At 59.1% G+C, this 56,694-nt stretch carries 56 protein-coding genes and 1 pseudogene (1 of these 57 only partly in view); 19 read left to right on the top strand and 38 right to left on the bottom strand.

What is annotated here, in order from left to right; translation table 11 throughout:
* The 4 genes in view from OCA5_RS17350 to OCA5_RS17335 are tightly spaced (at most 2 nt apart) and all read left to right on the top strand, a layout consistent with a single transcriptional unit that may run on beyond the window.
* Positions 1-72: the 3' portion of a nickel-dependent hydrogenase large subunit gene (locus tag OCA5_RS17350; RefSeq protein ID WP_244420550.1), read on the top strand. Its footprint begins 672 nt before the window's first position; 72 of the gene's 744 nt are visible here — the last part of the coding sequence; its start codon lies beyond the left edge, outside the window; the stop codon is at positions 70-72.
* Entirely contained in the window at positions 65-406 is a 342-nt protein-coding gene (hypA, locus tag OCA5_RS17345) for a hydrogenase maturation nickel metallochaperone HypA (protein WP_013913753.1), read from the top strand. Before OCA5_RS17350 ends, hypA begins: the two co-directional genes overlap by 8 nt.
* Positions 406-1,185 (top strand): hydrogenase nickel incorporation protein HypB, encoded by a 780-nt coding sequence (hypB, locus tag OCA5_RS17340; RefSeq protein ID WP_013913752.1) that lies wholly within the window; start codon positions 406-408, stop codon positions 1,183-1,185. The genes hypA and hypB overlap by 1 nt, the downstream gene beginning before the upstream one ends.
* Positions 1,186-1,187: 2 nt before the next feature.
* Positions 1,188-2,687, top strand: a complete 1,500-nt coding sequence (locus tag OCA5_RS17335; RefSeq protein ID WP_013913751.1) for a sigma-54-dependent transcriptional regulator — start codon at positions 1,188-1,190, stop codon at positions 2,685-2,687.
* 45 nt (positions 2,688-2,732) lie between these two features.
* On the opposite strand, the gene OCA5_RS17330 is transcribed toward OCA5_RS17335, so the two are convergent.
* From OCA5_RS17330 to OCA5_RS17275, 12 genes are read right to left on the bottom strand one after another with little or no spacing between them, the layout of a single operon-like run.
* Entirely contained in the window at positions 2,733-3,419 is a 687-nt protein-coding gene (locus tag OCA5_RS17330; RefSeq protein ID WP_013913750.1) for an HAD-IA family hydrolase, read from the bottom strand.
* Positions 3,416-4,129 (bottom strand): HAD-IA family hydrolase, encoded by a 714-nt coding sequence (locus OCA5_RS17325; RefSeq protein WP_013913749.1) that lies wholly within the window; start codon positions 4,127-4,129, stop codon positions 3,416-3,418. The genes OCA5_RS17330 and OCA5_RS17325 overlap by 4 nt, the downstream gene beginning before the upstream one ends.
* Positions 4,130-4,134: 5 nt before the next feature.
* Positions 4,135-4,809, bottom strand: coding sequence for a ribulose-phosphate 3-epimerase (rpe, locus tag OCA5_RS17320; RefSeq protein WP_013913748.1), 675 nt, complete (start codon positions 4,807-4,809; stop codon positions 4,135-4,137).
* Positions 4,810-4,813: 4 nt separating this feature from the next.
* Positions 4,814-5,746 (bottom strand): CbbX protein, encoded by a 933-nt coding sequence (gene cbbX, locus OCA5_RS17315; RefSeq protein ID WP_041559702.1) that lies wholly within the window; start codon positions 5,744-5,746, stop codon positions 4,814-4,816.
* Positions 5,743-6,168 (bottom strand): ribulose bisphosphate carboxylase small subunit, encoded by a 426-nt coding sequence (locus OCA5_RS17310; protein ID WP_013913746.1) that lies wholly within the window; start codon positions 6,166-6,168, stop codon positions 5,743-5,745. The genes cbbX and OCA5_RS17310 overlap by 4 nt, the downstream gene beginning before the upstream one ends.
* Before the next feature lie 16 nt (positions 6,169-6,184).
* A complete protein-coding gene (locus OCA5_RS17305; RefSeq protein WP_013913745.1) occupies positions 6,185-7,645 on the bottom strand; it encodes a form I ribulose bisphosphate carboxylase large subunit in 1,461 nt (486 codons plus the stop codon).
* A 58-nt stretch (positions 7,646-7,703) separates the two neighbouring features.
* Entirely contained in the window at positions 7,704-8,789 is a 1,086-nt protein-coding gene (fba, locus tag OCA5_RS17300; protein WP_013913744.1) for a class II fructose-bisphosphate aldolase, read from the bottom strand.
* Between the two features lie 12 nt (positions 8,790-8,801).
* Positions 8,802-10,010: a phosphoglycerate kinase gene (locus tag OCA5_RS17295; protein WP_013913743.1), complete on the bottom strand. Its 1,209-nt coding sequence runs from the start codon at positions 10,008-10,010 to the stop codon at positions 8,802-8,804.
* A complete protein-coding gene (gap, locus tag OCA5_RS17290) occupies positions 10,007-11,014 on the bottom strand; it encodes a type I glyceraldehyde-3-phosphate dehydrogenase (protein ID WP_013913742.1) in 1,008 nt (335 codons plus the stop codon). The genes OCA5_RS17295 and gap overlap by 4 nt, the downstream gene beginning before the upstream one ends.
* A gap of 1 nt (position 11,015) precedes the next feature.
* Entirely contained in the window at positions 11,016-13,061 is a 2,046-nt protein-coding gene (gene tkt / locus OCA5_RS17285) for a transketolase (RefSeq protein WP_042201117.1), read from the bottom strand.
* 14 nt (positions 13,062-13,075) lie between these two features.
* Positions 13,076-13,948 (bottom strand): phosphoribulokinase, encoded by an 873-nt coding sequence (locus tag OCA5_RS17280; RefSeq protein WP_013913740.1) that lies wholly within the window; start codon positions 13,946-13,948, stop codon positions 13,076-13,078.
* Positions 13,949-13,966: 18 nt separating this feature from the next.
* The gene (locus OCA5_RS17275; RefSeq protein ID WP_013913739.1) at positions 13,967-15,004 is read right to left on the bottom strand and encodes a class 1 fructose-bisphosphatase; all 1,038 of its coding nucleotides are present in this window, start codon (positions 15,002-15,004) and stop codon (positions 13,967-13,969) included.
* Positions 15,005-15,123: 119 nt separating this feature from the next.
* Here OCA5_RS17275 and OCA5_RS17270 point away from each other — a divergent pair, with 119 nt between their 5' ends.
* On the top strand, positions 15,124-16,062 hold the full coding sequence (locus OCA5_RS17270) for a LysR family transcriptional regulator (protein WP_013913738.1): 939 nt from the start codon (positions 15,124-15,126) through the stop codon (positions 16,060-16,062).
* A gap of 136 nt (positions 16,063-16,198) precedes the next feature.
* Positions 16,199-17,089 (top strand): DMT family transporter, encoded by an 891-nt coding sequence (locus OCA5_RS17265; protein ID WP_013913737.1) that lies wholly within the window; start codon positions 16,199-16,201, stop codon positions 17,087-17,089.
* Between the two features lie 248 nt (positions 17,090-17,337).
* Here the strand turns inward: OCA5_RS17265 and OCA5_RS17260 are convergent, their stop codons facing one another.
* From OCA5_RS17260 to OCA5_RS17175, 17 genes and pseudogenes are all read right to left on the bottom strand, one after another.
* Entirely contained in the window at positions 17,338-18,345 is a 1,008-nt protein-coding gene (locus tag OCA5_RS17260) for an XdhC family protein (protein WP_013913736.1), read from the bottom strand.
* Positions 18,346-18,770: 425 nt separating this feature from the next.
* Entirely contained in the window at positions 18,771-19,613 is an 843-nt protein-coding gene (locus OCA5_RS17255) for an MHYT domain-containing protein (protein ID WP_013913735.1), read from the bottom strand.
* Positions 19,579-19,971, bottom strand: a complete 393-nt coding sequence (locus OCA5_RS17250) for an MHYT domain-containing protein (protein ID WP_042201106.1) — start codon at positions 19,969-19,971, stop codon at positions 19,579-19,581. The genes OCA5_RS17255 and OCA5_RS17250 overlap by 35 nt, the downstream gene beginning before the upstream one ends.
* Positions 19,972-20,395: 424 nt before the next feature.
* Positions 20,396-21,013, bottom strand: coding sequence for an SRPBCC family protein (locus OCA5_RS17245; protein ID WP_013913734.1), 618 nt, complete (start codon positions 21,011-21,013; stop codon positions 20,396-20,398).
* Positions 21,013-21,855 (bottom strand): XdhC family protein, encoded by an 843-nt coding sequence (locus OCA5_RS17240; RefSeq protein ID WP_013913733.1) that lies wholly within the window; start codon positions 21,853-21,855, stop codon positions 21,013-21,015. The genes OCA5_RS17245 and OCA5_RS17240 overlap by 1 nt, the downstream gene beginning before the upstream one ends.
* Before the next feature lie 3 nt (positions 21,856-21,858).
* Positions 21,859-23,058, bottom strand: coding sequence for a vWA domain-containing protein (locus OCA5_RS17235; protein ID WP_013913732.1), 1,200 nt, complete (start codon positions 23,056-23,058; stop codon positions 21,859-21,861).
* Position 23,059: 1 nt separating this feature from the next.
* Positions 23,060-23,947, bottom strand: a complete 888-nt coding sequence (locus OCA5_RS17230) for an AAA family ATPase (protein WP_013913731.1) — start codon at positions 23,945-23,947, stop codon at positions 23,060-23,062.
* Between the two features lie 54 nt (positions 23,948-24,001).
* Positions 24,002-26,431: an aerobic carbon-monoxide dehydrogenase large subunit gene (locus OCA5_RS17225; protein WP_013913730.1), complete on the bottom strand. Its 2,430-nt coding sequence runs from the start codon at positions 26,429-26,431 to the stop codon at positions 24,002-24,004.
* Positions 26,428-26,928 carry a carbon monoxide dehydrogenase small subunit gene (gene coxS, locus OCA5_RS17220; protein ID WP_013913729.1) on the bottom strand — a complete coding sequence of 167 codons (501 nt, stop codon included), beginning with the start codon at positions 26,926-26,928 and terminating at the stop codon, positions 26,428-26,430. Before coxS ends, OCA5_RS17225 begins: the two co-directional genes overlap by 4 nt.
* Before the next feature lie 18 nt (positions 26,929-26,946).
* On the bottom strand, positions 26,947-27,813 hold the full coding sequence (coxM, locus tag OCA5_RS17215; RefSeq protein WP_013913728.1) for a carbon monoxide dehydrogenase medium subunit: 867 nt from the start codon (positions 27,811-27,813) through the stop codon (positions 26,947-26,949).
* A 169-nt stretch (positions 27,814-27,982) separates the two neighbouring features.
* The gene (locus tag OCA5_RS17210) at positions 27,983-29,191 is read right to left on the bottom strand and encodes an MHYT domain-containing protein (protein WP_013913727.1); all 1,209 of its coding nucleotides are present in this window, start codon (positions 29,189-29,191) and stop codon (positions 27,983-27,985) included.
* 537 nt (positions 29,192-29,728) lie between these two features.
* Positions 29,729-30,694 carry a transporter family protein gene (locus tag OCA5_RS17200; RefSeq protein WP_244405996.1) on the bottom strand — a complete coding sequence of 322 codons (966 nt, stop codon included), beginning with the start codon at positions 30,692-30,694 and terminating at the stop codon, positions 29,729-29,731.
* A 333-nt stretch (positions 30,695-31,027) separates the two neighbouring features.
* Positions 31,028-31,366: pseudogene (locus OCA5_RS17195) on the bottom strand (PHP domain-containing protein); the annotation flags it as partial.
* Complete coding sequence (locus OCA5_RS17190) at positions 31,363-32,886, bottom strand: DUF6504 family protein (protein ID WP_041559699.1); 1,524 nt, start codon at positions 32,884-32,886, stop codon at positions 31,363-31,365. The pseudogene OCA5_RS17195 and the gene OCA5_RS17190, both read right to left, overlap by 4 nt.
* Entirely contained in the window at positions 32,801-33,562 is a 762-nt protein-coding gene (locus tag OCA5_RS17185) for an ImuA family protein (RefSeq protein WP_013913723.1), read from the bottom strand. The genes OCA5_RS17190 and OCA5_RS17185 overlap by 86 nt, the downstream gene beginning before the upstream one ends.
* A 221-nt stretch (positions 33,563-33,783) precedes the next feature.
* Entirely contained in the window at positions 33,784-35,094 is a 1,311-nt protein-coding gene (locus OCA5_RS17180) for an HlyD family type I secretion periplasmic adaptor subunit (RefSeq protein ID WP_013913722.1), read from the bottom strand.
* Positions 35,091-36,818, bottom strand: a complete 1,728-nt coding sequence (locus tag OCA5_RS17175; protein ID WP_013913721.1) for a type I secretion system permease/ATPase — start codon at positions 36,816-36,818, stop codon at positions 35,091-35,093. Before OCA5_RS17175 ends, OCA5_RS17180 begins: the two co-directional genes overlap by 4 nt.
* A gap of 211 nt (positions 36,819-37,029) precedes the next feature.
* On the opposite strand from OCA5_RS17175, the gene OCA5_RS17170 reads away from it, so the two are divergent.
* Entirely contained in the window at positions 37,030-38,007 is a 978-nt protein-coding gene (locus OCA5_RS17170; protein WP_244405994.1) for a M23 family metallopeptidase, read from the top strand.
* Positions 38,008-38,147: 140 nt separating this feature from the next.
* Positions 38,148-39,800 carry a calcium-binding protein gene (locus OCA5_RS17165; protein ID WP_013913719.1) on the top strand — a complete coding sequence of 551 codons (1,653 nt, stop codon included), beginning with the start codon at positions 38,148-38,150 and terminating at the stop codon, positions 39,798-39,800.
* Between the two features lie 62 nt (positions 39,801-39,862).
* Here OCA5_RS17165 and OCA5_RS17160 read toward each other — a convergent pair whose 3' ends face one another.
* Positions 39,863-40,690, bottom strand: a complete 828-nt coding sequence (locus OCA5_RS17160) for a hypothetical protein (RefSeq protein WP_013913718.1) — start codon at positions 40,688-40,690, stop codon at positions 39,863-39,865.
* 269 nt (positions 40,691-40,959) lie between these two features.
* Here OCA5_RS17160 and OCA5_RS18980 point away from each other — a divergent pair, with 269 nt between their 5' ends.
* The 7 genes from OCA5_RS18980 (at position 40,960) to OCA5_RS17130 (ending at position 46,045) form a co-directional block, all read left to right on the top strand.
* Positions 40,960-41,418: an autoinducer binding domain-containing protein gene (locus tag OCA5_RS18980; RefSeq protein ID WP_013913717.1), complete on the top strand. Its 459-nt coding sequence runs from the start codon at positions 40,960-40,962 to the stop codon at positions 41,416-41,418.
* The gene (locus tag OCA5_RS19645) at positions 41,415-41,660 is read left to right on the top strand and encodes a response regulator transcription factor (RefSeq protein WP_081463045.1); all 246 of its coding nucleotides are present in this window, start codon (positions 41,415-41,417) and stop codon (positions 41,658-41,660) included. Before OCA5_RS18980 ends, OCA5_RS19645 begins: the two co-directional genes overlap by 4 nt.
* 88 nt (positions 41,661-41,748) lie before the next feature.
* Positions 41,749-42,411 carry an acyl-homoserine-lactone synthase gene (locus OCA5_RS18970; protein ID WP_013913716.1) on the top strand — a complete coding sequence of 221 codons (663 nt, stop codon included), beginning with the start codon at positions 41,749-41,751 and terminating at the stop codon, positions 42,409-42,411.
* Positions 42,408-42,863: a response regulator transcription factor gene (locus tag OCA5_RS17145; protein ID WP_013913715.1), complete on the top strand. Its 456-nt coding sequence runs from the start codon at positions 42,408-42,410 to the stop codon at positions 42,861-42,863. Before OCA5_RS18970 ends, OCA5_RS17145 begins: the two co-directional genes overlap by 4 nt.
* 176 nt (positions 42,864-43,039) lie before the next feature.
* The gene (locus OCA5_RS17140; RefSeq protein ID WP_013913714.1) at positions 43,040-43,780 is read left to right on the top strand and encodes a DUF6088 family protein; all 741 of its coding nucleotides are present in this window, start codon (positions 43,040-43,042) and stop codon (positions 43,778-43,780) included.
* Complete coding sequence (locus tag OCA5_RS17135; protein ID WP_013913713.1) at positions 43,761-44,873, top strand: nucleotidyl transferase AbiEii/AbiGii toxin family protein; 1,113 nt, start codon at positions 43,761-43,763, stop codon at positions 44,871-44,873. Before OCA5_RS17140 ends, OCA5_RS17135 begins: the two co-directional genes overlap by 20 nt.
* A gap of 83 nt (positions 44,874-44,956) precedes the next feature.
* Positions 44,957-46,045, top strand: a complete 1,089-nt coding sequence (locus OCA5_RS17130) for a hypothetical protein (RefSeq protein ID WP_013913712.1) — start codon at positions 44,957-44,959, stop codon at positions 46,043-46,045.
* A gap of 68 nt (positions 46,046-46,113) precedes the next feature.
* On the opposite strand, the gene OCA5_RS17125 is transcribed toward OCA5_RS17130, so the two are convergent.
* A complete protein-coding gene (locus OCA5_RS17125) occupies positions 46,114-46,458 on the bottom strand; it encodes a class I SAM-dependent methyltransferase (RefSeq protein ID WP_244405992.1) in 345 nt (114 codons plus the stop codon).
* Positions 46,459-46,602: 144 nt separating this feature from the next.
* On the opposite strand from OCA5_RS17125, the gene OCA5_RS17120 reads away from it, so the two are divergent.
* Genes OCA5_RS17120 through OCA5_RS17110 form a run of 3 tightly spaced genes read left to right on the top strand, consistent with a single transcriptional unit; the run spans position 46,603 to position 48,330 of the window.
* Positions 46,603-47,157 (top strand): discoidin domain-containing protein, encoded by a 555-nt coding sequence (locus OCA5_RS17120; protein ID WP_013913710.1) that lies wholly within the window; start codon positions 46,603-46,605, stop codon positions 47,155-47,157.
* Positions 47,154-47,594 (top strand): cupin domain-containing protein, encoded by a 441-nt coding sequence (locus OCA5_RS19205; protein ID WP_041559696.1) that lies wholly within the window; start codon positions 47,154-47,156, stop codon positions 47,592-47,594. Before OCA5_RS17120 ends, OCA5_RS19205 begins: the two co-directional genes overlap by 4 nt.
* Before the next feature lie 25 nt (positions 47,595-47,619).
* Positions 47,620-48,330, top strand: a complete 711-nt coding sequence (locus tag OCA5_RS17110; protein ID WP_013913708.1) for an HAD family hydrolase — start codon at positions 47,620-47,622, stop codon at positions 48,328-48,330.
* A gap of 188 nt (positions 48,331-48,518) precedes the next feature.
* Here the strand turns inward: OCA5_RS17110 and OCA5_RS17105 are convergent, their stop codons facing one another.
* The 4 genes from OCA5_RS17105 to OCA5_RS17090 form a co-directional block, all read right to left on the bottom strand.
* Complete coding sequence (locus tag OCA5_RS17105) at positions 48,519-49,124, bottom strand: hypothetical protein (protein WP_013913707.1); 606 nt, start codon at positions 49,122-49,124, stop codon at positions 48,519-48,521.
* 124 nt (positions 49,125-49,248) lie between these two features.
* On the bottom strand, positions 49,249-49,548 hold the full coding sequence (locus tag OCA5_RS17100; RefSeq protein ID WP_013913706.1) for a hypothetical protein: 300 nt from the start codon (positions 49,546-49,548) through the stop codon (positions 49,249-49,251).
* Between the two features lie 50 nt (positions 49,549-49,598).
* Positions 49,599-50,264 carry an SMC-Scp complex subunit ScpB gene (gene scpB / locus OCA5_RS17095; RefSeq protein ID WP_013913705.1) on the bottom strand — a complete coding sequence of 222 codons (666 nt, stop codon included), beginning with the start codon at positions 50,262-50,264 and terminating at the stop codon, positions 49,599-49,601.
* Position 50,265: 1 nt separating this feature from the next.
* Positions 50,266-51,207, bottom strand: coding sequence for a DUF1403 family protein (locus tag OCA5_RS17090; RefSeq protein WP_013913704.1), 942 nt, complete (start codon positions 51,205-51,207; stop codon positions 50,266-50,268).
* A 124-nt stretch (positions 51,208-51,331) separates the two neighbouring features.
* Between OCA5_RS17090 and OCA5_RS17085 the strand changes: the two genes are divergently transcribed.
* On the top strand, positions 51,332-52,471 hold the full coding sequence (locus tag OCA5_RS17085) for a site-specific integrase (RefSeq protein WP_422836373.1): 1,140 nt from the start codon (positions 51,332-51,334) through the stop codon (positions 52,469-52,471).
* Positions 52,472-52,479: 8 nt separating this feature from the next.
* Here OCA5_RS17085 and repC read toward each other — a convergent pair whose 3' ends face one another.
* The 3 genes from repC to repA form a co-directional block, all read right to left on the bottom strand.
* On the bottom strand, positions 52,480-53,979 hold the full coding sequence (gene repC, locus OCA5_RS17080; RefSeq protein WP_013913702.1) for a plasmid replication protein RepC: 1,500 nt from the start codon (positions 53,977-53,979) through the stop codon (positions 52,480-52,482).
* Between the two features lie 348 nt (positions 53,980-54,327).
* Positions 54,328-55,383 carry a plasmid partitioning protein RepB gene (repB, locus tag OCA5_RS17075; RefSeq protein WP_013913701.1) on the bottom strand — a complete coding sequence of 352 codons (1,056 nt, stop codon included), beginning with the start codon at positions 55,381-55,383 and terminating at the stop codon, positions 54,328-54,330.
* Positions 55,380-56,594 carry a plasmid partitioning protein RepA gene (gene repA, locus OCA5_RS17070; protein ID WP_013913700.1) on the bottom strand — a complete coding sequence of 405 codons (1,215 nt, stop codon included), beginning with the start codon at positions 56,592-56,594 and terminating at the stop codon, positions 55,380-55,382. The genes repB and repA overlap by 4 nt, the downstream gene beginning before the upstream one ends.
* Between the last annotated feature and the right edge of the window lie 100 nt (positions 56,595-56,694).

Raw genomic sequence — 56,694 nt, 5'->3', positions numbered from 1 at the left:
AGGATCGCGTTGACCTGCGCCGATCCCTGCCTGCCGGTGATCTGGCAAACCCGGACAAAGTACGATGCATGAAATGTCGATTTGCCAGAGCCTGGTCGGACTGATAGCGGACGAAGCCAGCCGCAGCCAGTTCACGCGCGTCACGCGGGTGCGTCTCGAAATTGGGTGCTTTGCAGGTGTCGAGCCGCAAGCCCTGCTGTTCGGATTCGATGTCACCGCGCGCGGCACCGTCGCCGAGGGCGCAGCGCTCGACATCATCGGCCTGCCCGGCCGCGCATGGTGCTTCGATTGCAATGAGAGCATCGAAATCGACCACCAGGCTGCATCGTGCCCGCACTGCGAAGGTGGCCGCCTCCGTGTCACCGGTGGCGAGGAGCTTCGTATCAAGGATCTGGAGGTGATCTGATGCATACGGCTCGCGCCAGGACAGATGCAGGAACGCAGACCGCCGGCTCGCCGCCGAAGCGGGTTGTACCGATCGAGACTGACATTCTTGCCAGAAACAACAAGCTTGCCCGCTTGAACCGTCAGCGACTGGCGGAAAAAGGCATTCTCGCACTCAATCTTGTTTCCAGCCCAGGCTCCGGCAAGACCACGCTGTTGGTCGAAACGTTGCGGAAAATGGCAGGTGACAATATATCGGTGATCGAGGGCGATCAGGAAACCGACAACGATGCAGCCCGCATTCGCGAAACCGGCGTCCGGGCGATTCAGATCAATACCGGGAAGGGATGCCATCTCGACGCCGCCATGATCGGCGATGCGCTTGACCGCCTGCAATTACGGGATCGCGGCGTCGTCTTCATCGAGAATGTCGGAAATCTTGTTTGCCCCGCCGGATTCGATCTCGGCGAAGACAGCAAGGTCGTCGTGCTGTCGGTCACCGAGGGCGAGGACAAACCGCTGAAATATCCGCACATGTTCGCAGCCGCCTCGCTGATGGTGCTCAACAAGATCGATCTCGCTCCGCATGTCGATTTCGACATCGAACGCTGCGAAACCAATGCCCGGCGCGTCAATCCGAATATCGACATTCTGCGTCTTTCCGCGCGAACCGGAGATGGCATGGAGCAATGGCTTGACTGGATAGCCGCCCGGCGCGAATCCCCGCGGCCCCGCGCCAACGCTCTCGCGGAATCACACCGTGCCGCATCCGACACGACCGCAACGCCGGAGCCACGCTGACGATGGCCGATACTCCGCTTCCCGCCATTCTCGTTGTCGACGACGAACATCTTTCCGTCGAAGCGATCAAGCGAACGCTTGAGGACGATTTCGAGGTCTTCACCGCCACCAGCGGCGCGGAAGCTCTCTCCATTCTCGAGAATCAATGGATCCAGCTCGTCCTGTGCGATCAGCGCATGCAGGGAATGTCCGGCCTCGAGGTTCTCAGCGAGGTGCGCCGGCGCTGGCCGGAGGTGCTGCGAGTCATCATTACGGGATACACCGATCCCAACGACATCATCGATCTCGTCAACAAGGCGGGGATCTATCACTTCATTTCAAAGCCCTGGCATCCGGAAGAGCTGCTGCTGGTGCTCAAAAACGGCACTCAACTCTACAAACTTCAGCGTGAACACGATCGTCTTTCGGTCGAACTCAAGCTGCTTGGCCCATCGGTGCAGAACCGTCTCGATGAACAGCGCCGTCAGCTTCGCGAAGGATTCAATTTCGACAACATCGTTCGCAGCCCTGTCTCGCCCTTGAATGCGGCTTGCGATATGGCGGCGCGCATCGCCGGTTTCGACGTGCCCGCGCTGATTCTCGGCGAAACCGGCACCGGCAAGGAATTGATCGCCCGCGCGATCCATTATTGCAGCCTGCGATCCGACAAACCATTCCACGCCGTCAATTGCGGCGCGATTCCTTCCGAGCTTCTCGAAAGCGAATTGTTCGGTCATCGCAAGGGGGCTTTCACCGGCGCACATGCGCATCGTATCGGCCTGCTCGAGCAGGCCCATGAAGGCACCGTATTCCTCGATGAAATCGGTGACATTCCCCAGGCTTTTCAGGTCAAGTTGCTGCGTTTCCTGCAAGAAGGCGAAATCCGTCCTGTCGGCAGCAACAGCACGCTGCGGGTCGATGTCCGCGTCATCGCGGCCACCAATCGCGACATCGCGCGCGAGGCGGCGGCCGGAAAATTCCGCGAAGACCTCTACTATCGCCTTGCCATCTCTCCGATTTCCATTCCTCCGCTTCGCGAACGGATTTGCGACGTACCCTCGCTCGCGAATTCCCTGCTGGAGCGCGTGACCGCGCGGCACGACATCAAGATTTCCGGATTCACGGACGAAGCGCTCGACCGGCTTTGCGCCTATCCCTGGCCAGGCAACGTCCGCGAGCTTGAAAACCAGATCACGCGAATGGTCATCCTTGCGGAAGGCCGGATATTGAGCGCCGACCTGATCGAGCCTCACATCCTGCGTGCCGACGGAGCTCAATCTCCGCCGGAACCGCTGATCGATCGCTTCATCGGCGAAGGTGGACTTTTGCGCGACCGCGTCGAACGGATGGAAGCTCGCATCATCCGCGAGACATTGATCCGCAACCGGGGCAACAAATCGCGCGCGGCGGAAGAACTCGGCCTGTCGCGCGTCGGCCTGCGCGCCAAGCTGCTGCGTTACGAAATCGAGGAGCCGGTGAAACTGTCTCTGATCAGCGGGGATGCTCCCGACGATGATCCGTAGCACGCGCGAGATCGATCAAACTTACCCAGGCGCTAATATCGAAAATCAGACCTGGATTTTCTGTTTTGCCAGATCCGCAAGACTATCGACCACAGCATAGGCGCCGTCGAACGTCTCGTGTTTGAAATAGGCGCTGCGTGTCACCAGCACGGGAATTCCGGCGGATGATGCGGCGACCAGCCCGTTTCGGGAGTCTTCGATCGCGAGGCATTCGCGAGCCGGCAGCCCCAGAAGTGCAAGCGCCTTCACATAAACGTCCGGCGCAGGCTTCTTGTCGGCGACATCTTCACCCGCCACAATCGGATCGAACAGATCGAGGCCACGCTGACCCAGCGTGGCCAGCAGCAGCGCATCGACATTATCGCGGGAGGTCGTCGTGGCTATTGCGAGACGTTGTTTCTGCGTAACGGCCGCATCTAACATGTCAACTACGCCGGGGCGCAATGCACAAGCACCCGCCGCGATCAGTTCGCCGAAGCGTATCGTCTTGTATCGATGCAACTGCGCGAGACGCTCATCGGAAATTTCCGTCTTCGGCTGCCGCATCGTCGCGAAATGGCGCATCCGTTCCTTGCCGCCCGTCACAAGAAGCAGTTCGGCATAAAGCTCGGCGCTCCAATGCCAATCCAGCCCGAAATGAGCGAACGATTCATTGAAGGCGCAACGGTGAACTTCCTCGGTTTCGGCCAGCGTGCCATCAACGTCGAAAATCAGCGCCTTGAATCCGTTCATGCAGCCTTGGTCCGCAGGCTGTCGCATGCTTTCGCGAATTCTGCGTAAGAATCGATCACCGCATCGGGCGCGAGTTTGCGCATCGGCGTCTGCGAATAGCCAAACGTCACTCCGATGACTGCAACTCCCGCCGCGCGCGCGCATTGCACATCGAACGTGCTGTCGCCGACCAGAACCGCATCCTCACGCGGAATTTCCAGAGCTTCCAGCGTTTCCAGCAGCATGATCGGCGAGGGCTTGCCCGGCCGCCCGGGGATGCCGCCGACAACCACCTCGGCGTATTTATCCAGGCCAAAGTGCGCCGCGACACGCTCCGCCTTGTCCTGGAATTTGTTGGTGCAGATCGCCATCCGGATGCCGCGCGATTTCAGATCGGCCATCACATCCATGGCGCCGGCATAGACGTAGGTTCGATCGACGAGGTGCATTCCATAGATCTCGTCATAGGTCGCAACGGCCGTTTGCAGTTCGTCGGCACCGAGCATGACGCCGCGCGTTTGGAAAGCGCGCTGCACAAGCGCCTTGCTGCCATCGCCGACAAAATCACGCACCGTCTCCTCGGGGAACGGCGCGAGCTTCCGAGCCACGAGAAGCTCATTGAGCGATGTCGTAATATCGCCGGCGCTATCAACCAGCGTACCGTCGAGATCGAACACTACCGCCGCTGGCCAGGAGGCCCCTCTTGGCGTTGACATATGAGAAGCAGACATCACCATCACCTCGCCGTCCCGGCGGCCGCGCGAATGGCGGCGATATTCGTTGCATAGGCAGATTGTGTCCCGCCTTTGAAGACAGCAGCACCTGCGACCACGGTATCCGCGCCGGCAGCCGCAACCTGCGCCGCAGTTTCTACATTTACCCCGCCATCAACTTCAAGCCGAATCGGCCGCTCGCCGATCATCGCACGGATGCGCCGGATCTTGTCGAGCTGCGAGGAAATGAACTGCTGCCCTCCGAATCCGGGATTCACGCTCATCACCAGAATCAGGTCGAGCCGGTCGAGAACATTGGCCAGAACATTTTCGGGCGTCGCCGGACAAATCGTTGCGCCCGCTTTCTTGCCCAGATTGCGGATCGCCTGCAGCGACCGATCCAGATGCGGTCCCGCCTCGGCGTGTACCGTGATCACATCGGCACCCGCCTTGGCGAAGGCTTCAAGATACGGATCGACCGGCGCGATCATGAGATGGACGTCAAACACTTTTTTGGTGCGCGGCCGGATCGCTTTAATGACATCAGGCCCGAAGCTGATGTTGGGCACGAAGTGCCCGTCCATGACATCGCAATGAATCCAGTCCGCACCCGCGGCATCGATGGCTTCCACCTCCTCACCGAGCCGGGAGAAATCGGCCGATAGAATCGACGGAGCGATCACAAGAGGCTGTGGCATCGATTCAGGACTTTCCTTCAGGAGTTGACGGTTTATCGAAGACCCGGCTCGCCAGGATATCTGACGCATCGATCGCCTGAATGTCATCCGCCGTCACGGTCCGATCGAGGTCGGCGACGAGGCGATTTGCCTGACGCAAACGAATCCGATCGAGCGCATTACGGATCGAGCGCGCGTTCGAAAATAACGGCTGTGTCTTGCGTATCTCAATATAGCGAGCGAACGCGTCCCGCGCCTCCGCCGTGAAATGATAGTTCTGTTCCTTCAACATCAATTCGGCGATCCACATCAACTCGCTGTCCCCATAATCGGGAAAATCGATGTGATGGGCAACGCGCGAACGAAAGCCTGGATTACTGGCGAAGAACTTGTCCATCCGGTCGCCATAACCGGCCAGAATGACCACGAGATCGTCCCGCTGGGATTCCATGACCTGCAACAGGATTTCGATCGCTTCCTGTCCGTAGTCGCGTTCGTTGTCCGGACGATAGAGATAATACGCCTCGTCGATGAACAGCACGCCGCCCATCGCCTTCTTCAGAATTTCCTTGGTCTTCGGCGCGGTATGGCCGATATATTGACCGACCAGTTCATCGCGCGTCACCGACACCACATGGCCGCGCCGCACGAAGCCGAGCTTGTGCAGAATGTTCGCCATCCGCAGCGCCACCGTGGTCTTTCCGGTGCCCGGATTTCCGGTGAACGACATATGAAGCGTCGGCGTTTCCGCCGACAGCCCCATACGCTGACGAATGCGCTCGATCAGGAGAAGAGCCGCAATCTCACGGATTCGCGTCTTCACCGGCGCAAGGCCGATCAACTCCCGATCGAGCTGTTCGAGCACCTCACCGATACCGACCTCGCTGAATTCCTTGCGAAGGTCGATGTCGGCGACGGGCTTACCCTCAGTGTTTTCAACTGTGGACAACAAGCTCATGCTCCGTTGTAGCGCTGACCTTCAGGGCGATCGGCCGCATAGGACGTCGTGGTGTAACGCATGTTACGGCCACCGACCTCCTGACGTGCCAGACGGAAGCCGGGCTCGTTCTTCGGGCGGTTCACGATGAACGAAATGCGCACCGATTCCCAACCATGGCTGGAGTCGAAGGCATTGATCCGGATGTAGCGGTCTCCATAGACCTTCCGGCACTCCTTCAGCTCCATCATGATGCCTGCGGCATCGCGCAGATCGAACATCGGCAGGCCCCACATCTCCCAATACGTGTTGCGCGGGTGCGGATCGTCCGTGAATTCGATGTTCACGGCCCAATCCTTGCCGAGGCAATACTGGATCTGCTTCTTGATCTGTTCGTCGGTCAGATCGGGGAGGAAGGAAAAGCAACCTTGTGTAATTCGCATGATAAACCTCTCGATCTTAAACAGCGGCGATCGCGGTCGGAACGAAGTCCGGCGCATCGGTGGATTCGTAGTTGAAGGTCACGTCCTTCCAGACCTCGAGCGCCGACTTCAGCGGCGTACAGGTCGCAGCCGCCTTGGCCAGAATTTCCGGACCTTCGGCAACGTAGTCACGTCCTTCGTTGCGGGCCAGGATCATGGCCTCGAGCGCGACGCGGTTGGCGATCGCACCGGCCTGGATGCCCATCGGATGGCCGATGGTCCCGCCGCCGAACTGCAACACCACATCCTCGCCGAGCAAGTCGAGAAGCTGATGCATCTGACCGGCATGGATGCCGCCGGATGCCACCGGCATCATCTTGTTGAGGCTGGCCCAGTTCTGGTCGAAGAAGATGCCATGTTCGAGCTTCGTCGGGTTGAACTCCTCGCGGCAGATATCGTAGTAGCCGCGCGTGGTGTTCGGATCGCCTTCGAGCTTGCCGACCACGGTGCCGGCATGGATGTGATCGACACCGGCAAGACGCATCCACTTGGCAATGACGCGGAACGACACGCCATGGTTCTTCTGGCGGGTGTATGTCGAGTGACCCGCGCGATGCAGATGCAGGATCATGTCGTTCTTGCGCGCCCACTTCGCCATCGACTGAATGGCGGTATAGCCGATCACAAGATCGATCATGACGATACAGGATCCGAGTTCCTTGGCGAACTCGGCACGCTCGTACATGTCCTCCATCGTCGCCGCGGTGACGTTGAGATACGTTCCCTTCACTTCGCCGGATGCCGCTTGCGCGCGGTTCACCGCTTCCATGCAATAGAGGAAACGCTCACGCCAGTGCATGAAGGGCTGCGAGTTGATGTTCTCGTCGTCCTTGGTGAAGTCGAGACCGCCCTTGAGCGCCTCATAGACCACGCGGCCGTAATTGCGGCCCGAGAGACCAAGCTTCGGCTTCACCGTGGCGCCAAGCAACGGCCGGCCGAATTTGTCGAGACGCTCGCGCTCGACTACGATGCCGGTCGCTGGACCCTGGAAGGTCTTCACGTAGGCGACCGGCAAACGCATATCCTCAAGACGCAAGCCCTTCAGCGGCTTGAAACCGAACACGTTGCCGATGATCGACGCGGTCAGATTTGAGATCGAGCCGGGCTCGAACAGATCGAGATCGTAGGCGATGTAGGCAAAGTACTGGCCCGGCGAATTCGGCACCGGATCGACGCGATAACACTTCGCGCGATATTTCTCCGCCGCCGTCAGACGGTCGGTCCAGACCACGGTCCAAGTCGCGGTCGAGGATTCGCCCGCCACCGCGGCAGCCGCCTCGATCGGATCAACACCGTCCTGCGGAGTCACGCGGAACAGCGCGATCACGTCGGTGTCCTTGGGAACGTAGTCAGGCTCCCAATAGCCCATTTTCTTGTAGGCCATGACGCCGGACTTGTAGCGGTCCTTGCCGCGGATGGTCATCGATTGATCGTTCATATCGTTCTCCTTTATGTCTGCGGACCGGTGCGCCACACCGGTTCTTAACCTCCAGGCTTCACTCGGCGGCGCTCGCCATATCTCCAATTCGCGGATCCAACGTGCCCGCGCGGTATCGTTTGGCCATTTCAGCCAGCGGAATGACTTTGATCTTCGATGCCTGGCCTGCCGTTCCGAACTGTTCGAAACGCTCACGGCACAAATCGCGCATCGCGTCCATCGCAGGCTTCAAGAACTTGCGCGGGTCGAATTCGCTCTTGGTCTGCGTGGCGACCTTGCGAAACACCGCGGCCATTGCGAGACGGCAATCGGTGTCGATATTCACCTTGCGCACGCCGTGTTTGATGCCGCGCACGATCTCCTCGACCGGAACGCCCCAGGTCTGAGGCATCTCGCCGCCGAAAGAATTGAACATGTCCTGCAGCGGTTGCGGCACGGACGACGAGCCGTGCATCACGAGATGCGTGTTCGGCAGCCTGCGGTGGATTTCCTCGACGACATTCATCGCAAGGATGTCGCCGTCCGGCTTGCGGGAGAATTTGTAGGCGCCGTGCGACGTTCCCATCGCGATCGCCAGCGCATCGACCTTGGTCTCGCGCACGAAATCGACGGCCTGATCCGGGTCGGTGAGCAACTGGTCGTGGCTGAGAGTGCCCTCGACGCCGTGCCCGTCTTCCTGCTCGCCGCCGCCATGCTCCAGCGATCCGAGCACACCGAGCTCGCCTTCGACAGAAGCGCCGATCCAATGCGCCATATCGACGACCCGGCGCGTGATGTCGGCATTATAACGGTAGCTCGCCACGGTCTTTCCGTCGGCTTCCAGCGATCCATCCATCATCACCGAGGTGAAACCATGCTTGATGGCGGTGGCGCAGGTCGCTTCCTCGTTGCCATGATCCTGATGCATGCACAGCGGGATACCTGGATACATCTCCTCCAGCGCATCGATCATCTTCGACAGCATAATGTCGTTGGCGTAGGAGCGCGCACCGCGCGAGGCTTGCATGATCACAGGAGCATCGACCTTCGCCGCCGCCTCCATGATGGCAAGCCCCTGCTCCATATTGTTGATATTGAAGGCAGGAACGCCGTAACCCTGTTCGGCGGCGTGATCGAGAAGTTGTCGAAGAGTGATACGTGCCATGAACTTTTTACCTCACGCGTGAGAAATCTTGAGAACATCGACGCCCGGAAGCCCTCGTCCCTCGAGCCATTCGAGAAACGCTCCGCCTGCTGTCGACACGTAACTGAAATCGTCCTGGATGCCCGCAGCCGAGAGTGCCGCGACCGTGTCACCGCCGCCGGCCACGGTGACGAGCTTGCCGGCCTTGGTCAGCCGCGCCGCACACCTGGCCAATGCGAACGTGCCACGACCGAATGGCTCGGTTTCAAAAGCCCCGACAGGGCCATTCCACAGCAGCGTTTTTAGATCCCCGAACTGCTCCATGATGTCGGCCACGGATTCCGGCCCGACATCGAGGATCATCGAGTCTGCGGGAACAGCATGGACATCGACAACCTCATGAGGCGCATTCGGCGCGAACTCCTTCGCAATAACAACGTCACGCGGCAGCACGATATTGCAATGATGATCCGCCGCACGCTGCAGGATACGCTCCACCGTCTCCTTGAAATCCGGTTCGCACAGGGACCGGCCGACATTGATCCCCTTCGCGTACAGAAATGTATTGGCCATGCCGCCGCCGATGATCAGCTCATCGACGCGCGTGACGAGGTTTTCCAGCACCGTGATCTTCGTCGATACTTTCGCGCCGCCGACGACGGCGCCCACGGAACGCATCGGCTTGCCGAGCGCGCGGTCGAGCGCAGTCAGTTCCGCTTCCATGCCGCGTCCGGCGAAAGACGGCAGCAATCGCGCGACTCCTTCAGTCGAGGCATGGGCGCGGTGCGACACCGAGAACGCGTCGTTGACGAAAATATCGCCGAGGTCCGCCAGCGTTCGGGAGAATTCGGGATCGTTCTCTTCCTCGCCCGGATGAAAACGGGTGTTTTCCATCAGCAGAATATCGCCGGGAATAGCCTTCGCCACCTCTGCCCTGGGCGCACCATTCCGCCAATCCGTCTCGACGAAACGAACACTGCGCTTCAGGGATTTTTCGAGCGCGGGCCGCAGCGGCGCGAGCGAATAGTCCGGCACCACCTTGCCGCGCGGCCGCTCGAAATGAGACAGCACGATCACGATTGCATTTCTGTTCGCCAGCTCGGAAAGCGTAGCCGCTGCGTGTCTGACCCGCATGTCATCCGCCACCTCGCCGTTCCGCATCGGAACGTTGAGGTCGGCACGCACGATGACTCGCTTGCCAGCAACTTCGACGTCGTCGAGGACACGCAATGCTCCGCTCACATCACCCTCCCCAGCGCCACCGCCGTATCGCTCATACGGCTCGAGAAGCCCCACTCATTGTCGTACCAGGTAAGGATGCGAACGAAATTTCCGTCGATCACCTTGGTCTGATCCATATGGAAGATCGAGGAATGCGGATCGTGGTTGAAATCGCTCGACACGTTTTGTTCGTGCGTAGCGCCGAGAATTCCCTTCAACGCCCCGCCGGACGCCTTACTGATCGCTTCATTGATTTCCTCAACCGACGTATTCTTCTTGGCGATGAATTTAAAATCGACGACCGACACATTCGGGGTCGGCACGCGGATGGCGACGCCATCGAGCTTTCCATTGAGCTCAGGCAGGACGAGACCGACCGCCTTCGCCGCCCCGGTCGATGTCGGGATCATCGACATCGACGCCGCGCGCGCGCGATAGAGGTCCTTGTGCATGGTGTCGAGTGTCGGCTGATCGCCCGTATACGAATGGATCGTCGTCATGAAGCCGCGCTCGATTCCGACCGCGTCGTTCAGAACCTTGGCAACCGGCGCCAGGCAGTTGGTGGTGCAGGATGCGTTGGAGATCACCACGTGATCCTTGTTGAGCTTCTGATGATTGACGCCGTAGACAACGGTCATGTCGGCGCCATCGGCCGGAGCCGAGACGATCACGCGCCTGGCACCTGCCTTCAGATGCGCCGCGGCCTTCTCGCGCGTGGTGAAGATCCCCGTGCATTCGAGCGCGACATCGACGCCCATCGCGGCATGCGGCAGCGCCGCCGGGTCTTTTTCCGCCGTCACGCGGATCGGACCACGGCCGACATCGATGGTGTCGCCGGAAATCTTCACTTCATGCGGGAAACGGCCATGGATGGAGTCGTAGCGCAGCAGATGCGCGTTGGCCTGAACCGAACCGAGATCGTTGATGGCAACGACTTCGATGTCGTCACGGCCGGATTCGACAATCGCGCGAAGCACATTGCGGCCGATCCGCCCAAAACCATTGATGGCGACTTTCACTGACACTCTAGACTCCCTTGCTCGATGAACGGGCGATGGAACGCTTGGCCGCAAGCACGACGCCTTCCGGCGTGATGCCGAATTCGCGGTACAACACATTCGCCGGAGCGGAAGCGCCGAAACCGGTCATCCCGACAAACTCGCCATCGTCCCCGATCAGACGCGCCCATGCGCCTTCAATCGCGGCCTCGATCGCGACGCGCGGCCGCTGTCCGAGTACCGCTCGGCGATACTCCTCAGGCTGCTCGGCGAAGAGCTCCAGGCACGGCGCCGACACAACGGCGGCGCGAATGTCGTCTTTCTCCAGCAGGCGCGCCGCATCGAGCGCGATCGCGACTTCGGAGCCGGTCGCGATCAGGGTCACGTCGCACCGATCCTGCGGATCGAGCACGAGATAGGCGCCTTGCGCCACCTTGTTGATGGCGCTGCTGCCGCTGCGGAATGTCGGCAACGCCTGGCGCGACAGACACAGGATCGAAGGCCGGCTCTCGGCGCGCAACGCGCAATCCCAGGCTTCCGCGGTCTCGACCGCATCGGCGGGACGAAACACCAGCAGGTTCGGGATCGCGCGCAGCGATGCCAGATGCTCGACCGGTTGATGCGTCGGCCCGTCTTCACCGAGGCCGATGGAGTCGTGCGTCATGACGTGAATGACGCGCAGTCCCATCAGCGCCGCCATGCGGATCGCCGGCCGGCTGTAATCGGCGAAGGTCAGGAACGTCCCACCATAGGGGATGAACCCGCCATGAAGCGCGATGCCGTTCATCGCCGCCGCCATGCCGTGCTCGCGGATGCCGTAGTGGATGTAATTGCCTGCGTAATCGCCGGGCTTGATGGGCTTCTGACTTTTAGCGTGGGTGAGATTCGAGTGCGTCAGGTCGGCGGAGCCGCCCGCGAGATTAGGCAGCACCGAGGCCAGCATCTCGATCACCTGTTGCGACGCCTGACGCGTCGCGATCTTCGGCTGCTCGGTCGCAAAACCGGCGCAGAGCTTGCGCATCGCGGCGTCATACTGGGACGACAGCTTGCCGCTCAGCACGCTGTTGATATGCTCGCGCTCCTCCCGATCGAGCTGGGCAAGACGATCCACCCATTTGCTGTGCTCGGTCTGCCCGTGCTCGCCCACCGTGCGCCAGGCCGCAAGTACATCGCGCGGAATTTCGAACGGCGCATGCGGCCAGTCCAAAGCCGCGCGGGTCGAAACGATCTCTTCGGCCCCGAGCGGAGCGCCATGCGCTTTCTCCGATCCTTCCCGGCCCGGCGAGCCGTATCCGATCCGCGTTTTGCAAGCGATCAGCGACGGACGGTCGGTTTCGCGCTCTTCGGCGATCGCCTTTTCAACGGCTTTAGGATCGTGACCGTCCACGCGGCGTACCGACCAGCCGGAGGCTGCCGCCCGCGCCAGCGGATCGTCGGAGCACGACAGCGAGGTCGATCCGTCGATCGAGATTCCGTTGTCGTCGAACAGCACGATCAGGCGCCCGAGCTTGAGGTGCCCGGCAAGCGAGATCGCTTCCTGACTGACGCCTTCCATCAGACAGCCGTCGCCGCAAATCACGTAGGTGTAATGCTCGAACAGATCGTTGCCGAGCCGCGCGTTGGTCATGCGCTCCGAAAGAGCCATGCCGACCGCCGTCGCGATGCCCTGCCCGAGCGGACCGGTCGTGGTCTCCACGCCCTGGGTGTGGCCGTACTCGGGATGACCCGGCGTCTTCGAGCCCCACTGGCGGAAAGACTTGATCTCGTCGATCGTCATCTCCCGATAGCCGGTCAGATGAAGCAGCGCGTAGAGCAGCATCGAGCCGTGGCCCGCCGACAGCACGAAGCGGTCGCGGTTCAGCCAGCTTGGCGCCAGCGGATCGAACTTGAGAAATTTCGAGAACAACACCGTTGCAACATCGGCCATGCCCATCGGCATGCCGGGGTGGCCGGAGTTGGCTTTCTCCACCGCATCGATGGCCAGAAAGCGGATGGCGTTCGCCATTTCTCTATGCGTCAGCTTGGCGTTCGCGTTCTTGCCACGCCGTGTGAGAGTGATGATGTCTCCGGACATCTTGGCATCAGCCGTCATGCGCGCCTCTTGCGGTCAATCAGTTGCAGGATCAGCGGGGTGAGGATCAGTTGCATCGCGAGGTCGAGCTTCGCGCCGTGGATGACGATCGAATTCGCACGCGACATGAAGCTGTTCGGAATCATCGACAGCAGATAGGGAAAATCGATGCCGCGCGGATTTTTCAGGCGGATCACCACCATCGATTCGTCCGGAGTCGGAATCCAGCGCGCGATGAACGGGTTCGAGGTATCGACCGTCGGGATGCGCTGGAAGTTGATGTCGGTCTCGGCGAATTGCGGACAGATGTAATTCACGTAGTCCGGCATGCGGCGCAGGATGGTGTCCGTCACCGCTTCGGTGGAATATCCGCGCGCGCTGCGGTCGCGGTGCAGCTTCTGGATCCATTCGAGGTTGATGACCGGAACGACGCCGATCTTGAGGTCGGCATGCTGGGCGACATTCACCTTGTCGGTGACGACCGCGCCATGCAGACCCTCGTAGAACAGCAGATCGGAGCTTTCCGGCAGTTGCTGCCAGTCGGTAAACGTCCCCGGTGCGGCGCCATGCAGCGCAGCCTCGTCCGCGTCATGCACATAATAACGTGTCGTGCCCGTTCCGGTCTCGCCGTAGGTCTTGAAAACCTGCTCCAGCTCTTCGAACAGATTCGTCTCGGCGCTGAAGTGGCTGAAATGCTTGTTGCCGCGTTCGGCTTCCGTCGCCATGCGTTCGCGCATCTCGGCGCGATTGTAACGATGAAACGCGTCGCCCTCGATATAGGCCGCGGTCACGTTCTCGCGGCGAAAGATCTGTTCGAACGTCCGCTTCACCGATGTGGTGCCCGCGCCAGACGAACCGGTGATCGAGATGATGGGATGCTTCCTTGACATGAACTCGTCCCTCTCAGATCAAATGCGGAATAGGCCGCGGGTGGCGAAAAGCGGCGGATTGCGCTCGAATTTGATGTCCGGCGACCCGTGCATGCGCTCGATGCGCCGCACGCTGTCGATCGAACCCATGATCAGCGGCACGCGCTGGTGCGGCGTATTCGCAGTAATGTCGAGAATGCGCTGGCGTCCGGTCGTCGCGCCGCCTCCCGCCTGCTCCATGATGAAAGCGATCGGATGCGCTTCGTAGAGCAGGCGCAGCCTGCCCTCGCCGTAACCTTCGCGGGTATCGCCGGGGTAAAGGAAAATGCCGCCCCGAACGAGAATCCGGTAGGCTTCCGCCACCATCGATCCGATCCAGCGCATGTTGAAATCGGCCTGCATCACGCCGTCTTTTCCGGCGAGACAATCCTCGATGAAGGCGACGATCAGCGGATCCCAGAATCGGCGGTTCGACGCATTGATCGCGTACTCGGGCGTTTGCGCCGGAATCTGAACTCGCGACCTGACTTTCTGAAACACCTTCGCCTTGCGATCGAGGGTGAACACGTCGACGCCGTCGCCCAGGGTCAGGACAAGACTGGTCTGCGGGCCATAGACGACAAAGCCAGCAGCCAACTGTGCCGATCCCGGCTGGGTGAACGCCGCGCGGGCATGCGACGGCGTTCGCACGATCGAGAAGATCGTGCCGACGGACATGTTGGTATTGATGTTCGACGAACCATCCAGCGGATCGAAAGCGACACTGACCGCGCCGGCTGGATCGCAAATCTCGATCTCCTCGGCCTCCTCGGAGGCAAGCGCGGCCACGGACGTTCCGGCCAGCGCAGCGCGGATGATCTGGTCGGCCTTGATGTCGAGATCTTTCTGGACATCGCCGTCGCTGTTGCGGGTCTGCCCCTCGCCGGTGATCCCGGACAACAAACCGCCCGAGATCAGTTCGGAAATCTCGGTGGCAGCGATGGCGAACGCGGCGACGACATCGGCGACAGGTCCGTGAGCCGGATCCGTGGCGGCAAAACCGGTCAGGTGTTGGTGCAGCGTCTGCCCTTGAGCCATTCGTCGTCCCCGGTCGATGTCCGCCTTTTCGGCGGTTTTTGTTTTGTTTGGCGTTGCGGGAACATTGACGGGGAAGTTTAAATAAGTAAAATTTAGTTATTTTCTATGAGGTAAAAGTTTTGCTTATATCGAAGCTGCAAGACGTCACCATCCGGCAACTTCGCGCACTGGGTGCCGTGGCTGCCACCGGCAGCGTCACCGGCGCGGCCAACCGCCTGCATCTCACGCAACCCGCGGTCACGCTTCAGCTTCGCAGCCTGCAGAACCTTGCAGGATTGCCGCTCCTCCAACGCACCAGCGACGGCATGATTTTGACCGGCGCCGGTCAGGAAGTGCTTGGGCTCCTCGAGCGCATTGAAGCAGCGGTCGCGAACTGCACGACGTCGCTCGACATGATCGCGGGCCACACCGGCGGGCGCGTCGCGATCGGCGCCGTCAGCACCGCGAAATATTTCGTGCCCTTCGTGATAGCGGGCTTCTCCAAGCTGTACCCGCAAGTCGAGATCACACTAAAAATCGGCAACCGCCAGGAACTGCGCGAAGCGCTGCGCGGCTACGAGCTCGACATCGCCATCATGGGGCGTACGCCTGCGGAGATTCAGGTCGAAACCCATCTGATCGGCGACAATCCTCACATCATCATCGCGCCGAAAGGGCACTGGCTCGAACAGGATTTCGGTCTGGCGATCGCAGACCTGTCACACGAGATATTTCTGACTCGCGAGCAAGGATCCGGTACGCGGCTGCTGATGGAACAGTTATTCGAGGCAAACAAATTTCAGCCGATCATCGGCATGGAGATGAGCAGCAACGAAACCATCAAGCAGGCGGTGACCGCCGGACTCGGCATTGCGTTTATCTCCGCGCACACCGTTGCTACAGAAATCGAGGACGGACGCCTGGTGATGCTCGATATCGCCGGCCTGCCGGTGATAAGGCAATGGTTCGTCGTCCGGAGGTATGACAAGACGTTGTTGCCACCGGCACAGGCGATGCTTGATTTCTTCGCTGCGGAAGGCGCGAAATACCTGCCGAAAGCCCCGCAGAAGCGGCTTTAGCGTTGCATGACGCCCCGCCCGAGACACCACAGCCCGCTCTATCAGTATATTCGGAGCTTCAATTTTCTCGCGACTCCGTGCCTGCCGATAATGGTCCATCACTGATAAGCGACTGAGAGATTGAGCGGATCGCGACGTGTCTGAGGTCGTCAAATCAAATCGGTCATTTCAGGCCTATGCATTCCCCGCGTTGCTGCTCGGAGGTATCTCGGTTGGGTGCGCGCCGATTCTCGTGCGGCTGTCCGAGGTTGGCCCCTCCGCAACGGCCTTTTGGCGCGTATCACTCGCATTGCTGCCGCTCGGCTTGTTCGCCGCGCTCATGCGCGGCCAGACGGACGCTACCGCAACACCCCTGACATTACGCGAATGGCTGACAGTCTCGGTGCCGGGCATCTTCCTCGGTATCGAACTCGTCGCCTGGCACGAAGCGCTTTACAAGACGTCGGTCGCCAATGCGACGCTGCTCGTCAATCTCACGCCAGTCTTCACGGCATTCTTCGGCTGGGTGCTGTTCAGACGGCCTATCAAGCGCGTGTTCATGAGCGGAACCGCCATGGTTGTCGTGGGCGTCGTGCTCCTGGTGAGCAGCGGGTGGGTTCAGGGCAAGGGAGCGCTCTCGGGAGACGCCATCGCGCTCGGTGCGGCAGTCATTTACGCTGGCTACTTCATGTCGCTCGGGTATGCGCGCCAGCGGTTTTCCTCCGCCGTCGTGATGTTTGCGAGTTCGGCCTCCGCCACTTTGATCACCCTGCCGTTAGCGCTGGCCGAAGGAATTTTCGTACCCGCAAGTCCCGCGGGTTGGGCAACGGTGGTCGCGCTCGCGTGGATCGTGCAGGTCGGCGGTCAGGGACTCGTGACGTTCGCGATTGCATGGCTCCCCCCGACCATCTCCTCACTCGCCATGCTCATCCAGCCCTTCGTGGCAGCCGCTATCGCCTGGGGCCTGTTTGAAGAACATCTGTCAGCCCTGCAGATCGTTGGCGGCGTGGCGGTGATCGGTGGCATTCTGATCGCGCGCCGCGGCTAGCCGGCTTTGCCCGTGACATCACGGTCCCCTCTATCAATATATTCGTAGCTTCAATTTTCTCAGACTTCACGCTTGGTCATAGTCTTCAGTCACCAACAAGCGGCTGAAAAAACAGCGTGAAGCATCTGGGGGGAAGCTTAATGCCGACATGAAGGCATGAGCCCAGTCAACACGGAGCATTGGAGGCGACGGGAGCCACAACCGTAAGACGACTGCCAAACATGTTCGAATTGCGACGCAGGAGTGCTTCACACAACACCATTTACGCTAGGCGATCCAGCGAGCGCCTGGATGAGATGCACATTATCAGTGGTGAAAGCACGAAGTGCTCTCTGCTGTTCGTCTTGCTCAAGCTGGGAAATCTCCGAAAGAATCGAAAGCGCAACATCACTCGCGCTTTTTCCTCCGAAATAAAGCCCAGCTGGCCCGTGAATACGCTTAAGTTGCATCTCATCGATTCCAAGCCGGCTCAATTGCACCAACCGCTGGCGATGCGTCGCGCGGCTACCCAGTGCACCAATATAAAAAGCTTCTGTTTTGAGTATCTCCGGCAGAAAACTAAGTTCCCAGTTGTGATCGTGGAACATGGACACAAATGCGGTTCGTGAATCGGCACAGAGAGGAGGAAGCACGGTCGGGCTGGTGACACCAGTGATCCTTACATCATATAATTCTGCAGCTTGCAGCGTCGGTTTATCAGGCGAATAGAGTTGAACGTCAAACCCACTCACACGCGCCAGACGAGCAAGTTGCACAGCTGAGGGGCCGACTCCGGCGATCAGCAATTGCCGGCGTGGCAGATAGTAGCATCGTTCAAATTCATCATGGCCACCATCGTTGTGGGACACTGTGATCGTCATCGAAGCGGGCCGGCGACTGCGCAACAACTCATCTATATTCGAAAGCTCGACTAATCGTCTATCCACTTCGAACACAAGTTCAATGGCGCTTCCGCAAGGCAATTGAATGTCGAAATATTTCGAACCACGTCCATAGCGCACTGTCCGATTTTTGCCTTCTCTAATGGCTTCGAGCGCTTCAGCAACAACGGCCCGCTCAATACATCCTCCGGAAAGATAACCTACCCACTTCTCGGTTTCCGACACCACCATCTGCGCGCCTAACGGCCGCGGCGAGGATCCCTCGATCCTAGTAAGGGTGACGATCGCAATCCGCGTACCTGCGCGCATCTGCTCAAGAGCGAAGTCGAGAACGTAGTCCTCAAAAATTTCCCAATTGCCATCATGAGTCTTCATAGCGCAGCTTCACGCATCACTGGATATATCGTCACAACTTTCGACCAATCGAAGTTTGGCGTTCGATGAAGGACGGGGAATAATGCCAGCATCCCGTCGGCGTCGGCCGAATGCTCAAGGACCGCTGTCGGTAGATTCAACGCGGGTATTATGCTGGAACTGCCAGCAAGCACCTGAGCGTCCTCGTCCAAACCTGCCAGAATCGTCACTGGACCATTCGATGAACGATAGTGGTAGCCTAATGATCCAAGAATCACTTCGACCCTCCCAGGATGCTGTCTTTGCAGCAATTTGCCTAGGATGTAAAAGCTCAAACGATATCAGAGCAACCTGGCGTGAATGAACGCGCAGAAGAAATCACGAGTTTGTACGCGAAAGAACACGAACTACGATTTTCCCGCATGAACTGCTGAAGTTTGCCTGACCTATTTTGAACCCGAGGGGGCGTAATATTGTTGCGCGGGGCTGAATCTGACCTGCAGTTGCTGCTTTATCCACGCGCGGCGAGCCCGGCTAAGCGGAACTTTATAAGGGGTCTTGCTTATTGCCTCGAACATTCCGCCGTTGCCTGTTCCGCGCACAAGCCTGAAACGGTCGAGGTCAATGATATGGCTGCGGTGGACTTGTGCGAAGTTCGCCGAATCCAAGACTTTGGCGACCTGCGAAAGGGACAGCGGACAAAACCAAGTGGCTTCACCGTCAAATAATAAAGTGTAATGGGCTTGGGGCTGTACCGCAAAAAGCCGAGAGATCAGCATCGTGCAGCGCTGACCGTTTTTCTCGACAGGAAGGACACGATGTAAAATCGAAAACGAGGCATTTCCGGGAGACTCTTTTAAGTTTGTTGTCGGCTCTCCAACTTGCAAAACCATACGACCTTGAGACGCGGATAAATCAACGGGTGCGACCGCAATAAGACCGCCCTCCGGCATTAGCGTGAGCAGGAAAATTCCGGAGATTACAAACGCCGTCACTGCGACAATAATTGCGAGTAATCCCTGAGACAGCGCGGGCACTTCAATCACACTGCTAGGCTCGCACAGCGAAACGATCTCAAACCCAGCCATAGCGGTGTAGTGCATTGCCGAAATAGCAAGGGCCATCACCGCGGCGGATAAAGCGGTCGAACGCCATGTCGCCCCGACAAACGCCAACCACAACGATAGGCCGGATGCTGCGATTCCGATCACAATGCTCGCCGCCACAAACAAATGTGCGTGCGCCATGTTGATGCTAGAGTGCAGTGCGCACATGCCGAGATAGTGCATGGTGACAATCCCGGCCCCCAATCAATACCGCCGCCAGTGCGATACGGTTGAGCTTTGCCACGCCCGCCCCCATCGCCAACACCGCACCGCCCACGACCAGCACACAAACAAGAAAAGACGCCAAGGTCGGCAAAGCCAGGAAATCGACAGGAACCGGCAATTTGACGGCCAGTATTCCGATGAAGTGCATCGTCCAGATCGCCAACGCGATAGAGAGTGCCGACATTGAAATAATGGCACGACGACGGATTCCCCGCGCGAGGCCTGTCTTACGTGCCAGATGCAATCCGACATAACTGGCTTGAAAAGCCATTACCAAGGACAGGGCAACCAACCATAAATCGTGCTTTAGTCCCATGGCGCTCCCTCTCCAGGGGGAAGTCGCCCCGCTCTCAACAGAGCGGACGACTACCATTCTTTAGAATGGCTCTTAGTAGAGGAGATTAGGCATACCAACGCGAGATGCAACGTTGCAATGAACTAACTTATGCCTCGCCGACGATCCGCTTCAATTGTAGCGCGGTTCTGCAATGGGCTCTGACACTGCAATGCCCTGGGCGGTCAAACATTATCTATATTACTGTATATCGAATAGCGAAGATCATCGCCCATCCGGTCCCAGGATCAGCTGCAGGTCAGCTTTAATTTGAAGAATGTGAATGCCGACATCATATCAGAATATACGGTGGCTGAAGCTTGGCTATCGCCTCGCAAAACCTTCACGTACCAACGCCGACCCATGAGGCGCTACAATCATAGCACCGTTGGCACGTGCGGCTACTTCAAACTCGCGACGAGCAGATCGCTAACATCAGCGGATCGTTCTGAGCGTGAGCATGGCCGCCAATACAACACCAGTGCGCGCCTAATAAAATGCTAAAGACAAGGACACTGAGAGCGCCAGTGATCTTCTTGAGCCAGCCTTTCTTCTTAACCGGCTCTTCTTCATCTTGGACTACGACAGGCCCAACAATATTGCCGAATTTTTCAAAAAACTCTCCTGCAAGTTTTGTCGCGGTCGCATCGATTAGCCGGCCACCAAGCTGCGCCAGTTTGCCGCCGACATCAGCTTTAACAGTATAGTGAAGAATCGTCGCAGTCCCATCCGCTTCGAGTTTCACCGTAGCACCGCCCTTGGCAAATCCCGCCATGCCGCCTGTACCCTCCCCTGCAATCGTGTAACCGTTTGGCGGATCGAGATCCGATAGGGTCACCTTGCCGGTAAAAGATGCTTTCACTGGGCCAATGCGCAACGTGACCTTGGCAGTCATCTCGCTATCAGAGATCTTTTCGATGGACTCGCAGCCTGGAATGCACGGCCTAAGCACCTCAACATCGTTGAGCGCGGCGTAGACTTTTTCGCGCGAGGCTTCGATGCGCTGCGATGCGTTCATATCCATCAGGATGTTCCTTCTTTCTGATTATCCGATTGTCGTTGCCCGTGGCGACGTATCTCGACCATCTCCGCTACGATCGAGAGCGCGATTTCATCAGGCGTGATACCGCCGAGGTCGAGGCCGGCAGGCGCGTGCAATGTTTCCAATAGCGACGGCGCGATGCCTGCTACGGTAAGCTCTTCCCTCAACACCGACGCTTTCTTACGCGAGCCAACGAAAGCCACGTAGACGGATGGCGTGGATAGTGCGGATTTCAGCGCAGCAGTATCGCCACGTCCCTGCGTCGATACAACGACATAACGATTAGTGCCGCTGTCGGCGGGAATTTCATAACCATCAATCAGCCTATCGGTGTCACCAAAGAGCGTGTGATCTGCTTTGGGCGCGCATACCGACACAAAAAATCCCATACGCGGTGCGATAGCCGCGATAGCCACCGCAACCGGCGATGCACCACAGATATAGAGCTGAGGACGCGGCAAGATCGGCTCGACAAAAATATCCATGGTACCATGGCTCGGGCACATGTTGTTGGCATAGAGCACACCTTCTCGCGCCTCACCTGCCGTCAGACCGTGTTCCTCAAGAACGTCCTTGGGCTGTACACTAATCAGGCGCGGCTTGCCGTCCGAAAGCGATTGTCGCGCAGCCTTCAGCACATTCGCCCGCGCACACCCGCCCCCGATCCAGCCGGCGGTCATAGTACCGTCGCTCAAAATAATAGCCTTTGCACCTGCCTTGGCTGCGGTGAGTGATACCGTCCGCACTACCGTTGCGAGGGCAAACGGCTCACCCCGGGCTTTCATATTGTTGACGAGATCGAGCACGTCAGGAGTAGGTGTCATGGCTCAAATCCTCGCCAGATAAGGCTCAATGGCTTGCAAGCTCTCGAGGTTGTGAGCGGGCGCAAACAAGTCGACATGAGGCAGGGCCGCCTTCATCCCCGCTGCCTCTGGCGCATAGCCGCGCCAGCCGATCATCGGATTGAGCCAGGCGATACGGCGACAGCGACGGCGCAGCGCCGACATCTCTCGCTCCAGTTGCTCGGCAGGCCCGGTATCGTAGCCGTCGGACACGATCATCACACAAGTGCGCGAATGAATTGCACGCTTCGCATGCCACCGATTGAACGTGGCAAGCGATTCACCGATCCGGGTGCCACCACCGACGCCTTGCGCCAACAGCGACATACGCTCCACAGAACGTGTCGCATCGCGCTCACGCAAAGCGGGCGAAATATGAATGAGGCGCGTATGGAAGACGAAGGCCTCGGCCTCACGAAAATTATCAAGAATCCCGTGCATGAACCGGAGGAATACTGCCGAATACATGCTCATAGATCCGGACGCGTCGAGCAGCACGACCAGCCGTAATGGTTTATGCTTGCGTTGTCGCCAGACCAACTCCAGCGGCATCCCTCCATGGGCAATATTTTTGTGAATCGTGCGGCGGAGGTCGATACGCCGGCCAGTACGGCGCGATTGTTCGCGACGGGTTAAGCGCACCCGCATCGCCTTTGCGAGTCTTGCAGCTACCGCATGAGCTGCAGCAAGATCGTCCGGGTTTGTGAGATGACGAAAATCAGCCTTGGCCAGCGAGTCCGCGCGCGATGCACCTTCCCGCAGGCCGGGACTATTTTCATCGGTGCCGTGATCCAAGCCTATACGCCGCTGTACATGATCTGGCGCCCCATCAGGATTACCTGGCCGATCGCCACTCCTTGAACTCTCCATACCGGGCGGACTTTTCTGCAGCACGCCCGAAATGCGCGTTGCGGATTTCATGCCGCGCCCCAGCCAGAACGCATCGAAAATCTCGTCGAACTTTTCCCAATCAGACTTGTTACTGCAGAACAATGCGCGGAGCGCCGGTCGCAGACGCGACGGCGTCAAAGAGGCAGGCCTGCTCAGCACGGTAAGCGCATCGCCAGCCTCCGCGAGCCCCACAATGAAACCATTGTCCCGGAGTACTCGGACAAAGTCGCCAAGCTTGCGGCGAGCCCCTGCCGAAGCAGCGCTGGATTCATGAATGGCCGCAGTTGCCACCATATCATGCCACCTTGCCCAGCAGCCGATCAGAAACCTCGCGAGTCACGCGCGATTTATCTTCGACTGTCTTGATCAAGCACATCATCGTTTCAAAGACAGCTTCGGGTTCAGCGCGCAGATCCTCAACGCCAAGCCCCGCCAATGCTGCCGCCCAGTCGAGGGTTTCCGCGACGCCGGGACTCTTGCGCAAATCCTCTTTTCGGATTCCCTCGATCATCCTGGCAATCTGCAACGCCAGCGCAACGTCGATATTCGGCATCCGTGTGGTGATGATACGCGCCTCGCGTTCAACATCCGGATAGTCGACATAGTGATAGAGACAACGCCGGCGCAACGCATCTGATAACTCACGCGTGCCATTGGATGTCAGGATCACCTGTGGAATCGTTGTGGCATGGATTGTGCCAAGTTCGGGAATCGAAACCTGATAATCCGACAACAGTTCGAGTAAAAAGGCCTCAAACTCCTCGTCGGCGCGGTCAACCTCATCAATTAGCAGCACTGCCGATTTGGGTTGACGTATTGCAGCCAACAGCGGCCGCTCAAGCAGAAACTTCTCCGAGAAAATATGATCCTCGATAACATCTACCGCGTCCGCACGACTTTCCCGTGTTTTGATCGCCAGCAACTGCCGTTGGTAGTTCCACTCGTATAATGCCGCGTTTTGATCGAGCCCCTCATAGCATTGCAAGCGAATGAGCCTTGCTCCGTTCGCTTGCGCCAGTGTCAGCGCGACCTCGGTCTTGCCTACACCCGCTTCGCCTTCCAGCAACAACGGGCGCGACAGGCTTTCCATCAGCCAAACAGCGGTCGCAAGATCGCGATCGGGGATATAGCCCGCATAGGCCAGCCTCTCGGCGACCTTGTCTCGTTCAGCATGATGACGCATGAGCTATTTCCAGATTCCCTACTATTCACGGCTAGAAAATGCGATCTCCGTACGTTAGACGTGCAGGCCAAGTTGCTCGCCTACCTTCCATAGCCGCCAGGCATCATGCGGCATTTGGATATGGCCGGCGTTCAGAAAGGCGTAAGCATCATTCACCGCATTTGAGAAGCACGGCACACCGCCGACATGCGGACTTTCACCCACGCCTTTGGCGCCGATCGGATGATGTGGCGACGGCGTCACTGTGTAGTCGGTCTCCCACTTCGGCGTTTCGACGGCCGTCGGCAGGAAGAAGTCCATAAACGACGCTCCAAGCACGTTGCCTTGCTCGTCGTATCGGATCTCCTGCCCCATCGCGACCGCGAAGGCCTCGGTCAAACCACCATGCACCTGCCCTTCGATGATCATCGGGTTGATACGTGTTCCGCAATCGTCCAGTGCATAGAAGCGCCGGGTTTTGGCGACGCCGGTGTCCACATCGATATCCATGATGCAGAAATAGGCACCGAACGGATAAGTCATATTCGGAGGGTCGTAATAGTTCACAGCCTCGAGCCCAGGCTCGAGATTGGGCGGCGGACTATTGTAGGACGCCCAGGCGAGTTCCTTCATGGTCTTGAATTTTTCCGGAAGGCCTTTCACCCGGAAGCGGTCCACGTCCCATTCCAAATCGCCCTCATGCACTTCGAGCATGTGCGCCGCAATCATCTGCGCCTTGGCTTTGATTTTGCGCGCGGCCACAGCGGTTGCCGCACCAGCCGTCGGCGTCGAGCGCGAGCCGTAAGTGCCAAGGCCATAAGGGGCAGTGTCGGTATTGCCTTCTTCGATCATGATGTCGTCAGCGGGAATACCGAGTTCGGTGGCGATGATCTGAGCGTAGGTCGTCTCGTGCCCCTGGCCCTGGCTCTTGGTGCCCATGCGGGCAATCACTGAACCGGTTGGATGGATACGGATTTCCGCCGAGTCAAACATCGACACGCCGAGAATATCGCAATTCTTCGACGGCCCGGCGCCGACAATCTCGGTGAAAAACGAGATACCGATGCCCATAATCTCGCGTGTCTCGCCGCGCTTGAAGGCTTCCTGTTTGGCTTTCTGTTCAGCACGAAGCTGATGATAACCGACCGTATCCATCGCTTTCTTCATCGCGAGTGGATAATTTCCGCTGTCGTACTCCCAGCCCAGCGGCGCCATATAAGGGAACTGCTCCGGCTGGATAAAGTTCTTGATGCGTAGATCGGCTGAGTCCATCTCGAGCCGCTGCGCCAGCGTCTCGATCGCGCGCTCAATGGCATAAACCGCTTCCGTCACTCGGAACGAGCAACGATAGGCTACGCCGCCGGACGCTTTGTTGGTATAGACACCATCCACGGCCAGATGTGCCACCGGCATGTCATAGGAGCCGGTACAGATGTTCATGAAGCCCGCCGGCCATTTCGATGGATCGGCACAGGCGTCGAACGCTCCGTGATCAGCCAGGACGTGACAGCGCATCGCAAGAATCTTGCCGTCCTTGGTGGCTGCGAGTTCTGTCGTCATATGATAGTCGCGCGCAAATGATGTCGTGGAGAGGTTCTCCATTCGGTCTTCGACCCACTTCACGGGCACGCCCAGCACGATGGAGGCAACCACCGCGCAGACGTAGCCGGAATAAGCGCCCACCTTGTTGCCAAAGCCGCCCCCGATGTCCGGTGCAATGACGTGGATTTTATGCTCCGGCAAACCCGAGATCAGCGACACCACGGTACGGATGACATGCGGCGCCTGGAATGTGCCCCACAACGTCAGTTCACCCTTGATCTTGTCCATCGACGCAACGCACTGACACGTTTCCAGCGGCGACGGATGCACCCGATGATAGGTAAACATATCTTTTGACACGACTTCGGCTTTGGCGAAGGTCGCATCGGTGCCTTCCTTATCGCCTATTTCCCAACGGAAGATATGGTTGTGATGTTTGCGCGCACCGTGCGCACCGGTCATTTTGTCTTTGATATCTTCACGTAGCAGAGGTGCATCTGGTTCCATTGCCTTGAATGGGTCGACTAGAACCGGCAGCGGCTCATAATCGACTTCGACCAATTCGATCGCGTCCGCCGCAACGTAACGATCTTTCGCCACTACAAAGGCAACCTCCTGATTCTGGAAAAGAACCTTCTCGTCTGCAAGCACTGCCTGCACATCGCCAGCCAGCGTCGGCATATAATGCAGATTCAGCGGCTTCAGGTCGGCCGCCGTTAAAACAGCGAATACACCTGGAAGCGCCTTAGCCTTCGAGGTATCGATACTTTTAATGCGCGCATGGGCGTGCGACGAACGAACGAAATCACCAAACAACATACCCGGTAATTTCACATCATCGACGTAGTTGCCCTTACCCTGGGTAAAGCGGATATCTTCGACACGTTTGCGCTTGCAGCCCATACCCTGCAACTTTTCGGCACGCTCCGCGCTCGTCGGTTCAACGGTGGTCTGGATATTCATTCTGCGGCCTCCTCGAAAGGTACGCCATTGATCTTGGCGGCGGCATACTGGATTGCTTTGACAATGTTCTGATAGCCGGTGCAGCGGCAAAGATTTCCACCGATGCCGAAGCGTATTTCCGCTTCGGTCGGGCTTGGATTCTCCTGCAGCAAGCGATGCGATCGCATGATCATCCCCGGAGTGCAGTAGCCGCATTGCAGACCATGCATCATGCGGAACCCTTCCTGCAGCGCACTCAGTGTACCATCCGGTGCTGCCATGCCTTCAATCGTGGTGATTGAAGCCCCGTTAGCCTGGACAGCGAACATTGTGCAGCTCTTCACCGACATACCATCGAGATCGACAGTACACGCGCCGCAGTGGCTGGTGTCGCAGCCGATATGTGCGCCGGTAAGGTTCTGTTGCTCGCGAATGAAATGGATCAACAGCGTACGCGGTTCGACCAGTGCCTCCACCGGATGTCCGTTGATCGTCAACTCGATATGGGCTTTCGCCATGTTGGCTCCCCTGATTTTCTAATTCTTGGCGCGGGCCTTGGCCCGCTCGACCGCACGACGCAGCATGACACCCGCCATCTTGGTCCGATATTCTGCGGGCCCGCGGCCATCCGACGCCGGAGCGGTGATCGCCTCAGCCAGCGCTACAGCCTTGTCGAGCGCAGGTTTGTCGAGCGCCGTGCCAACCAGCACCTTGCCGGCCTCTTCCGCCCAAAGCGGTGTGTTCGCAACATTGGTGAGACCGATCGATGCCGTCACACATTTTCCGCCGCTCATCGTCAGCACGACAGCCGCCGCGGCGGTGGCATAGTCGCCAATTTTCCGCTTCAGTTTTTCGTAAGCGTAACCGTGTCCGGTGGGCGGCACCGGAATTCGGATTGCTGTAAGAAGTTCACCGGGCTCGATCGCCGTGAAATAAGCACCTTGATAGTAATCTCGCGCAGCAACTATGCGCGCACCTTCAGGGCCGGTGAGTTCGTAAGCCGCACCGAGACACTGCATGAGGGCCGGCATATCGTTGCCCGGATCGCCGTTAGCGGCGTTGCCGCCAATGGTTCCCATGTAGCGGATTTGCGGATCGGCGATCAGCAGCGATGTCTCGCGAATGATCGGCAATTTTGCTGCGAGAAAATCTGAGCCTATCAGCGCATGCTGAGTGGTCATCGCCCCGATGACGACGTCCGTACCCTCCTCTCGAATTCCGACGAGATCTCCAATATCCCTGAGATCAACCAGATGCTCCGGCGTAGCCAGCCGGGTCTTCATGATCGGAATTAGGCTGTGGCCTCCGGCCAAGGGCCGAGCATCCTCACCGAGCTTCGTCAGAAGCGCGACTGCGTCTGCAATGGATTTTGGACGGTGATAATCAAATGAACCAGGTATCACGGCGACCTCCCCAGGTTACCTGCGCCTGGATCTCTGTCGGATCCACTTCACATCAGCGCAACGTTAAGGAAGCCAAGGGAGTTGGAAGCATTCAAGGGCAGCCGCACCAGACATCACTTTTCGTCACCAAAAGCAGCCGCGCTGCACGAAATACGTCAGCATTACTGGCTCAACTGCCTTTCGTCCCCAAATACGCTGCCAATTGTTCGCGCAATTGCGGCAACCGGCTGCGACTGACCGGCACAGAGCGACGCACGGGCGAATCGAGTTCCGCGATTCCGTTGTCTCCAGCCCGCTTCAAGCGGGCAACGCAATGGATGTTGATAATATAACTGCGGTGCACACGAAAAAAGGTGTCGGGTGGCAGCCGCTCAATGATCTCTCCAATCGAAAGTGGACAGAAAATGTCCTCCCGACCATTGAACACATAGGTATAGTGCGCGTTAGCGTGGACCGAAAAAATGTCCGCGGTGTTGATCACCTTGCTGCCGTGATACTTTTCGACCGGCAAGGTGCTTTCATATATGCGGGCACTCGGGGTACGCGTGAGTTCGCCTGGCGTAATCGCCGATTCGGCAGCTGGCGCGACAGCTAAAATTGGCTCCCCTAACGCGACGGCTTCTGAGACCGGCGTAGACGCACTCGATTCGGGCAAAATCAATGCGTCCGCTGGATATTCCGTCTGATCAGGGACTAACGCCAGCATGAAGAAACCAGAAACAAGAAATGCGACGACGCTGACGATCAGCGCAAGCAGACCACTCGATATGGCCGGCACGGCCGAAGGTGGCACTCCGGCGATTGGATGAAGCGTTAGGCCTGCCATAGCGGTATAGTGCATTCCCGCGATCGCACAGCCGAGAACCGTAGCACACACAAACAGCGACGGACGCGTCTCGGAGGCAAACGCCAGCCACAGCGCCCAGCCGGAAGCGAGAATAGCAATCAACACGCTCGCGATCACATATAGAGGGTCATGAGTCATGTGAGCACTGGCGTGAAGTGCCATCATCCCGATGTAATGCATCGAGATGATTCCAACACCCATTACCGTAGCGGCGACAAACAACAGCCGCTGCGAGCGCTGCGTTGCAAGATATACGGCTATTCCAACTACCAACACACAAACCAGAAGCGACAGCAGCGTCGGAAGCACCACGTAATCCACGGTTACAGGAAGTCTGGCCGCTAGCATCCCAACGAAATGCATCGCCCAGATGCCAACCGCGAAGGAGAGTGCGGCTCCGGCAATCAGCAAACGGCGGTGCAGCGCAAACGCCTGCGAGACGCGAAGGGAAAGATTTAAACCGACGTAGCTTGCCTGAATTGCCACGAGCAATGATAGGGCGACTAACATCGGATCGTGTGTGATGGGCATATCCCAGTATCCCTATCCAACCTGCGACAAGCGTAATTCGACACGTTACGGAAAATCAATCCATCAGGAATTAAAATCAAATTTAAGCCGCGATTTTCAATCCACGTCCCGTACGGCGACTGTTCAAACGCTTGGCATCACAGCGAGGCACTCCGAAGTTTGCATTCGAAATGGCCGCATCACCAGTGATGAGCTTGGTCAGGTGATATGCATCACCATCGTCGGTAGCGTTACAACTCAGCAACCGAACAAAAGAGAGATGGGTTTGGTTTTGTTCGACACATGCCAAACCGCGAAAGTCTGCGAGACTTAATCGTTTCGGTCTCACGTCAAAGCTTCAGTGAGAACTCGATGGCCAGGTGAAGTCGGTTACGCATTCGCGAGGCCGTTCGAACTTAAGAAAAAGCATCGCACATGGCGCCTTCAGCGAAATCGTGTTTCCATCGACCATCGCGATGAACCATTCATCATTATCGCTATAGTAAAACGCGAACTTGCCGAGATTTCGGCAAGCTCTCGTCACCATTGTTACCCGCGTTACTTGGTAATGAGAGGTTTGCGTGAGACCGGGGCATCGGGGTTCCAGAGCGGAACGATCACGCGGGTCCAAACTCGGGTATCATAACCAGTGTAATTACTTTCCGTGATGTCGCGCGTCATGTAGACCTGCGCGATGACTGGACCAAAATTATAACCAACCAGGCCACCTAGAGCGAACTGGCTCTGCTTCGAAATCTGGCCCAATGGACCGCCCGGACCGGCGGCTACTAGTCGTGGGCCTGCATAGTCAAGATCAGTCGATCCATATCCAACAAGACCCACTTCCCATTTATTGAAGTGTTTGGAAATCGAAAAATCCACCTGCGCCGTATCGGGTTGAGTCCGATAGCCGACAAAGCTGTTACTGCCGCTGCGCGAGTAAAAGAAGTTGGCGCTGGCACTCCAGCCATCGTGATTATAGGACAGTGCAGCGGCTTCCACGAATGTCGCGAAATTGCCACCGAGGTTGAGATTGTTGCCGATGTACGTATTCACCGGGGCAAAGCCGCCTACAAAGTTGGAAAAACCCCATCCGCCGCCGAGGTCCCAGGCAAGACCGACCAAGCCCGCCGGGTTGTAGATATCGCGCGCCCAGCTTGTCGTGCCGACGCCAATGCCACTGTTCGGACTGGTGCCAACAGCCAGTTGGGGAACAGTACCGATCACTTCCAGGCGCCCACCCAGGATCGTCCACGGCGTGGACCACGCAATCATCGGCAAGTTAATTGCCGCATCGATCGTAGGCGCCCCTGGCGCTCTAGCAGATCGTTCGAAATAGGTGGCCGTATCGAGAAAATAGACGCCTTGTGGCAGGGCAGTACCTAGCGCGAGCCCCGCAGTCGAGCCAGCCGGCAAAATCGGATCCGCAAAGGCGGTGCCGGTCACCGCAATCAGCGTAGCTGCAACAAACGTGACCCTTGCAACGGATTTAGCGAACGGCGTCCACGACGTTATTTTCTGCATCTTGATACCCCCATGGTTCAGTTGCCAACAATCGCCGCACATCAATATCGTCCGCGAAAATGCGGTCGATGCTTTGCAGCAGTTGAAGAGAGCTTCGAGGGGACAGTTTGAGCCAAATGCCTAGCTTGGCGACACGGTGCTTGCCGCGCCTGCATATTTTCGCAACCCATTTGCGTTGTCCCCCCCGGGCGTCACATTTCTTATGATGCGACGTTCGTGGGGCACGATAGAAGTTGCCGCAAAGCAGCATCAAAGGCTTTTGCCCAAACGACTTCCAAATTCCACCAACGGCGGTAACATACGCATGAACTGCGGGAAGGAGACGGTTTCCGTATCATCCCATGTAAGATGGCATTTCGCCTTGCCAGCGCGTTTCTTGCCGAGCGAGAGCAGCCGGCACAGCCGCGCATAGGCGGCGCGATCGGTTGGATAAACCAGGGTCGAAAAGCCGTCCGTGAGATCTAGGCGACAGCCGACGATCAAGCGTACGCCCGTTGCATTGGCGGCTTCATGCGCCCGCACCACGCCGGCGAGCGAATTGCGGTCAGCGACAGCGAGCGCCTCGATTCCGAGCAGGGCGGCCTGCGCGAACAGTTCCTCGCACGAGCTCGCGCCGCGCAGGAACGAGAACTGCGATGTCACCTGCAATTCGGCGTAGCGCTGGCCGCTCATCCGAAGATTCCGTGCAGGAACCAGCGCTGGGACCCGGTTTCGGCATTCTCGCCGTCACCGGTGCGATAGAGCCAGAAGCGCTCGCCGGCGTCGTTCTCGACCTGGAAATAATCCCGCACCGTCGAGAGCTCGGCATCGCGTTTCCACCATTCGCCGAACACCCTCTCGGGGCCGTCTGCGCGCTTCACGCGATGACGGATACCGCGCCAGGTGAAGGTGACAGGTGGGTGGTCCGGTAACAGCGCCACGGTTTCGATCGGCTCGGGCGTCGGCAGGAGGCGGGATGGTCGCGGCCATGATCCCGGCCAGGATTCGCCGTCATCAAGCGAAGCCGGTGCGACGCGGCGGACAGCGCGCTCCGGCACATCGCTTTGGACGGATGCAAAGCGATAGAGGCGTTCGCCACCAATGCGGTTGGACAGCGTGTCGATCAGATCGGTGATGTCGACGTCAGGAGGAGCACCAAGATCGGACACCGCCTGCTTGGCGTTCAGCGGCTCCGCGCTCGTCGCGGCGAGCCGCATCAGTTCAATGCCGAAGCCAGGATCAATGGTCTCGATCTTGTCGGTGAGAAGCCTCGTCAGCCGCCTCACTTCGCGTACAGGGGCAGCCATGCCGACGCGGACAGCAGCGAGATGTGCATCGACGCGATGATAAATGAGATCGAGGCGGCGCGCGCCCTCCCCGCGGGCTTCGAGCAATGCGCAAAGTTCGCTCACGAGCTTCGCAAGGTATCGAGCAATCGTTTCCGCCGCGGCCACCGGCTCTCCGAACGCACGACGGACCTCGGCAATCTCCGGCGCGCGGATCGGATTGATCGGCTCGCTCAAGCGTTGCATGGCTTGATCGAGGCGACGTCCGGGCTCCGGTCCGAAGCGCAACGCCAGCGGCGCGCGCGGCGTCGCCTCGAGATCGGCGATGCGATCGAGGCCGAGCCGGCGCAGGCTGTCGATGATGTCGATCGGCAAGCGCAGCGCGGCGATCGGCAGGGGCATGATCGCCTCAGCACTCGCGCCGGCGGGGAGGACAACAGTCGGCCGCGCACCAAAACGCGCCAGCGCATGCGCCGCGCCCCAAGTGTCGGCCATTGCCGCTCGCGTGGTGATACCCGCTGCGCCGAGGCGCTGCACCATGTCCTCGAGCATGGCGGCTTCGCCTCCATGAAGGTGCGTCGCACCGCTCGCGTCGATGACAAGCCCATCGGGCGGATCGGCGGCGACAATCGGCGCGTAGCGTTTGAGCGCCCACAACGCCAGACGATCGAGCGCGGCGAGATCCGCATCGGGATCGGCATCGCGAACAATGAGATCACCCACCAGAGCCTGTGCCTTACTGGCGGCCATACCGACGCGCAGCCCAGCGCGCTGCGCGGCCGCGTCCGCAGCATGCACCACACGACGTCGGCCGTCGCGACCAACAAGAATGAGCGACGTCTCACGCGAAGGCGCGGCGCCGCCCAGCATCCTTCGCACCCTGTCCGTCGGCCAGGTCGGAAGGAAGAGCGAGACGACCCTGGTCATCACACGCCTCCACAACGAAATCCGCGCTTTCGCCGGCGCGGCTGCGGATCAGTTCAAGCAGCCAGCGTGCCCGGCCGACGCCGGGCACCGGCAGCGGCGCCGATGGCAGCGCGGAGACGCGCCATCGCGTGGTTGCGGCTGTCGGCATGCCGAAGTCTGCGGCCTCGGTCTGCCGCCGCCAGCGGCGGACCGCGAGCCCGATCGTGCCGGAGGATTCGGCCGCAAGCTGAAGCCGGCGCGAGGCGGTCATCGACAGCCTCGCCACCTCGCCGACAGCAACGCCCAATCCGGGATGCTTTAGCCCTTCCTCAAAACACGCGAGCAGCGACTTCTCATCGCCACACTCGACGTAGATCACACGCGCGGCCGCAAGCCCGGCCTGGACGAGCGCTGGCGCGAACAGGTCCGGGCGCGTCACATACCACAGGACCTTGCCGGACGCTCGAGCGGCGATCCCGGCCGCGAACAACGCGGCCGCCGCGCCATCGACCGCTCCATTGCCGCCTCCCGCGACCTCATGCAGCGCTCCCCGCGCCAAGCCTCCCCCCGGCAGAACCTGGTCGATCGTAGCAACGCCAAAGGGGAGGGTTCCGCGCGGATGCGCAGCCCTCCCCTCCAGCTTGGCGATGCGCGCCCGAAGTTCGGACACGACGGTTTGGGGGGCGCACGTACTCATGCCCGTTGTAACGCTCTCCAGCTTAGGAATGTTCTATGTTTGTTCTCGTCCTTTCGGAGAGTCAATCCGGCTCGTCCAAATGTCGCGGGGGAACGGATCAGCCTTTTGCGCTTACTGACCAAGATTTAGATATATTTTCTGGTCAGTGAGGGGCTGACGCTATGGCACGCCAGAGTTCCCGCTTGAGGAACCGCGGACGAAAGCTGATCGGCCGGCTCAGTTCAGTCGTATCGGAACGCGCGGGTTGCATGATCAACCAGGGGCTTAACGAGATACGACAAAACCGTACGATCCGAGGTGCGGATATAGCAATCGACGGGCATTCCCGGCACCAGCGTCCGGCGCCCAAGCCGCCTAGCCTCGTCGGCACTCAATGTAATGATGGTCTTGTAAAAGCTTGTGCTGGTCTGGCTGTCAGCGATGGCATCGGCCGAAACCTTCGTCACTGCACCTATCAGTTCTGGCGTGGAATTTCGGTTGAAGGCGACGAACCGCAACACTGCCTCGTGCCCAAGTGCGATGCGATCGATGTCCTGCGCACGGATTCGTGCCTCAATGTCTAACTCGCGCTTGATCGGGACGACCTGCAATAAAACCTCGCCCGGCCGGACAACACCCCCCACAGTGTGCATAGCAAGTTGATGCACAATTCCTGCGATTGGCGCGCGTATATCTACTCTTTCGAGCTGGTCACGGGCGGCAACCTCGCGCTCGATCAATTCCCCTTCTCGAACATTGAGATCGCGAAGTTCGGTCGCCACCTCACTCCGGAGATTCTGGTCGATCTGAATGAGCTCTAGTTCCGTTTCGGCGATTTTTCCTTTCGCCGCTGCAATAGATGCAATCAGTTGACCTCGCTCCCCTCGGAGACGAGCGCTTGATCGTTCAAGATTATGCAGCCGCGAAATAGGTGTTAGCCCGTTCTCATAGAGATACCGAACCCCCTCAAGCTCCTTTTCGATCAACGCAATTTCATCGGTCTTGGCGCCTTGCTGCGCTTTATAACCGCTTATCTGCTCCTGGAGTTGCTGGATACGTTCGCGAAGCTGGTCTTTCTGGCCTTCACGACTGAGGCGTCGATCCCGAAAAAGACGAATTTCATTCGCGGTCACGGTCTTTGCTTCGTCAGGCGTAACGCGAGCCGCCAGATCGCTGGATATCGGGACGTCCTCAAGATTCTCTTGCTCTGCCAGGAGACGCGCCTTCCGCGCCAGAATCTGGTTGATACCCTTCGAAACAACCATGAGGTTTGCGCGGAGGGTCGTTTCGTCGAGCCTGATGACGACCTCGCCCGCTTCAACCATTTGCCCTTCGCGAACACGTAGATCCGCGACGACGCCGCCGGTCGGATGCTGGACCACTTTCACGTTGCCTTCGACAACGACTGTTCCTGTTGCAATGACGGCACCGGCCAATTCTGTCGTGGTTGCCCAACCGCCAGCACCAACCACAAGGAATGCGATAATAGTAGTGCCGAACAGCACATGGCGTTGCATGGATCGTCGTAGCAGTCGCTGTGTGCTTTCCGTCATGCGGTTGCAGCTCCGGGCTCTATCACTCGCCATGGCGGAGCACTGCGAGATTTATTCGATGACTTCAACACCTCGTCTTTCGGGCCAAACGCCCGCATCAAACCTCTGTCCATCACGAGCACAAAGTCAATTTCGGCCAAGATATTTGCGCGATGAGCGACAACGATGACAATCCCTGCTCGCTTTCGCACCTCTGCGATCGCGCGCGCCAGAGCACGCTCACCTTCTGTATCGAGATTGGAGTTGGGCTCATCAAGAACAACGAGAAATGGGTTGCCGAAGAGTGCACGCGCCAGAGCGATGCGCTGACGTTGGCCAGCAGAAAGATTGTTCCCGCTCTCTCCCACCCGCGTGTTATAGCCGTCAGGGAGTTGAACGATGAGCTCATGGACGCCCGCCGCCTTAGCGGCGCAGACAACCGCCGCATCGTCAACGCCACATTGTAATCTAGATATGTTTTCCGCGATTGTGCCGGGGAAGAGCTCAACGGTCTGAGGCATATAGCCGATGTGCTGCTTTCGCAGCGATGATGGCCACTGATCAAGCGAGGCGCCGTCCAAACACACCCGCCCGCGCAACGCAGGCCATACACCAACCAGGCAACGAACCAGAGTCGACTTTCCCGATCCGCTCGGCCCGACGATTCCCAATACGTTCCCGGCCGTGAGATTGAAGTTGATATTTTGAACTGTAAGTCTCTTCGGATCGGCCGGCGGTGCAACGTATACTCCGCTGACTGAAATTGCCGCGGATGGCTCGGGAAGCTGGATGCGCTCCAAATCCTCACTCCGAACGTAGTTGAGGATAGCGCTCAATCGTTGCCATGCTTGGTGCGCGGTCAGGACATTCCGCCAGTTGCCGATGAGCTGTTCAGCGGGCACAAGCGCTCGCGATACGATAATCGATGCAGCGACGATCGACCCCGCCGTCATCTCGTTGCCCAACACAAGATAGGCTCCAATTCCGAGTGACGCTGACTGGAGCCCATACCGTAATGCGCGCGACGCGCCTGCGAGTGTACCCGCGATGTCAGCCGCCTTTCTCTGCAAGTGGGAATAGCCTCGGTGCGCGTCCTGCCATTTTGCGGCAGCAGCGCCGGTCATGCCCATTGCAGCAAGAGCCTCGGGGTCGCGAAATGCGGCTTCGGCGATGAGATTACGATTTGCGGCGAGCGTGTTCGCCGCGTGCAACACGCGGCGTGTACCGCGGTCAGCAATAGCCGTCAGGGTCAAAAGCACGATCATACCCCCGAGGGCCAGAACGCCGATCGCCGGATGCAGGACGAAGCAGACCACGACATAGATTGGCATCCACGGAAAATCGAACAGCGCGACCATTCCCGGGCCAGACAAAAACGTCCTGATCTGGTCGAGATCCTGCGAAGGACGGAGCGAATCACCTTCTACCTTTATTCGAAGTTGGATTCCCGCTATCGCGCTGAACACCTGCAGCGAGAACATCTCGTCAAAGGCAAGCGCGATACGCGCCATAAGCCGCGCTCGAAGCGTATCAAGCACCCCTGACACGAAGTAGAGGACGCACACCATTCCGAAGAGTGCGACAAGTGTCGGAACACTGCGGCTCGGAATGATCCGATCGTAGATCTCCAGCATGAAGAGCGGACCGGCGAGTCCCAGAACGTTAGCAACCCCGGCGAACACACCCGCCCATGCAACAAATCGATAGAGAGTCCGGCGCGCCGCTGCGTTCGTGTTGTCGACCATACGGCACCACACTGAAGGGTGGCATTCATCGCGCCACATTCTTGCACTTGCAAGCCTACTGTCCGATTTAGATGCTCAGACCGGCAAGCTAGTAAAATCGATATATTGCGGATTCCGGCAAGCACGATTGGGGTGCATAAACGCCCGGAGGTGCAGCGTTCTTTGATCCCTGACCTCCGTTGCAGATCGAGGGAGCATATGGAGACTACCTATGCGCCGACAGATGCTCTCGGCTCTAACCGCCTTTTTTGTCTCGACAGGCGCCTGCCATTCGTTCGAGCTGTTATTGCCTATCGACTGCGTGATCGGCCAGTCCTGCGTGATTCAGAATTACGTTGATATTGACGAGTCTTCCTCCGCGCGGGACTACGCCTGTGGCCACCTCACCTATGACGGCCACAATGGCACCGACTTTCGGATTCCGACGCTCGCCGACTCAAAGAGAGGAGTAAACGTTCTGGCGGCTGCCGATGGCATCGTGGAACGTACTCGTGATGGAATGGACGATATCGGTTTATCCCAACCCTCTCCGTCGTTGGCTGGACGTGAGTGCGGCAATGGTGTCGTCATTTCACATTCCGACGGCTGGGAAACCCAATACTGCCATCTCGGCGAGGGAAGCATCCGCGTGAAAGCCGGCCAACCGGTATCTGCCGGACAGTCAATTGGGTTGGTCGGCCTGTCTGGACGCACAGAGTTCCCGCATCTGCATTTCACGGTTCGCCACAACGGCCGCGTCGTCGATCCCTTTTCAACCAAAGGTACAACGGGCTCTTGTCGGGGAGATGCATCGCTTTGGGCTCCCTCAATCGCTAGGTTTCTGGATTACAGAGCACAAATGGTTCTCAATTCGGGATTTTCGCCGAGACCCATTACCTCCGAAATGATCGAGACCGGCGGCGCGCTCGACTCGACGCTCGATTCCACATCACCGGCGTTGATCGGTTACGTCCGAACGATCGGTCTCCGCGCCGGCGACGTCCAGCAGATGACCCTGATTGCACCCGATGGAAAGATTGTTGCGGATCACAAGGAAGCTCCCTTGGATCATAGCAAGGCACAGTCGGTATTGTTCGTTGGCATACGTCGGCCCCAGGATGGTTGGACAGCTGGCACTTATAAAGCGCGATACCGTGTGCTGCGCGGACAAGACACGGTTCTGGACCATTCGTTCTCGCGATCATTCTGACGTCGTCGCCGATGGGCAGACAGTCGAAACTGCTATCAGATTCGATATAGCGCCCTATTGATTTCACTATATTGAGCAAGACACCTGAACGCGCCTCCATGACATCGCCGCACATGCGGCCGCAATCATAGGAGCGAACAATGCCAGGTGAAGTATGGTACGGAACAACCGGACAGGATGTGCACACCGGAACATCCGATGACGACTTTCTCTACGGATATGATCAATCTGTCGGCCCGTTCTTCGACGGTACTGACTTTCTGAGCGGTGGCGGCGGCAACGACTACATCGAAGGCGGCGCTGGCAACGACTTTCTCAACGGCGATGACGGAAACGACACCATCTTCGGCCAAGATGGCGGAGACCACATCAGTGGGGGAAATGGGGACGATTGGCTTGAGGGTGGTGACGGCATTGACGACATCTATGGCGACGATGGAAATGACACGATCTTCGGCGGTTCCGGCGCCGATCTCCTCTTTGGCGGCTACGGGAATGATCACATTGAGGGTGGCATCGATAACGATCTCATCGCTGGTGACGATGGCGATGATGAACTCTTCGGCCAGGATGGAGACGATAGCATCAACGGCGGCAACGGTGATGACTATCTTGATGGCGGCAACGGTGCGGATACGCTATTTGGCGGCGCCGGCATTGACCTGCTTTATGGTGGTGCCGGTAATGACTCGCTGAACGGCGGCAATGATACTGACGAGCTTCACGGCGGCGACGGCGACGATACTCTCAATGGCGATGGAGGCGCCGACCTTCTTTATGGTGAAGCCGGCAATGACACGCTGAACGGTGGAACTGAGAACGACTACCTCGACGGCGGAATCGGCGACGATCACCTGAATGGCAACGAGGGGAATGACACCATCTATGGTCGCGATGGCGTTGATACCATCGATGGCGGAGATGGAGCAGACGGCATCGATGGCGGCGCCGGTAACGATGTTATCTATGGCGGCGCTGGCAACGACACTATCCTGGGTCAAGCCGGTGACGATGAAATCCATGGCGGGGCTGACAACGATCAGATCGACGGCGGCGATGACAACGACACCATTTTCGGTGATGCCGGTACCGACCTTCTGTACGGCGGAGGCGGAAATGATGAGATTCACGGCGGCAACGATACCGACGTCATTTTCGGAGGTAATGGCAACGACACCCTTTATGGTGATGCCGGCGACGACGCAGTTCTCGGCGAGGCCGGCAATGACGTCATCTACGGTGGCGATGGTGCCGATACGCTCGACGGCGGCGATGGCTTCGATCAAATCGACGGCGGAGCGGGTAACGACACCATTACCGACTTAACCGGATCGGGCAGCATCATCGTTGGTGGCGATGGTGATGACGATATCACCGTGGCAACTGCGGTGAACTCAGTTGATGGCGGCGCTGGTGACGACCTCATCAAGCTGAACGGCGGCGACAACTTTGTCGATGCCGGCGACGACGACGACACCATCGATGACAATACCAGCGGCACCAATCAGATCGAAGGAGGTCTTGGCAACGACTGGTACTTCCACGACAATTCCGGCGTCAACGTCATCACGGACAGTGGCGGCTTGGACGCAGTGTTCTTCGAGAACGCCAATATCAACACCCTGCAGTTCTATCAGAGTGGCACCGACTTGATTATCGTGGACGCGCTCGACACCGCGTTCGCGAACTACGTGAATCTGGCTGGATGGTTCGAGCCCGATACAAATCACGTCGAGTATGTCTTCAACGCTGACGGTACGGCCGGTTACGACCTGTACGCATTGTTCGGGTAAGACGAATGTGGCGGTGCAGGAGACTGCCCTGCGCCGCCACATAATCTTCATACAATTGGCTGCTAACTTGAGGTCGCTGAGTTATACTTTGCCATGATGGCGTCGTACTGCTTCTGCAGAGTATCCCGTTGCGAGATCGCGCCGCTCACGTCCTGCTGTCCATAACCGATTCGGCGACTGAGAGTATCAAGGACGCCTTGCTTCGCCGCTTCCGAGGTTGGCACCCTACCATCGTTGGTCCAAACGGAGCCGTCGCCCATAAACATATAAGTGGTGTGGTCGATACTGAAGCTCACGGTATGGTCCTGACCGGGACGTGCATATCCTCGATCGCTGAGGAGTTTAAACGCCGCTTCCTTCTCTTCACCATGCAGCTCTTGGCGAGGAACAGGCTTGATATTCAAATAGTATTTGTAGTCGGCCTGAAGATCTGCGAGTTGCTCGCGGTCGAGTTGATGCGCCTTTATAGTCGTGTTCAGTTCGACCATCTGCCGACGGATCTCCATTGCGCCGTGCATGTCGTCGAAGTACGCGTCAACCTCAATTGACCGCTGACCGTCGCGCTGCATAAAGCGTTCCGTCGAAAGCCGCTTAACACCATCTTCCCAAGACTCGCCATCCTGCAAAGTGAGTCCGAACTGATCTTGCAGCAGGCTCCCGATCTTTTGGTAGACCGACTGCTCAGTCGAGGCCGCCATAGCGGCGTTCGACAACGTGAGACGGACTGCAGGGTCGCGGTCCGTGTCATTCTGAGCCGATTGATCGCTACGAGTTGCGTTGTTCGATTTGAGATAGGCTCGGGCGCGCTCTGAAAGATCAGAAATGCTCGCCTCCGGAGCGAATCTTGGGAGTGCGGTCGCGCCTCCCAGTGGACCGGACATCGTCACCATTGCGCCTATCCTTGCTTCCTCATGCAATACGAACGTCGCTTGCAGATTGTGATAGCTCGCAACCCTGAATAAGCATTTAAGGAGTGATAAAGAATCCTTCACGCATCGGTGTTAAGATTTTGCTAACGATTTCATTCCGCAGGAAGTTTGCGTTGTGTCTTCAAGTAGATCGATGGGTTGCACCATCGCAGAACCTCATTGGCGATTCTGCTCATTGACGAGGCAACTCCCAGGCGTCACGTTTCCACGGATACAACCCGTGGCAGCCCATGACCTTGAAAGACCAGGCCTTAGGCTTCATAGAGGCGTCCCGCTCCGCGCGCACGGCTGCCCAAATTCTTGACGGCGCGATGGCGGCCGTCGCCGGTCTTGAGATCGAAGGAATGTTCGTAGCCGATGTTCCAGCGCCGGGTGAAAGTATCGCGCCACATATTCTCTTGCGAGGTTGGAGCGAGCTGTGGATTGAGCGCTATGTCGTCGAGAACTACGTTCATTTTGACCCCGTTGCAGGCGAGTTAAAGCGCCGACTGGCACCATTCACATGGACAGAGGCTTGCAACAGGAGGCTCTCGCATCATGAACAAAAGGTGATGTCAGAGGCACGCGATTTTGGCTTGCTGGATGGGGTTTCCGTTCCCGTTTATGATCATCGTGGTCGACAATCATGTGTTTCGTTTAGCGGTCGTCGGTTAAAGCTCGACCAAGAGGCACGGCGGCGGTTCACATAATTGCGCTCTACACTCATGGTCGACTTCGCGAGCTACGGCACGGGAGTGCCCTTCTCACGCCCCGCGAACAACAGTGTTTGCAGTGGGCATCGGAAGGCAAGACAACGTGGGAAACGAGTAAAATTCTCAACGTCACCGAAGAAACCGCGAGCGAATATTTTTCGACCGCGCTGCGGAAGCTGGGTTGCGTGACTCGCACCCAAGCGGTCGCGAAAGCCATTCGAGCGGGTATTATTCGCTAGTCGCCCCGTGCAACCCCCGGATTCCCGGGGATTGAGACGCCGCAGTTAAAGCGGGGACGATCCCTCCATCTCACAGATGGAGGGAAAAATGATCAGCGTCATCCGCGGACGAGACGTCTCCAACCATTCTGCCTTGATGGATGCGGTCTTTTGTCTTCGTCATGAGATTTTTGTTGACCGGATGGGCTGGACCGCACTGCGTTGCTCCAACGGTCGCGAGCGTGACCAGTTTGATTGCGATGCCGCAATTCATGTCGTCGGACTGGATTGTGACAAGGTCTGCGCGTATTCGCGACTGCTGCCTACAACAGGCCCGCACCTCCTTCATGATGTCTATCCAGAATTGCTGGATGGCGCGATTGCTCCGCGACGTCCAGATGTTTGGGAATGGACGCGGCTCTTCACTTACCCGCTGAGCGAGACATCTACCCTTTCGCTTGGGGGGCGACGCCTATTCGTAGCTATCGCAGAATTTTGTGAGCAGAGGGGCATATCTTCGCTTATCGCGCAGGCTGCTCCGCAATGGATTACGAAATTGCTGCAGCTCGGCTGGGAAGCGCGGCCGCTTGCTCTTCCTGTAATTTACGGCGGTGAATCGGTCGTAGCGCTGGAGGCTCATCTGACCCCGACGACAGTTGCTCGATCGCGGCGGGTGTTAGGAATCAAGGGAGACGTATTCGGTCACTTCGCGGCAGCGCGCAGATGCATGGAAGTGAGCGTCGAAGATGTCATACCGGCTCGACTACAATGAGTATCGCGCAGTCCGAGTCGCGCCGGCTGCTGGAGCTTGAGCATCTTTATATCCAGCTTCGTGAGGCGCGCTTCCAAGCCGAGCACTTGCAGCTCACCGAAGCCGCTGCGCTCATCAATATTACGATGCTAGGCGTCGTTGGAACACTCCAGCTTGCCGAACGCCGCGCTCCCGCAAACGAGCTTATAAAGAGCGGCCAGGAGGCAAGTTTGGAGCCACCCGCGAATTTGCCATCGTGTGGAGTTCGTCTCGTGATCCTTTCGAGGCGAGAAACACAATGCCTCCAGATGCTGGCCGAAGGCATCGCACCAAAGAACATTGCCGCCACGCTACGGCTATCTGAAGCGGCCGTTCGGCTTTATCTTCAGCGCGCTCGCAAACGCCTAAACTGTGCGACAACCCTTCAAGCCGCTGTGAAAGCCAGCACGCTGGGGCTGATCGAAACGCACTGACGCGGAGGGTTGCGAACGGTCCAGCGCCATTATTGGCCATTTCCGGACTGTGAGTAGGAGCGCCAAGCCTGAGCTCGGCTACCAACCTTGCCCCCAGCGTGTTCCAATTCTGCCCAGCTCCGCTTGTCACTGACCAATATTTGTATATAATTATTGGACACATCAGGATGGGCCGAATGCCAGATCCCACGTCCGACACTCTTCCTCGCATCCATGATCGGATCGTCCAAGGGGCGCCGTCTGGGGTATGGTCGCGCGCAGATTTCCTCGACATTGGAACGCCGAACGCCGTCGAGAAGGCTCTGCAGCGGCTGACCCAACGCGGGGACATTCGCCGACCCTATCGCGGCCTGTACGATAAGCCGGGTGCCAGCAAACTGACCGGCAAAATGGTGTTTCCGCCGCGCGCCTCGTTCATCGACGCGATCGCGCGGCGCGACAAGCTGCGCGTCCTCGTCGACGGCATGACCGCCGCGAACGACCTCGGCCTGACGACGGCCGTCCCGGCGCGCTCGACGATCTACGCCGACACCTATCCCCGGACGATCGAGATCGAGGCAAGCGCCGGCGACCCTAAGGTGACGAAGCCGGTCATCTATAAGCTCGACTTCAAGCGCATCGCGGCGAAGACGGCGTTTTGGGCCGGCCGGCCGGCCATGCGCGTCGTCCAGGCGCTGACGTGGTTTCGGGATGAGAAGGCGAGCCTCGACGCCGCCGTCAACGGCATCGTCCGGCATCTCGCGCGCGATCCGAACCGTGCGAAGGTCGCGGAAGATCTGCGCGAGAACATCCACGCCATCCCGGCCTGGATGTATCCGCTGATCGAGACGATCACGCGCCGGCTCGCCGAGAATCATAATGAGAGCACGCCGGACATCGAACGCGCGGAAGGCGACCATGCAGAAGACGTTCATTGAGGTTCTGCGATCGAGCGTCGACGAACGCCGCACGCTCTTTGAGACGGTTGCCGCGCATCTTGAGACGCAGGCAGAGAACGTCGAGAAGGACCTCTATGTCTGCTGGGTGCTCGATTTTCTTTTCAATCGTCGCGGCGATGATCCGATCGGACTTTATTTCAAGGGCGGCACAAGCCTGAGCAAGGCCTATGGACTGATCCGACGCTTTTCCGAAGACATCGACATCGGCATCTACAAGGTCGATCTGCATGTCCCACTCGAAGCCGACATCGCCGCCCTCCCCTCGGTGAACCAGCAGCAACGTGCGCTGGCCGATAAAGTCGACGAGGCGGCGCGTCAATACATCTCCGGTCCGTTGAAGGAGCGGCTGGCGAAGGAGATCGCCGCTGTCGAGGAAGCGATCGAGCAGCCGGGACATTTCACGCTCCGATTCGGATTCGACAATTATCGCAACAGGGACGCGCTCGACATTCTGGTCGTCGGCTACAAGAGCGTCTTCGATTCCGCCGAGAGCTACGTGCAGGCCGCAGTCCGCATCGAAGGCGGCGCGCGCCCCGATCCGGAGCCGGCGGAGCCGCGCGAGATCGTCCCCTACATCGCCGACGAGATGCCGGACGGAATGGAGCTTACCATTCGCAACGTGACGACGGTCAGGCCAGAGCGCACCTTCTGGGAGAAGGTGCTGATCCTCCATGCGATGACGGAGATGACGGAGAAGCGGCTTCAGGACGCCGACCCCAAGCGGCCCGCGCCTGATCTCAATCGGTACTCACGTCACTACTATGACGTCCACCAGATCTGGACGCATCCGGGCTATGGCATCGCGACCGCCTCTTTGCGCGATCTCGCTGAAGCCTGCCGGCAGCACAAGGAGCTGATGTTTCGCGCGCCGGATCACCGATACGACCGCGCCGTGCCGGGCAGCTACCGCCTCGTTCCGACGCCGGATATGCGAGCAAAGCTCGTGGCCGATTATCAGCGCATGATGGCGATGATCTTCGGCACGTCGCCTGCCTTCGCCGACGTGATCGCCAGTATTCAGGCGCTCGAAGACTATCTTAACACTTCGCTTGCCGCTGTTGGTCAGTCATGACCATCGTGGCGACGACACAACGCCCCGACCGAGCGACCGAAGCTAGGCAAGGATTTGGCGGACCAAAATGATAAGGTAATCAAATGACTGAGAGTTCGGACCGGCTTCCCACCAAATTGCCTGACCATAACTCGGTTGAGGCCGTCCTTGCGCGTCTGTCGGCGGGTGCCGACAGTACCGTGTTGGCAGAGGCACTTACGAGGGCGTTCCCTGGGTTCGGCTTTTCAGCAACGATTTACGATGATGAGTATTGGAGAGACACGCGCTCAGTGCTGGCCGCCGACGGAACGCGGATCGCCGAGTACCGTCCATGGATGAAAGCCGAGCTCGCGAAAGATAATGGAGACATCGCGACCGTCTGGCGACGGTTGCAGGACACTGATCTCCAGATCTCGGAGTGGCATGGAAACAGCGTCTATGCTTTCGCGCCCACAGGACCAGGCGCGGCCGACTATGTGCAGATTTCACTCGGTCGCGAGACCGAATGGCGCGCGGGTCCGATCGTGAACCCAGCACGTCGGCCGTGGGGCGAGGAGGCGCTGCTCGATCCGTCATGGATCAACCACGACGAAATGTCTGATGATAATGTACTTGCGGGTCCGCTGTACCGGCTGAATCGCGCCGGCAGCAGCGTCGTGCACGTCCGTACATTTCTCGCGCGCTGCGCGCGTCTCGAACGCGCCAAACGGGAGGCGAGGCGGCCCGAGTTAGAGCGGCGAGTCTGGGTTCGCTCCGACGGCACGCGGACGCCGTTTCTCGACATGCAACCTGACTACTTTAATTTCGTGCCGCGCGAGGTCCGCTTTTTCCAGGACTGGGAGCAGTCGAGCGCACGTAGCGCAAAGGTGTACGAGCATTGGGCGCTCGACATCAGGGATTACGAGTACAAGGGCGAGCGTGAGATCGCGTTCATTCCCCGTCCACTTCATCTACCGGAAGAGCGGTTGGAGGCCGGAGATACGTCCGTGCATATCCTCATGGATCGTATTGAAACCATCGATCGGACGATGGGCCTCCCATTCGCGTGGTTCTTTTTGATGACCCACGGCAACAAGGTATCTCCCGAAGTTGGCCGGACGATCGCTGAAGGCCTTCGCGCCGGCCGGGTGCGTCTTCCGGATGACAACGCGAAGGTCCTGTTGCGCTGGGTCGATAAGCCGTATGGCTTTTGATTCACCTTTCATCAGACACCGACACTGGGTTGGCACCCAGCGATCTCGACAGGTCGATGACGCTGCCACTATTTGAAGTGGTTACCCAACATGATGATTGCGTCAAACGTCCTCCCGAGCCTCGCACTCCTGAGGTCGGTTGCGAGAATCGGTACGTTCGGGCATCGCTGGGATGCTGCTTCAACCATGATCGGGTTGATATCGACTCCCGCGACGACTGCGCACCTAGCGGCGAGCCCCGCTAACACGCGGCCTGTTCCGCAGCCAAGATCAAGTACGCTATCGATATTCGAGCTGGCCACGCAGGACAGTCGACGCAAGCATTTTTCCGCGAGCGCTTCGTCGTCATCGGGGTATGCCAAATCGTAAAGTACCGGGTCTTTGTAAAGAAGATTCCTGACACCTGTAATCATTGGTACCGCCTGGCTCATCGCCCCATGTCGCCTGCGATTGTATCGCCGCAGACGTGGCATATTCCGCGATATATCAAAGGTATTTGCAAATACCTCTGTTGAGCGTGCTCTTATTGGGTGTGGTCACTCTTGGAGCGCGAGATCATGGGACAGGTCGATCATTCTTCTGCAACTTCCGCCAGTGCTGTCTCGTCCTTGAGAGCACCCGATTCAGACTTGGCTCTGCAGACCGGCCCCAACGCGGCACTACGCTTGTTGCGCAACTGCGTGGTCACGAACTCGTCAGGATGCCATCGGTACGGATACTGGAACGAACAAGCGTTGTTTGATGGCAGCCCGCGCACAGGATGGTGCACGCCAAGCCGAAAAGTGCGGAGGGTCGAGTTTCTCGAAATTGACTTCGGCCGCACTGCCGCAGTCTGCACCATGCGGCTGTTGTCACGCACGATAAATCCTAAAGCGGGTTTTCCGGGATTAGTTCGGATTCTTGTCCCGCGCGACACTGGGTGGGAGGAGACCGCCGCGATCCGAACCGCACCGAACGACACCGATGTTTGGCACCAATACGAAGTGCCCCGCGCGCCCACGACCCGATGGCGTATCGAGTTCGATGAGATCGCGCTAAGGCCAGAGGGAAAGTATTTCCTCCAATTTATGTGCCTCGAACTTTATGAGGCAGCGCAAGGGGTGTCGTCATGAACGCTCGAGTCGTCAACCACGGTACAAACAGCCGCTTCTTTGCCGACCAGGCCGCCAAGTTCGGCTTCCTTGCGGCGCCAGATCTTCTCGGACAACTGTGGTTTATCGACGTTGGACAGGAGGTCGTCGGCCACAAGCTTCCTTCCACGCAGCAGGTATATGTGGTGCTCGAAGGGAACGGTCGCCTTCGAGCGTTCGACGACACGGCCTTTGATGACGCTGCGTTTTACCAGCCCAATCCTACTATCAAGGTCGACCCGCCTCCCCAGGCGCAGCCCAGGGCGAGCAGCTACCACGATTTTCCCGTAGAGCCACACTCCGTTGTTGTCATTCCGGCGGGGACTCTCCATGCCATCTATAATGATGGCGGGACGCGAATGTTGCTGGTGTCTGTGACCGGCTCGCGCATCCATGATGCTCTTTACATTTCACGATAAATGAAGCGCGTAACGGGAGGACATCATGAACCCGCGGGCCGTTCTCTTTGACCTGTATTATACTCTCGTGTGCGAACGCGAGGACAACCCCTTCTACGAGACAGTTGCTGGCGAGCTTGGCCTGGCTCTTGAGACCTTCCGACCACATTATAATGCGTGCGGGCGTCCGACGATGCGTGGCGAGCTGGATGGCATGGTGGGGCGTGTTACCGAGGCATGTCGGCTCGCTGGTCATCTGGCTGCGCCCGAGGCCATCATTGACGTTGTCGAGAGAAACATGGAGCTGTTCTACGGAAGCGTCTTCATTTATGGGGATGCGCCGGACACGCTGAGGAGGTTGCGGGCGGGAGGTTTCAGGCTAGCGATCGTAAGCAACGCCTCTCCTTATTCTGAGGAGGTATTGCGGCGGAGCGGGCTGGTCGCGGACGTAGACGACATCGTGATGTCTTACACGCTCGGCACACTTAAGCCGGACCCTCGACTCTATACGGAGGCCTGCCAGCGTCTAGGAGTCTCTCCAGGCGATGCAATCTATGTCGGAGATGGCGGCGACGACGAGCTTGAAGGTGCACGTCGCATTGGTATGGGAACAATTCTTGTCGACCGCGGACTACGCCATACCGACGCCGCTCGGCGTTTTGCTGATCGGGAATGCAAGCGGCTTGGTGAAGTCGTGTCAGCGATGACCGATCTGACGTCAACGTTGCCGGAAGCGCGTCGTGCAGCCTATCGCTGACGAACGCTGCGCGCTCTCGGCTCTATCAGGAATCAATTCTGGTGAAGTGATGTGAGGGGGCAGAATCGCTTCAGTGGGCATTTTCTGCCCGATCATAACCTGAACTCTGCCCGGGCCGCTGGAAAGCACCATTTATGAGTTTCATTCAAGCGACGCCAATCAGCGAGATTGCTTCGGATGCGTCTTCCTCAAAAGGCACGCAATGCACTTTGAACGATAGACACAACGGTATCGCCCGGCATGCGACCGGTGGTTGGCAATCGTTCGGCTAACGTCAGCACTGCCCGCCACACGTCGGTCTTATCCATTACGGTGCAGGCTTCTTTGGACCGCTCCACGAAAAGTCCAGTTGTCTCTGGTTCGCTCAAGCCGATCCTTTGACAGGTCGTCAAGGCTTTCTGGCGGTCGTCGCTGCACCCGGCATCATACCAAGCCAACTCGAATGGGACGCCTGTAAATTTTGCCTGTGCGGCAGCTCCGGCTGCAATCTCAAAAAGTCGCACACTCGCCCATTCCAACGGATCAATGCCCATATAACTAAATAGCTTGCGCCATTGTTCCACCGTCGGCCAGATGCCTTCCCGGATGCCTTCGCGCTCTCCAAATTCCCTGAGCCCGGGCATGCCCAGCTGTAGCTCAAACACGGAGCAGTGTGGGTTACCATGGTCCATTTCTATCCAACGGATAGCGTTTTCGTTGGTGATGCCTACGCGGCCAATCGACAGAACCCGGGCAACGGCATGGCCGGATTCATGGACGGCAATATCTCTCCTTGTACCCCTACCAAAAGCCATCTGTTCATCCCCCAATGATCCGATCACTGCAAAATAAGGACGCCGAGGCACTTTGCGAGTAGCTAAGGAAAAGCAGGTGGGCGTCCATCATTCGACGAAGATACGACTACAGCCTCCCCGGTGATCATCGCGGCCTGAAGGCTCGGGCGATCGGACTGGGCTGCACGATGAACTGTTCGGGCTCGTCGACCCAGAGCTTGGCGACCTGCACGAGCTGCTCAACCTCCGTGCCGGAGAATTGATGCTTCTTCACGATATCGGCGCTGAAGCGCTTGCTCGCTGGTTGTCGGCCATCGCCGTCGTTGATCGGGTCTATATCGACATAGAGACGCTCCGGTCCCTTTTTTCCCTTCAGCATCGGGGCGTGATTGGTGTCGTCGTCGATCCAGGTCGCGATCCTGTAACCCTTGTATTCGATGACCATGCGACGCTCTCCCGGAATGTGGTTCCTGGCGTCGGCATCGACGCCACTGACTAGATCATGTCGTCATCATCGGCCGCGGCCGTCTCGGCCAAAGGCGGGATGTCGCCGGCGAGCAGCTTTTCTTTGCTAAGCAGGCCGGCGTCCTCAAGCATTTCCATGTCCGGCAAGTCGCGCAGCGTGTTGAAACCGAAGTGCGACAGGAACCCGTTCGTGGTGACATAGGTGTACGGCGCGCCGGGCCGGGGCGCGCGTGGACCCGAGGCAATGAAGCCAAGGCCGCGCAGGTGGGCGATCAGGTCGCGACTGACCTCCTTGCCAAAGAACTGTGAAAGCTCGCCGCGGGTGATCGGCTGGTAATAAGCGATGCACAGCAGGATCAGGCTCTCCTGCTGGGAGAGCGGACGCACCTGGTCGCCCAACCCCGTCGCGGTCCGAATCGCCGTGGCAAACACCTTGCGGGTGCGGTGCTGCCAGCCGCCGGCGACCGCGACCAGCTCATAGGGGCGTCCGCGGAGCTCGTCGCGGATGTCGTCGATGATCAGATCGATATTGCAGTCGCCGCCGACGACGCGCGCCAGGATCTCGCGCGTCACCGGCTCGGGCGAGGCGAAAATTACCGCCTCGACCCGCCCCATCCATTCGCGCCAGCGCAGCTCCGGCGGCAGGTCCGCCAGGTCGAGATCGAGATCTGCCTTTGCTCGCGCGCGGCGCCCCATCTCAGAGCCCGTACAATCGGAAGGTCGGGCGACCGGTCAGCTCGCGCACGGCGCCGAGCGCCACCAGCCGCTCGAACAGGCGGCGCATGCTGCGGTCGCTGGCGGTCTTGCCGGCGCCGGCGGGCTGGGCGTCCTCCATCATCAAGATCGCCACCATGGTGTCGGCGTCCTTGCCGCGCAGCTTCGGCGCCGCCGCGAGAAGACGTTCGGCGCGACGCGCCAGGTCGACATACAGGTCGGCCGCGCTCGCGGCCGCGCGCGCATAGGCCAGGGCGCAGGCCCTCGGCCAAACGTCGTCCGTGGTACCAGCCTTTGACGCCGCGCGCAGATCGCCTCGGCGGATCTGGCCCGCAATCAACGGCACGGCTATCGGCCATTTGAGACGCTGGGCAAGCACCATGTCGGCGAGCCACAGGGCGAGTGGTTCGCTTTGCGGGACGAAGCGCAGGCTCGCCGCGGCGATCTCGGCGGCGGCCGCGACGGCATTCCCCTGCCCGGCCATCAGCTTGTCGGCCTGGGCGACGACGTCCTCGAGCGCGTCGCTGAAATGCACCTCGAACAGCGCCGATAGTTGCAGCGTCCAATCCTTCGAGACCATGGCGCTGCGCTCGCCGAGATGCCGCCAGGCTTTGAGAATGCGCCCGCCCGGGCCGGGATCGTCACCGTCGCGCCGCAGATACCAGGCATCGCGCAGCGCCGCCTCGTCCTCGGTGCGTCCGCCTTGCCGGACCAGAATCGCGGCATTCGACAGCGACAGCCGATGCCGCCACAACGATCCCAATGGGTGCTCGCTGCGCGCGATCGGATGGATCGCGGCGAGCGCCGCACCGGCCGAAAACAGCGCGTCATCAACGCGCTCGGATGTCACACCCTGCCGCACCCAGCCCGGAAACGGAGGGAAGGTCGGCGGGATGTCGGGATTGAGTCGCGCGCATGAGGCCATGTCCGAGGCTAATCTCAGACGGCGCTTTGCGCCACAAAATTCGAACTAAACCGCCGCGCCTGTCGGCAAATAAAAACGTCCGATAATGTTGCATTATCGGACGTTTTCGGCGATATATAGCGAAATGAGCCCTGACGCCCCGCGCGACCCCGCATTCGACGCCCAGGACGACCCCGCGCCGCCGGAGAGCCCGGCGCCGGGTGTCGCTTCGTCGACCGGAGAGAAGCCGGCCGAGGCGCCGGGCGGCCTCCCCTCCCCTCTTCCGGACGTCACAACCGGCCTGCCGGCGCATCTGGAGCCGCTCGCCGATCGGGCGCGCGACTACTTCCGTGCGTCCAGCGCTGAGAACACCCGCCGCGCCTATGGGGCGGACTGGCGGCACTACACGGCCTGGTGCCGGCGGCAGGCGCTCGATCCCCTCCCCCCGGACGTCCAGACCATCGGGCTCTACATCACCGCCTGCGCTGCCGGGAAGGCCGGGCCGAAGCCCGACGCCGTGTCGACGATCGAGCGGCGGCTGTCGGCGCTGAGCTGGCAGTTCCGCCAGCGTGGCCTCGTTTTCGACCGCCAGGACCGGCATGTCGCGACCGTGCTCGCTGGCATTCGCCGCACCCACGGCCGGCCGCCGGTCAAGAAGGAAGCCGTCCTGCCCGAGGACGTCATCGCCATGCTCGAAACGTTCGATCGCGGCGCCCTGCGGGGCCTGCGCGACCGCGCCATGCTGCTGGTCGGCTTCGCCGGCGGACTGCGCCGCTCCGAGGTCGTCGGCCTCGATGTTGGGCCCGAGCAGACCGAAGACGGCAGCGGCTGGATCGAGATCCTCAAGGACGGCATGGCCGTCACCCTGCGCGGCAAGACCGGCTGGCGCGAGGTCGAAATCGGCCGCGGCTCGTCCGACGCCACCTGCCCCGTCGTCGCCCTCCAGACCTGGCTCAAGCTGGCCCGGATCGGTCACGGGCCGCTGTTCCGCCGCGTCCGCGAGGGCGGAAAAGACGTCGGGCCGGACCGGCTGACCGACAAGCAGGTCGCCCGCCTGGTGAAGGCAGCCGCCCTCGCCGCCGGCGTGCGCCCCGATCTGCCGGAAGGCGACCGGAAGGGGAAATTCGCTGGGCATTCCCTGCGCGCCGGCCTCGCCTCCTCCGCCGAGGTCGACGAACGCTACGTCCAGAAGCAGCTCGGACATGCCAGCGCTGAGCAGACCCGCGGCTATCAACGCCGACGGGACCGCTTCAGGGTCAACTTGACCAAGGCCGCCGGGCTTTGACGCCCGCATCAGTTCATCCTCCATTTTCGGCAGAAGCCAGCGAAGACGCGCTCGATGTTGGGAGCGGTCAGGTCAAGATTTTTATCTCTCGCCCACCGCCGGAACGCATTGGCGACGCTGTCGACGTCGGGGGTCGGCTTTGGCGCATATTCTCGGACAGCCTCGGCCCAAGCACTGTAGGCGATGGAGCCGGATGCGGGGAATGTCGGCGTGACGCTGACAGGTGCCGCAACCGCGCTCAGTCCGGTCGGCGGTTCACCCGCCTTAGCAAGGGCAAACAGCGAGCGGCTGAGATGCAGTTCGCCGTCCCTACCCCGCTGCACCAGTGTTCGCAGGTAGGCTCCAGGCTTGGCCACGGCGCCCGAATTTGAACGCTGCACCGTGATCGCCAACGCCGATGCGGCGAGGTCCGGGCCGAGGATCGCTTGAGCCTCCTGCAGAACCTGCGGATTGATACCGGCGGCTGCACAAAGCACCTGGCCGGATGCCCGGAAGGCTCGCCAATCGGTGAATGCGTCCGGTGCAAATTCGCGGACGGCCGGGCAAGCGGCCTGAACCAATGGCAGCGAGATCATCTGAGCGTCGTCGTTCAGGACCTGCGCCGCAGTTTTTGACGATTGCGGGGGTCTCGGAACTCCGTCAGACTTTTTTTCGGTTGCTCGGCCGAAGGCCGCAAAAGGATTAGGGTGCCGCGCGTTAGCGCGGCTCGATTCATGGTTACCAGATTCAGAATCTGAAGGTTCCGCTGTAGTTAGTACCGGCCGAAATTTCGATACCGTGGCATCGAAATTTCTATCCTTGAATCCCTTATCAAAGAGGTTCTCTACCTCCTCCCGAAGCCCCTCGAGCGCAGACACTTGTGCCATCAGATCATCGAGATCAGTCGCCCGATGCTCCCTGAGAACGTCAAGGCGGGCCTGGAGCTGAGTCCAAGGTCCGGGAAGGTACTCCTCGCCCGCGGTCACGATGAGCGACTGGATCTCCTTGCGCATGATCGTGCGCCGATATGACAAACGGCGCCATTCACGGGCCTCATATTCCGCGTTCTCAGCGAGCTGATGAAGCTCGGCGAACCGCGTCGCGATCGGCGACAGATCGATGCCATAGGCCTCCACAATATTCCCCTCGGCATCGCGGCGGCCGCGCCGCTGATAGGTCGGATGGTCGCTGTAGGCGACCAGGCCAGCCTCCACGAGGCCCTTCAGATGGTACTTCATGGTCGAGATGCTCAGACCCAGGCTCCGTGCCAGACGGGCATTGGAAGGCCATACGATCGGCGGACGGCCGGGTGTGCTCCAGTCGACGGACTTCGATGCAGCGAAAAGCTGATCGATCAGAGCGAGTTTGGCGGCCTTCAACCCCATTGCGGCAGCCGAGCGTTTGGCGACCTGGAGCGCTGCGGTGCGTGTTACAGCGGGGGCTTTTCCCTCGCGGTAGGTGCGGGCGAACTTCTCTGCGCTAAAAGTCTTGGGGGACGATCTTCGCAGACCGGCGCTGTGACTACTCATGGCCGCCTCCGCGAACAGTGGCCTTGAGATGCGGCAATTGCCGTTTCATCAGGGCGAGCATCATTGCCCGCCGTCCAGAGGACGTCGTCATGGGTGCGTTCAGCATACCTTTGCCATTTAAGCGTCAGGCAAAGCGGAAACGCTCACTCAAGCGGTGCTTGCGCGTTGACAAGTGATTCGGAGAGGCCTATTGGTTTCTTCGCCAAAAGATATCCAAGGCTCTCGGGTGGTTCGCCGCTTGGGGGCCTTTCTTTTTTGCCTTTTGGTCGCTTACCTCTTCTGTTTGTTGCACTCTGGGTTATGGCCTGGCACTGCTCCAGACCGCCTCGCCCAGACGAAAAAACTCTGTCAGCTGACAGAGTTTTCTGACTTGGCGGGGTTTTCGGTGACGCTGTCTCCAGCGTCAAATCGCTCCATTAAGGCGGGCAGCTCTACCCGCAAGAAATCTGTGAACGCCTCGGCGCGCGACTTCTCGACGATCAGCCGCACCTCAGCTCCGGCAAAGACTGCCTTGCCCACGGGTCTCCCGCCCGCCGCCTCCAGCGGCATTTCCTCCCGTTGCGGAGAAGTGGAGGCGCCTGATAGGGCACGCAACGCGTGCGAAAACCGCTCGTCGGACGAGAGCGCCGAAACTCTGTCAGCTGACAGAGTTTGACGGAGGACCGCCGCCGCCTTGCCTTCAGTCGCACCGAATGCCGCTACCAGCGCACCCCAACGGGGCCGCCCCACCTTCGGTGCACGGCCGATCAGTTTGATGACATCGACAGGGACCGCGCGATAGACCGCCCGCATCCGTGCCAGCTCCGCGCCATCAATTCCGAGAGCGGCATAAATATCGCGCGGCTTGATATCTGCCTCATCCATCGTCTGCGCAAACAATGCCCGTTCAATCCAAGTAAGGTCTTGCCTCTGCCCGTTCTCGATGCCTTGCGCGACAACGAGGTCACGGTCGGACAGCTCAACGATGAGCGCCTTCACCGGCCGGTTTAGCTCCTTCGCCGCCCGCAGACGTCGGCGTCCGTAAACGATCTGGAACCGACCTTCGATCGACGGACTACGCCGAACCTGGACTGGGACCTTCTGACCTTCCTCCGCTATGCTCCGTTTGAAGGTCTCGAAAGTCTCGGGATCGTCGTCAGGGAGGCGGTCGTCAAACGGCGAGGGGTCTACAAGGTTAGGATCAATATCGACGGTGCCGCCATTACCTGACGCAAGCAATTCCTGCAGCCGATCCCGCTCATCCTTGAGCTGCTGGATCGACCGTCCCGCCTGACCGATCACGCCGGCACCGACACGAACAACACGAGGAGGAGAGGGTGTCTCAGCCGGCGACGACGGCGACGCCTCACCAGAAATGAATTTTCCAAAGTTTCCAACGATCGACTTGCTCGGACCCTTGCTCATGGTCTCCCCCAGCTTGTCGTGATCAGCTCCGTGATTGCGGCGTTCACCTCGTCCATTGCGTCGCGCGCGCGCCGATAAGTCTCGCGGCGAATCGCGCCAGGCTCGACTTCATAGAGGCTTTGCTTTGCGAGACCGGCTGCCTCGATGGCAGTGCTGGCAATCGCAGTCGGAACCAAAACGTCGCTACCGAACAGGTGCCGGAGAAGAGTCACCATGCCGGTCTGGGGCCTGTCGATCGGATCGTGCCGCGTTATCAGATAATGGAGGAAATCCTGCGCAAGCGACGCACCCGCCTTGTTTATCTCACCCGTGAGGTCGCTCATCATGAGCAGGAACTGGCCCATCGATGCGACGTCCAGCATTGCTGGGTGCACGGTGATGATCATGCCAGTGGCGGCGTAGATGGCACCGAGCGTTAGAAACCCAAGGGAAGGCGGCGTGTCGAGAATGATCACATCATAATCGGCGTCGACCTGATGGAGTACCTCACGGAGCCGCTCAAAGAACACACCTCCGGCACCGCTTTGTCGCTGCGCAAGTATTCGAGGCGTCTCGTGTTCGTACTCCATGACCTCCAGATTGCCGGGAATGAGGTGGAGGCCCTCGAAGTAGGTCTCGCGGATGACCTGCTTTAGAGGCACCCGGTCCTCGTCATATCGTACTGCAGCGTAGATGGTTTCGTTGGGTCCAATATCGAGCTCGGGTTGAGCACCCAACATGGCTGAGAGCGAAGCCTGCGGATCAAGATCGACAGCCAACACACGATAGCCCTGAAGCGCTAGATACTGCGACAAATGCAGGGCAGTCGTTGTCTTCGCACTGCCGCCTTTAAAATTGGCGATCGCGACAATCTGCAGGTGTTCGCCTTGCCGCCGATGGGGCAGAAAACGCAGCGCTTCGCTTGGCCGCTGGGAGGCCATCAGAGCGCGAAGCTCGTTGATTTGTCCGAGGGTATAGACCCGATGGTTGTTTTCCTGCCGTTCGGGTACCGGACCTCGACCTTCCTGAGACAGCAGTTTGAGAGTCGACTCGGGTATCGAGGTCAGCTTGGAGACCTCGTGCGTCAGGAACGGGCGAAGCGTCTTTTTCGCCTCAGGCGGATACATGCTTGCGCGCATCGCCTGCAGTTGTGATGTAAGGATATCTGCGTGGCGGTGGATCTTGTCACCGGCAGCTTGGTCCAGAGCGGTGTCGACTGCGATGTCACTCATGCGCTGTTCGCCCTATTTAGCGGCCTGATCCCTTTTTGTCGGCCTCAACCCGCTAAGGTAGGCCACGATTCTCCCTAAGCGTCCAGCGAAATGAGGTTAA

It is taken from the genome of Afipia carboxidovorans OM5, from assembly GCF_000218565.1.
Taxonomy (GTDB): Bacteria; Pseudomonadota; Alphaproteobacteria; order Rhizobiales; family Xanthobacteraceae; genus Afipia; species Afipia carboxidovorans.
Note: the sequence above shows the minus strand (reverse complement) of the source record. Positions and strands in the feature narration are given on the sequence as shown.

Excerpts from the sequence above, each read along its gene's own strand:
- hypA (WP_013913753.1), top strand. The coding sequence starts at position 65 with ATGCATGAAATGTCGATTTGCCAGAGCCTGGTCGGACTGATAGCGGAC.
- hypB (WP_013913752.1), top strand. The coding sequence starts at position 406 with ATGCATACGGCTCGCGCCAGGACAGATGCAGGAACGCAGACCGCCGGC.
- OCA5_RS17335 (WP_013913751.1), top strand. The coding sequence starts at position 1,188 with ATGGCCGATACTCCGCTTCCCGCCATTCTCGTTGTCGACGACGAACAT.
- OCA5_RS17330 (WP_013913750.1), bottom strand. The coding sequence starts at position 3,419 with ATGAACGGATTCAAGGCGCTGATTTTCGACGTTGATGGCACGCTGGCC.
- OCA5_RS17325 (WP_013913749.1), bottom strand. The coding sequence starts at position 4,129 with ATGTCTGCTTCTCATATGTCAACGCCAAGAGGGGCCTCCTGGCCAGCG.
- rpe (WP_013913748.1), bottom strand. The coding sequence starts at position 4,809 with ATGCCACAGCCTCTTGTGATCGCTCCGTCGATTCTATCGGCCGATTTC.
- cbbX (WP_041559702.1), bottom strand. The coding sequence starts at position 5,746 with ATGAGCTTGTTGTCCACAGTTGAAAACACTGAGGGTAAGCCCGTCGCC.
- OCA5_RS17310 (WP_013913746.1), bottom strand. The coding sequence starts at position 6,168 with ATGCGAATTACACAAGGTTGCTTTTCCTTCCTCCCCGATCTGACCGAC.
- OCA5_RS17305 (WP_013913745.1), bottom strand. The coding sequence starts at position 7,645 with ATGAACGATCAATCGATGACCATCCGCGGCAAGGACCGCTACAAGTCC.
- fba (WP_013913744.1), bottom strand. The coding sequence starts at position 8,789 with ATGGCACGTATCACTCTTCGACAACTTCTCGATCACGCCGCCGAACAG.
- tkt (WP_042201117.1), bottom strand. The coding sequence starts at position 13,061 with ATGTCCGGAGACATCATCACTCTCACACGGCGTGGCAAGAACGCGAAC.
- OCA5_RS17280 (WP_013913740.1), bottom strand. The coding sequence starts at position 13,948 with ATGTCAAGGAAGCATCCCATCATCTCGATCACCGGTTCGTCTGGCGCG.
- OCA5_RS17275 (WP_013913739.1), bottom strand. The coding sequence starts at position 15,004 with ATGGCTCAAGGGCAGACGCTGCACCAACACCTGACCGGTTTTGCCGCC.
- OCA5_RS17260 (WP_013913736.1), bottom strand. The coding sequence starts at position 18,345 with ATGAAGACTCATGATGGCAATTGGGAAATTTTTGAGGACTACGTTCTC.
- OCA5_RS17255 (WP_013913735.1), bottom strand. The coding sequence starts at position 19,613 with ATGCACTATCTCGGCATGTGCGCACTGCACTCTAGCATCAACATGGCG.
- OCA5_RS17250 (WP_042201106.1), bottom strand. The coding sequence starts at position 19,971 with ATGGGACTAAAGCACGATTTATGGTTGGTTGCCCTGTCCTTGGTAATG.
- OCA5_RS17245 (WP_013913734.1), bottom strand. The coding sequence starts at position 21,013 with ATGGATATGAACGCATCGCAGCGCATCGAAGCCTCGCGCGAAAAAGTC.
- OCA5_RS17240 (WP_013913733.1), bottom strand. The coding sequence starts at position 21,855 with ATGACACCTACTCCTGACGTGCTCGATCTCGTCAACAATATGAAAGCC.
- OCA5_RS17235 (WP_013913732.1), bottom strand. The coding sequence starts at position 23,058 with ATGGTGGCAACTGCGGCCATTCATGAATCCAGCGCTGCTTCGGCAGGG.
- OCA5_RS17230 (WP_013913731.1), bottom strand. The coding sequence starts at position 23,947 with ATGCGTCATCATGCTGAACGAGACAAGGTCGCCGAGAGGCTGGCCTAT.
- OCA5_RS17225 (WP_013913730.1), bottom strand. The coding sequence starts at position 26,431 with ATGAATATCCAGACCACCGTTGAACCGACGAGCGCGGAGCGTGCCGAA.
- coxS (WP_013913729.1), bottom strand. The coding sequence starts at position 26,928 with ATGGCGAAAGCCCATATCGAGTTGACGATCAACGGACATCCGGTGGAG.
- OCA5_RS17210 (WP_013913727.1), bottom strand. The coding sequence starts at position 29,191 with ATGCCCATCACACACGATCCGATGTTAGTCGCCCTATCATTGCTCGTG.
- OCA5_RS17200 (WP_244405996.1), bottom strand. The coding sequence starts at position 30,694 with ATGCAGAAAATAACGTCGTGGACGCCGTTCGCTAAATCCGTTGCAAGG.
- OCA5_RS17190 (WP_041559699.1), bottom strand. The coding sequence starts at position 32,886 with ATGACCAGGGTCGTCTCGCTCTTCCTTCCGACCTGGCCGACGGACAGG.
- OCA5_RS17185 (WP_013913723.1), bottom strand. The coding sequence starts at position 33,562 with ATGAGTACGTGCGCCCCCCAAACCGTCGTGTCCGAACTTCGGGCGCGC.
- OCA5_RS17180 (WP_013913722.1), bottom strand. The coding sequence starts at position 35,094 with ATGACGGAAAGCACACAGCGACTGCTACGACGATCCATGCAACGCCAT.
- OCA5_RS17175 (WP_013913721.1), bottom strand. The coding sequence starts at position 36,818 with ATGGTCGACAACACGAACGCAGCGGCGCGCCGGACTCTCTATCGATTT.
- OCA5_RS17170 (WP_244405994.1), top strand. The coding sequence starts at position 37,030 with ATGCGCCGACAGATGCTCTCGGCTCTAACCGCCTTTTTTGTCTCGACA.
- OCA5_RS17165 (WP_013913719.1), top strand. The coding sequence starts at position 38,148 with ATGCCAGGTGAAGTATGGTACGGAACAACCGGACAGGATGTGCACACC.
- OCA5_RS17160 (WP_013913718.1), bottom strand. The coding sequence starts at position 40,690 with ATGGTGACGATGTCCGGTCCACTGGGAGGCGCGACCGCACTCCCAAGA.
- OCA5_RS18980 (WP_013913717.1), top strand. The coding sequence starts at position 40,960 with ATGACCTTGAAAGACCAGGCCTTAGGCTTCATAGAGGCGTCCCGCTCC.
- OCA5_RS18970 (WP_013913716.1), top strand. The coding sequence starts at position 41,749 with ATGATCAGCGTCATCCGCGGACGAGACGTCTCCAACCATTCTGCCTTG.
- OCA5_RS17145 (WP_013913715.1), top strand. The coding sequence starts at position 42,408 with ATGAGTATCGCGCAGTCCGAGTCGCGCCGGCTGCTGGAGCTTGAGCAT.
- OCA5_RS17140 (WP_013913714.1), top strand. The coding sequence starts at position 43,040 with ATGCCAGATCCCACGTCCGACACTCTTCCTCGCATCCATGATCGGATC.
- OCA5_RS17135 (WP_013913713.1), top strand. The coding sequence starts at position 43,761 with ATGCAGAAGACGTTCATTGAGGTTCTGCGATCGAGCGTCGACGAACGC.
- OCA5_RS17130 (WP_013913712.1), top strand. The coding sequence starts at position 44,957 with ATGACTGAGAGTTCGGACCGGCTTCCCACCAAATTGCCTGACCATAAC.
- OCA5_RS17125 (WP_244405992.1), bottom strand. The coding sequence starts at position 46,458 with ATGATTACAGGTGTCAGGAATCTTCTTTACAAAGACCCGGTACTTTAC.
- OCA5_RS17120 (WP_013913710.1), top strand. The coding sequence starts at position 46,603 with ATGGGACAGGTCGATCATTCTTCTGCAACTTCCGCCAGTGCTGTCTCG.
- OCA5_RS19205 (WP_041559696.1), top strand. The coding sequence starts at position 47,154 with ATGAACGCTCGAGTCGTCAACCACGGTACAAACAGCCGCTTCTTTGCC.
- OCA5_RS17110 (WP_013913708.1), top strand. The coding sequence starts at position 47,620 with ATGAACCCGCGGGCCGTTCTCTTTGACCTGTATTATACTCTCGTGTGC.
- OCA5_RS17105 (WP_013913707.1), bottom strand. The coding sequence starts at position 49,124 with ATGGCTTTTGGTAGGGGTACAAGGAGAGATATTGCCGTCCATGAATCC.
- OCA5_RS17100 (WP_013913706.1), bottom strand. The coding sequence starts at position 49,548 with ATGGTCATCGAATACAAGGGTTACAGGATCGCGACCTGGATCGACGAC.
- scpB (WP_013913705.1), bottom strand. The coding sequence starts at position 50,264 with ATGGGGCGCCGCGCGCGAGCAAAGGCAGATCTCGATCTCGACCTGGCG.
- OCA5_RS17090 (WP_013913704.1), bottom strand. The coding sequence starts at position 51,207 with ATGGCCTCATGCGCGCGACTCAATCCCGACATCCCGCCGACCTTCCCT.
- OCA5_RS17085 (WP_422836373.1), top strand. The coding sequence starts at position 51,332 with ATGAGCCCTGACGCCCCGCGCGACCCCGCATTCGACGCCCAGGACGAC.
- repC (WP_013913702.1), bottom strand. The coding sequence starts at position 53,979 with ATGAGTAGTCACAGCGCCGGTCTGCGAAGATCGTCCCCCAAGACTTTT.
- repB (WP_013913701.1), bottom strand. The coding sequence starts at position 55,383 with ATGAGCAAGGGTCCGAGCAAGTCGATCGTTGGAAACTTTGGAAAATTC.
- repA (WP_013913700.1), bottom strand. The coding sequence starts at position 56,594 with ATGAGTGACATCGCAGTCGACACCGCTCTGGACCAAGCTGCCGGTGAC.